Below are 48833 nucleotides of genomic sequence, written 5' to 3'. Positions count from 1 at the left end.
GCGAAGAAGAAGCCGCCGTCAACAGGACAAGGGCGAGGAGGACCGCTGCTCGACGCAGGAAACGCCTCAAAGGCCGAAAATTTCGTTTACAGAATTCAAGCCGATTTCCCCGCTCCTCTCTACGGCCAAGCATAGGAGCCGGCCTGGAGGATGTCAAGAACGCGGGAAAAGGGAACCCCTAGCGTCGACGGTTCTTCTCTTCCTCAAGCGCGAACCCTGCCCCGGCCGCTTAAAATCTTCGTTCGCCCCCGCGGTTCCGCGCGGTCTTAGGCCTTCAGAAAAGCCAACAGGCGGCAAGATCCTTGTAGAACTGCGAACGATCGGCCAGGCAACCGAGGCGGATCTTGTCGAAGGCCGCCTTCGGCAAACCGTCCGGATTGGCCGTTGTTTTCAGCATGAGCGGCGGGACGGCGGCGATCAGCGCGGCCCTGGCCACCCGTTTCGTACCGTAGCGGCCGATGTAGCGGGCCACTTCGCCTCCGCCCGCGGAGAAGCCGACGAGGAAGGCGCCCTTCAGGTCGAGCGCTTCGATGAGCTCCGCAAGATCGTCGGCATACGTGTCCATCTCGTTGCCGGCCCAGGGTTGGCTTGAGCGGCCATGGCCGCGGCGGTCATGGGCCAGGCAACGATAGCCGTTGGCAGCGAGGAATACCATCTGCGCTTCCCAGCTGTCCGCGCTGAGCGGCCAGCCGTGGCTGAACACCACCGGCGCTCCGGCGCCCCAGTCCTTGTAATAGATCTGCGTTCCGTCTTTCGTTGTGAGGAGGCTCATGGTCGGCTTCCTTTTCGTCAGCGGGAGCTTGCCGTTGACGATTCCGTCGTCCGGCCGTCGAAGTGCTCGTCGTCGGCGTCCGCCGCGGCCCGGGTCGGATGGACCACACCGTCCCGATGATTCGGGGGCGAGTAAAGCGTGTAGAGCTTCAACGGGGCCTGGCCGGTATTGATGATGTTGTGATTCGTTCCGGCGGGGACGACGACCGCAAAGCCGGCTCGGATCGGCGTCCGGCCGCCGTCAAGGACCGCCTCGCCGGAGCCCTCCTCCACTCGAAAGAACTGGTCGAGCGTATGGACTTCGGCCCCGATCTCTTCCTTCGGCTTCAGGGCCATGAGAACGAGCTGGCAATGCTCGGCCGTGTATAGCACCCGCCGAAAATCGACATTTTGGACGGCCAGTTCCTCGATGTTTTTGATAAAGCCTTTCATAGGAAACCTCCCTCCCGTCAGACGGGGACTCCGCCCGACAACGAAAACGCCGCGGCCGTCACCGCCGTCGGCGCAAATAATAGCCGCCGCCCCCTCCGAACAAGAGGACCAATACGATAATGACAATGATCAGCGTCGTTGTGCTCATGATGGACTCCCTTCACTGCGTTGAAAATGCCTGCGGGGCCCGGACCCTTCCAGGCCTCGCGGCCGCCGTCACTTCAGGGCTTTTTTGACCGCGCGCTTGACGTCCTTGACCGCGCCCTTGACCTCGCCGCGGAGCTCATCCCGCTGGCCCTCGCGCCGGAGTCTGTCGTTGCCGGTCAAATCCCCCACGGCCTGCTTGATCTTGCCCTTGCTCTTGTCGATGATTTCGCCCATTTTTCACGTCCTTTTATTCGACGATCATACGGTTGTAGATTTTTTTGACGCCGCGGATATCTTCAATGCGCTTAGTGACCAGCTCCTTTTCCGCCGCGCTCCTGGCTAGGCCGGTCACAGTGACGACGCCTTTATCGACGGCGATTTCGGTACCAAAGGCGTTCGTGCCGCGGTGAAAGAGTAAAGCCAGTTTGATCTGCGATTTTATGGATGCGTCGTCGACAAACTCGCCGACCGTTCGCCGTGCTTTCGGGGGGGTAGGGGTCAGGGTCATTTCATTTTTGACATCCTTCACCCCTTCGATATCTTTGACATATTCGGTCGTCAGCTCTTTCTCGGCGATGCTTCGGTACTCGCCCTGCAGAGTCACCCGACCGTCTTTCACCTGCGCCCGGATATCGGCATCGTCCAAATTGCCGTGCAGCATGAGCATGGTCGATATTTTCAAATGGATCCAGGCATCCGAGAACTTTTCCGGAATTCCCCCCTTGACCTCCAGGCGATTGTCCACGCTTTTAACCCCGGGCAGATCAGCGACCGTATCGGCCGCCAACGACAAATGGGATTCCTCTGAAACGGTCCCTCTCAAGACGACGACGCCGTCTTGCGAGTGAATCTGAATATCGTCGCCTTTGAGAAAGACGTTGAAAACATACGAGCTTTTAAAAGCCGATTCGATGCGCCGGTCCGTTTCCTGCGCGCCCAGCGAGCCGGCGATCATCAACACAATGGCGGCGCTCATCGCGAGCGCGATCCGATACTTCATTCTCATTCGAATTCTCCCTTTGGACGCTGCCCGGCGGCGTTTTCGCCCTTACACCACTCTCCGGCCCTGCAGCAAGCGGATGATCAGGACGATCAAAGCGATGACCAGAAGGGCATGGATCAAGCCGGTGCTGACGTGGAACGCGAAAAATCCCAGAGCCCACAGCACAACCAGGATGACGATGATGGTCTCAAGCATGACGGTCTCCTCTCTTTCTTTCGCTTCTCGCCGTCCTTCGCCCTTCCTTCATCGGTGGCAAGGAGGAGAAGCCATCCATACTAACAGCCGTTTTCGTACCAAAGTCCTCCCGCACTCGCCTAATGTCGGAAAATCGATTTTCTCTCTGGAAACGGGAGAGTTTTTAGGCTACCGGCGATTCGAAGCCACCGGCTTGATCGATGGCGTTGTGAGGCCGTCGAAGAAATCGCCCCCCTTGAACAGTACGATTCTTGTTAAATAGGATTTTTCTGATAGCTGGCGGAAGTATGCCTCCGGCCAAATTCTAGAACTCTCGCTCCATCGGGAGTACACTGAGCGGGGGCAGGCCAGAGGCCGCGAATGACGGTCAGACCAGGGCTCCTCAATCGTTTCAAAGTTTAAACATGAGCTTAAAAAACATCTGGATTCTGATCAAAGCCGCGGTCGCATCTTGGGCCGACGACTATTCGCAAAGCATGGGAGCGGCTCTGGCCTACTACACGATGTTCTCGATCGCCCCGTTATTGCTGATTGTGATTTCCATTGCCGGACTGGTCTTCGGCGTCGAAGCCGCGCGCGGCGAAATCGTCGGACAGCTGCAGGGTCTGATGGGGGGACAGGGTGCCGCGGCCGTGCAAGGATTGCTCGAAAGCGTGAACAAGCCGGCCGCAAGCGCCACCATCCCGCTGCTCGGGGGCATCCTGCTGTTGATCGGTGCGACGAAGGTTTTCGGCGAATTGCAGGATGCCCTGAATCGGATATGGCGCGTCCCCAAAAGAAAAAAGAGCGGATTTTGGAGGTTTCTGCGCGCCCGCCTGCTGTCGTTCAGCATGATCTTGGGCATCGGTTTTTTATTGATCGTGTCGCTGGTCATCAGTGCGGCCTTGGCCTCATTGGGGAGGTGGTGGGGACCGCTGTTCTCCAACTGGGAAATTCTTGCGAACGTTCTTAATTTTCTGATCAGCTTCATCATCACGACGACCGTGTTCGCCATGATTTACAAGATCATTCCGCAGGCGAAAGTCGCCTGGACGGACGTGTGGATCGGCGCCGCCGTGACGTCTCTGCTCTTTACGATCGGCAAATTTCTGATCGGGCTCTACCTCGGCCAGAGCACCCTGACTTCCGCCTTCGGCGCCGCCGGTTCGCTGGTGGTGGTGCTGGTGTGGGTGTACTACTCCGCCCAGATATTTCTGATGGGCGCGGAATTTACATGGGCTTATGCGCTGACTTTCGGATCACGTAAAGCGCAGCCGGTGCCCGCCGCTGCGCCGGCCATCCCCGGCCGGACGACGAATCGACTGCCTGATAAACACATGATCGAGGCGAAGCAAGCAGCGGTCGAGGAGGAGCTCGCCAAGAAGGATGAAAGCGCTACGCCGGAAGCAAAGGCCTAGCGTCGGGGGTCGATGCTCACCTTGGTCGGCGCATCCGGCACGCGGGCCAGCGGCCCGGGCGGCCGCACCGGCTCTGCGGCCTGGCCGACGAGATCCAATAGGAAATGCGTCCCGGCCGGAGCGCGCGGCACCGCGCCTTTAACCGACCAGGTCATGGTCAAGGCGTCGAGGTCGACATCGATGTCCATATCTGCGTAGGCGCTGTTTTTATCGAAACCGAAATACTTCCGCCAGGCGTCGAGATCGAGCCGCAGGGTCGTCCCCGAGTCGGGGACCCAGATCAACCCGCGGCCGACCGATTGGGTTTCGTCACGCACACCGCCCCAGTCCCGGGTGTAGAGATTCCCGTCGACGGTGTTGTCGAGGTTGGCGAAATCGATGGCCTTGCCGCAGCGGAAGAAGATATTGGCCAAGACCTTGCTTCGTCGCGCCGTGCCGCCCCGCCCGCTCACGATCCGATCCTCGATGGCCCGGAATTTAAGGCCGGCGTCCTGGGTCCAGCCGATCAGGTTGTGAGCCACGACCGTCTCGTCGCTGCCGTCCACGGTGATGCCCCAGCCGCCGTGGCCCGGCATGTTGTAGGATCCCCCCCCCGCGCCCGCGGTCGCCTTCCAGATGAGGTTGTCGTCGATCATGTTGGGCTCGTGGGAGGCCTCGAGATAGATGCCGCCCCGGAGCGTTTCAAGGGTATCGCCCATCACGTTCCCGGTAATGCGGGTATTGGCGTTTTCGTAATCGAGCCAGATCGCCTCGGCGTGGAGGGTATGCCGGATGACGTTGCGGCGGAGCAGGCAGCTCTTGGCCGCGTGCAGCTTGATCCCGCCCGTCTCCCAGGCCAGCTCCACGTCCCGGTCTCCAATATGCTCGATCAGGTTGGACTCGATGAGCGTGTCCTGCACCGCCATCCCGGCAATCCCGCACACGCCCGCGCCGTCGATGTGATTGCGGCGCACGATCGAACGGCCGACCACCGCGGGCGTTTCCATATCCCAATCCTGGGCGCCGATGTCGAGCGCAACGCCGTTGGCCTGCCGCAGGACGCAATCCTCGATGATCCAGTGATGGCCGCGGCTCAAGGAGACCAGGCCGCGCTGGGGGACCGGAAAGCCGTTGGCCGCGTGCTCGAAAGTCAGCCCTTTCACCCGGATGAATCCGAGCCCGCGCGTCCGGGGAGCGAAGACCTGCTCCTGGATGGCGAGCTCCACTTCGTGGCGAACGGGATCCGCGTCGCCGGGGAGGCGGACATGGATCGTCAGCCCGTCGTGCTCGCACCAGAAGGCGCCGTCTTTGGCGCCCAGATCCCGGAAGAGCTCGACTTGGGCCAGGCGCCGGCCGTCCACGAAGATCATGCCTCGGCGCACCAGATGCCGCCACAACTCTTCCGGCTTGGGCATCAGGTAGACGCGGTCCTGCATGATGCTGGCCATGCCGAAGGGGTTATAGCCTTGGAAATCGAGGTCGTCCAAGCGGAGCTCGTAGATCTTCACTTGAGCGCGGGCGGGCTCGGGAGGGTCGATCTTGTAGCCGGACGAGACGCGCCAGCCGGCCTTGACCAGACGCGAGCCTTTGACCACGACGTTCGCACCGGGAGCCGCCTCATAATCGATCAGATGATCGGCGTCCGTGCCTCCCCGCGCCGGATCGATGCGCTCGCGATAGACCCCCGTCCTGATGACCACGCGCTCGCCCGGCTGCAGAATCTGAGCCGCTTTGTTGATGGTCAGAAACGGCGATTCTTCCGTGCCGGGGTTCGAATCGGCCGCGCGCGGATTCCGATTATCGACGTAATATGTCTTGTCGAATCGGAGCGGCCTCTCCCAGGAGACGAACTCGCGGCCGTCCGGCAGCAGCGTTCCGGTTCCGCCGCCCTGGCCGGAGGACAGGCCTCCGGCCAAACAAGCCAAGCCCAAGACAACGATGATCCAATCCCGCCGGCCGAAAGAGCTTGTGTTTGCCATTTTTCCCTCGCCTCGCCGTCAGGGATCATAGATTGCGATTTCCGAGGCTGTCAAGGCCCGGCCCCGGTGGAAACCGCGCCTTTTTGTAATGTCTGGAAAAATAGAATATCATATATGGCCATTCCGTGGAGCCTGGGCTATTTCCAAATCTAATTTCCAAACGGTCGCCGCCGGGGCGCGAGCGAGGGCCCTGTCGGCGCTCGCAGCGCTCCTGATCATGGGCTGGACAGCCGTTGCGTCCGGCATGCCCGCCTCTCTCTCCGGCGAAACGCTCGGGGAAATCTTCGCCCGCAAGATCGCCCGGACCAAGGCCAGCCCGTTTTATCGCGAAATCCACACGCCCCACCAGAAAACTTTCCGGCCCAAACCTTGGATTCCGGATCGGGACGAATTCCTGATCGATTCCGGCTGGGGCGTCCGCACGGAAGGACGGATCGAACCGCCCGGGCCCTTTGCTGTTGAGGAATTGCGGACGTTCTTCCGGGACGCGGGACGAGTCGTCCTGGCCGAAGGCCCGCGGACCCGGGAGATTTTGTTCCGAGTAGGCGGCGGCCCCGGCAACGGCATCGGATCCGAGCGCTATACGTTGAAACTGGACCCGGCCCGCATTGAAATCCAGAGCCCTTCTTGGCGGGGCGCGCTTTACGGCGTCTACCGCCTCGAAGAAATGCTGATCGAGCGGGGCGCGCCGGCTCTCATACCCGGCGTCTTCTCCGACCGGCCGCTCTACGATATCCGCATGTTCGGCGAAGTCTACGGGACGTTTACGGTCAGCGGCCTGCGGATCGATCGGCCGGTCAGCCGGGACACATTCTCCGCGCTCAGCCGCTTCGGCGCCAATGCCACGTTCACGTTCGTTCAGCTGGGCGACTATCTCGACGGCCGAACTTACCCCGAGCTCCGCAATCCCGACTGGGAAAAGAATATCACCGAGCTCAAGCGCCTGGCCGATCTGGCCCAATCGGCCGGCGTCAGCCTCTATCTGAATGCCTACAATCCCAAGCTTCCCTCCGGACATCCCGTTTTTCGGGCCCATCCGGAGTCCCGCGGGGCCTCCCAGCGCGGCGCCGACATCCGCTGCCTGTGTCCCTCCGACCCCGAGACCCTCCGTTTCATCGCCGAGTCCTGGGCCGAGATTTTCCGGCGCGTGCCTTCGCTCGGCGGCTTGGTGGCGATCATCGGCGGCGAGGGTTTCTACCATTGCTACATGAGCAGCGGCAAGGACGGGCCCGACTGCCCGCGCTGCGCCGCCCGGGCGCCCGAGGACGTGGTGGCCGATCTGACCAACGCGGTCTTCCGGGCCGTCCGCCGGGTCAAGCCGGAGGCCCGTTTTTTCGCCTGGCCCTATTCCGCCTTTGTCTGGTCCCGCGATCCTTTCCAGCTCGGCCTGATCGCCAAGCTCGATCCGGGCATCACCATCGTGCCCGAAATCGACAAGGATTTCCTTTATCGGAAAAACGGCTATGCCAAAAACATCTGGGATTATTCCATCGACTTCCTCGGCCCCAGCGACCGATACAAGGCCATCTCCGAAGCGGCCCGAAAGCGGGGGCTCTTGGTCGGTTGTAAGACGGAAACGGCCGTCTCCCTGGAAATGAACGGCGTTCCCTATCTTCCCTGCCTGCAGCGCTGGGGGGAGCGGGCGGCTATCATCCGAGCCCAGGCGCCGGATTCCATCATCTACGCCTACGACATCACCGGATTCTCCCGCTCGCGGCCCGAGGAACTGGCGGGACGGTTAAGCTGGGCTTCGGCCGCGACACCCGCCGAAGAAATCCGCCGCCTCGCCCGACGGGATTTCGGGCCGGACGCGGCCGATCCGGTCATCGCCGCCTGGCAAGATTTCAGCGAGGCCATGGGACATATCCCCTATCTCACCCACGGCTACTACATGGGTCCGAGCTTCATCGGGCCCGGTCAGCCGCTGATGCTGGAGGAGAAGAACATGCCCCCGGCGCTCTTCGGAAGGTTTTTCTATTTAGCCGAGAACGATCTTTCGGATGGGACGGCGGAAGCCTTATCGGTCCGCCCGATCTACGCGTCCGACATCAAGACGACGCCGGCCGAGCGGACGGACATGGACCGGGCCGCCGCGCTCTGGGACAGGGGGGTCGGGACGATGACCGCCGCGCGGGACAAGGTCGACGAATTCCACCGCCGGGAGTTTGAGCGCGAGTTGGACCTGGCCGCGTACTTGGGGACCGTTTTCCGGGCGGTGGCCCGGGGCAATCACTTTTTCGCCGCGCGGGCGGAGTCCCAAGGGCTTCTTGACCCGGCCCGCCGGACTTCCGAAAGCGAAGCCCGGGCCGCGCGGCTCCTCGAAGAGATGGCATCACTGGTTTGCGAAGATCTGGCCGCCGCTCGTATGGGTCTCGAAATCGCCCGGCGCGATCCGCGTCTCGATCTGTCCATCCGCCTCGACCTCGACGACGAGCCGCTGGACCGGATCATAGCGGCCAAGATCGCCTATGCGGAAGGACCCGTGCGGGCCCAGTTCGCGGCCGCGCGCAAGCGGCTTCCTTGAGCCCGCCTGTGGTCGCCGGCACCCAAGGTGATGGCCTTAGCGCTTTCGCTTCGCAGGCCGCTGATTATCCTCATGCAAGGGACAAACAAAATCGCCATCAACAAGACCATCGATGGGAAGGTCGCCAAACCCGGCTATCACATCATGAACATCGTGGCCGGAGGAGCCACGGCCAGGGTTCTCTTCACGGTCAAATGACCGGCCGGAAAATAAACCGCGCCGGCCGACGATCGGCTTGGGAAGCGTGAGAGCCTCTCCCACTCCCCGGCGTTATCGGGGAGGCTCGGGTTTTTCCCCGACGGCCAAGGCCGCGTCGACATTCTTCAATTCGGCCATGATCGGGATTTGCTGCGGGCAAAGCTTTTCGCACTCGCCGCACTCGATGCAGCTCGAGGCCCGTTCGGCGCTCGGCATGAACCCGTTATAGAGCATCCGGCTGGTCGCGACGTTATGGAAAAGAAGGATGTCATTGTAGAGCTTGAAATTCATCGGGATGTCGACGCCCTGGGGACAAGGCAGGCAGTAGCCGCAGTTGGTGCATCCGATCTTGAATAGCCCGCGGTAGGTCTCGGCCGCCTTGTCGATAACCGCGAATTCCTCGGCCGCTAGGGAACGAGGCGTCACCCGGCCCGCGATCTCGATGTTTTCCCGCAGCTGCGCGGCCGAATTCATGCCGCTGATGACCGTTCCCACCTCCGGTTGATCCCACAGCCAGGTCAGCGCCCATTCGGCAGGCGACCTTTTCTTCGGCGCCGCATTCCATACGGCCTCCACTTCGGCGGGAATGGGGTTCGTCAGGGTCCCGCCCCGCAGAGGCTCCATGATCACGACGCCCAGGCCTTTGGCGGCCGCATATTTCAGGCCTTCCTGCCCGGCCTGGTAACTCCGGTCAAGATAGTTCAGATGGATCAGGCAGATATCCCAGCCGTAGGCATCCACGATCTTTTTAAAGGTCGCCGCATCATCGTGGAAGGAGAAGCCGACGCGGCGGACTCTGCCATCAGCGACGATGCGGTCGAGGAATTTGAACACCCCCAGCTCGATCATCCTCGGCCAGACGTCGCTGTTCAAGGCATGAAGAAGATAGAAGTCGAGATAGGAGGTGCCCAGCCTTTGCAGCTGCTCGTCGAGCAGCTGGTCGAACGATTCCGCCGTCTTGACGAGCCAGACGGGAAGCTTCGTCGTGAGCAGGACTTTTTCCCTCATCCCCCGGACGGCCCGGCCCAGAACAGCCTCGCTCTTCCCGCCATGGTACGAATAGGCGGTGTCGAAATAGTTGACGCCCTGATCGACGGCCGAGCGGATCAGCTCGATCGACCGGTCTTCGTCGACATCCGCGAGCCGTGGATGCTCCGCGCCTGCGCCCGCGCTTTTTAAAGGCAGCCGCATGCAGCCGAAGCCGAGATTGGAAACCTCGCAGCCGGTTCGGCCGAGCATACGGTACAACATCGGTTATTCTCCGGGCGGTCAATCGTATTTCGATCAGGAAGGAGGGAAGAGGGCGGCCGGCCGCTTATTTCTTGATCGTATCCAGCCGCCGCTTGATTTCTTCCTTGTCTCCTCGCCAGCCAGCTCGCTTTATTCGGTCTTGGGTTCTTCGTCCGGCGTGATCGCAGGGGCCGCGTCCGGAGAGACTTCTTTCTGGATAGGCTTGGCGGAGGACTTCGCGGCTTTCTTCTTGAAGATCTTCCGGCCGGGCTTCGGGATGGGCGTGACGAGCTTGTCGGATATGGGAGCTTGAGCCCTCGCGGGTTGCGGCTTCTTCTCCGACTCCGTCTTCACAGCCTCAACGATTTTCCTGGGACGGCCGCGCTTCTTCCCCGTCTTGACGGGAAGCTTCGCTTCTTTATTCCCTTTGGGCCGGCCGGGCTTCCGACCGGGTTTTCGGACCGGCTTCCGGCCGAGTTTTTTACCGGGCTTACGGCCGGGACGGCCTCTCTTGCCGGTTTTAGCCTTCTTGGCCTTCTTAGGCTTCTTCTTGAGCTCGGTCTTGATCTTCTCCAGGCTATCCATGAGCGCAGCCATCAGGAGGCTTTGTTCGGCCCGGGCCTTATCCAACAAGAGAGCCAATCGCTTCTTGCTCTTCTTGACTCTCTTGAGATCGGACTTGATCTCCGATAGGAGGATTCTTCTCGGATCCGAAGCTTTCTCCGCTTCGGACTTTTTTGGCCGGCCGCGACGAGGCTTCGCGGTTTCTTCTTCAACAGTCATAGGCTTTCTGGTTTTCTTTTTCATGATTGCGCTCCTGTATGCGTATTGTAATAGAAATTGATCAATTATAGTTATTTATTTTGCAATATTAATTCATCATTCCATAAATATTCACTTCACAGGTGAGCCATTGAATGGGGACCGGTCATTGACCTGGCCCTGTTTTGATTTTCAAACTGTGGATTGCATATTCCATGTTCTGAACTTGCGCCCCAAGGGCGCCTCGATGCATCGAAAACCGTCGCAAAAGAACGAGATCCATCGATCAATATCAAAGCCCGAATAGCCTGAGAAATAATTAACTATTAACATTTTCGCTTTTTTTCAGGCCGCTGCCTTAGCCTTCGCTTCCTCCACACGGCAGGAGTCGGGTGATTGATACCGTGCCGGGAATACCTCGGCATGAAGAAGCGGCCCGACGCATTGACAGGGCTGCGGGGCCGCGCCTATCATGAGCCCGACTGTTAGGAGCCCCATCATGGAAACCATTCGCATCCTCGTCACCGGGGGGACGTTCGACAAGGAGTATAACGAGCTTTCCGGCAGCCTCTTTTTCCAGGACACGCACGTGCCCGAGATGCTCCGATTGGGACGATCGGGTCTCAAGGTCGAGGTCCGGACCCTGATGATGGTCGACTCGCTCGACATGTCCGACTCCGATCGGACGAGCATCCTGGAGCATTGCCGGAGCTGCCCCCGCGAGCGGATTCTCATCACCCACGGCACCGATCGGATGGAGGTGACCGCCCGCCTTCTGGGGCCGGCGGTCCCAGACAGAACCATCGTCCTCACGGGCGCCATGGTGCCCTATAAATTCGGCTCCTCCGACGGCCTCTTCAACCTAGGCGCGGCTTTGGCCTTCGTCCAGGGGCTGCCGCACGGCGTCTACGTGGCCATGAACGGGAGGGCCCTGCCCTGGGACAAGGTCCGCAAGAACCGCAAGACCGGCGTCTTCGAGGAGATCGAGTAGCCGAAAAATCTTCGCGCCCGGCTTATTCGGCGGGGAAGCCGATGGTCTGCCCGAACAGCGCGCGGCGGCCCGGTTTCAAATCGAGTAACTTTTCAAGCGCGGCCTTGTTACAGTTATGGAACCACGAGGCGAGACCCAAAGAAGCGGCCGCCAGATAGACGTTTTGGGCGATAAGCCCGGTATCGACGAAGTAATAGGACTTCTGGATTTCCCGATCATGAAGCCCCGGCTCCTGGAATCCGGCGCTTTTAAACTTGTCCTTATCGACGACATAGATCAAGCGGACGGGCGCGTTCGCGCCGGCTCGGCCCTGCCCGGGACCGATCGCCAGAGCGCGGTGGTCCCCCATCGAAATCGGGTTCATCCGGTGGGCCTCCGGCTCGTACAGGTAGATTCCCTCCTCGAGAGCGACATAAATACGGATCTCCTGCGAATTGCTGGCCGAGCCCGCCGTCCGGCCCGGGCCGCCGAAAGGGCCTCGTTTCCGGTTTATCCCTTGGGCCGCCCAGAGGAGATCCGATAGAACCTGCACCCGGACTTTCCGATCCTTGTATAGCCGGCAGGTCCGCCTCGCTTTCAAAGCCTCGAACACCGTCCGGCATCGGCTAAAAGCCGGGGCAGGAAGCTCGATAGGCTGCAGATGGCCGATCGTGTTTTTTTTCACGGGAACGCCTCCTTGATCTCTCTTGCGATCGTTTCTATCGACCCGCCTCTCGGGATCCTTGAGCCCCCCTGTTCCGAAAGATATCCCGGCTACCGGGACGGCTTGAGCAGGCGGCTTTCCGATTCCGCGCGGGGTGCGGTCATCACATTCTTCCCCTCGCCATGGAAGATCGTTTCCTCGTCGTCCTCAAGTCCCTTGACGACCGTCGGAATGTACTCTGCAAGACCGATCCCCCTGAACGGAATACGGGCGCGGGCGCGTCCTTCCTTGTTCAAATCAGTATCGACCATGGGGGGAACGATCTCGATGACTCTGACCGGCGTGTCTTTCAGCTGCTGTCTCAGCGCGAGAGAGTAGGTATGGATGGCCGCCTTGGTCGCATTATAGATGGGCGTATGGGCCATGGGCATGAACGCGAGCCCCGAGCCTACGTTGATCACCGCGGCCGACGGTCGTTTCATCAGGTGGCCGATGAGGAGGGCCGTCATTTCCACGACGGCGGTAAAGTTGACGGCGATCTCGTCATCGCCCGAAACCAGCTCGTCAGATCCTTTTTTCAGGTCGATATAGCGCTGGACGCCCGCGTTATTGATCAGAATATCGAGGTCGGGGAACCGGCCGACCACCTCATCGGCGAGACTCCGTCTTTGCCGAGGATCACCGACATCGCAGCGAAACGCCGTGATCTCGGGAAACTTCCGCTTCAGCGCGTCGATCTTCTCGGGGTTGCGGCCGCAGACGATGACCCGGCTCTTCGCCCGGTCAAAGGCTTCGGCCAGGCCGAGTCCTATGCCGCCCGTGCCGCCGGTAATGAGAACGGTCCTGTTTGAAAGCTTCATGGCATCTCCCGGCCATCCAGAATCGAGAACGAAGAACCATCCAGTCCAGGAGTCCAATCCCGGCTCGATCAGCTGAAGGGCCGCCGTCCTCGCAGCCTGCGGTTCTTCGCCCTGGTTACTTGGCGACCACGAGGATGGCAAATGAATCCGGAACCATCTGACCTCGGCCGCCGCGTGTACCGGCCGGCGGCGGGGTCGGAGGAGTAGGCGGAGGCGTGTACTCCGCGGCGATCAGAAGAATCCGGTTCGTTTTGGTATCCAAGGTCAGCGTTTTCGCGCCCCGCTGGGTGGCCACGTTCTGGGCGATGACGAAACTGGTCGGGCTTTTCTCCGTGACGACCGTCAGAGTGCCGTCCCCCTGTGAGCTGAAGGCTTCCATGGTCGCCGGATTGAACACGGCGCCGTCTACACCGGTGCCGATCGGCAGGGCGTCGAGGATTTTGCCGTCGTTGGCATCAAGGACGACCATGGTGGCGGGTTGATGGCAGGCGGCAAAGAGGAGGTGATTCTTCACATCGAAGGCCAGCCCGGCCGGCCCGCCGCCTTTACCGCCGAGATCATAATGGGCGGTGACCGCGAGCGTCTTGGCGTCAACGACCGCGACATTATCCTTGTCTTCGATTGTGACGTAGAGATGGCCTCGGCCGTCTGTGACGGCTTGTTCCGGCGCGCCTCCCAGATCGATCGTGCCGACCACGGAGCCGTCCTTGGCCTCGATCACCGTGGCGTTGGGCGCGCTGTGGCTGAACACGTAAACGCGGGCGTTGAACGGATCAAAGAGGATGCCGTCCGGGTTGCCCTGGATGTCGATGGTCTTGATCGTGGCCAGGGTTTTGGTATCCCACATCACGACGGGTTTGCTGCTGCAAAAGCCGTGATTGGACGCGGGGTCGACCGCAACCCCTCGGGCGCTGGTGGTGGAGATTTCGCCGACCGGCTCGAGCGTGTCGAGGTCGAAGACGGTCACCCGCGGTGTCGTCCCGGTCCGGGGGATGTATAAACGGCGTCCCGCCACATCGGCATAGACATAATCGAAGCCGCCGGCTCCGCCGACTTTGGCCGTCTTGACGACTTTGTAAGGCTGGGGGGCCGATGCCGCTTGGGCCCATCCGATCAAAGCCAGGGCGGCGATTAGGGCGATGCCGACAGAAAATCTTCTCATGGTGTTTCTCCTGGGATGTTTTCCCTTCAAAAGATGTCTCCACCTTACGCTCGTGCGCGGGCACCTGTCAAATCGCAGACTTGTCGACGATGGCGCCCGGGGCCGCTTCCTCCGCTGAAAAAGCGCTTCCGCCCGTTCATGCTCAGTTCATCTTTGCGGGTTTAGCCTGAATTCCATGAACCCTATATCGATCGGAGCGAAAGGAATCGATATCCTACAGCCGTTCCTGTGGGAGAGCATCGCCGTGAGCCCGGCCGGCTCGATATGAAATCCGACGCATTCTTTAAAGTCCGGCAGTTGATTATCTACCTGAGGCCCAAGGACAAGAGTCGCCATGGCCAATGCCTCCGTTGCGGCGCCTGCTGCAAGTTTATGTATACAGGATCAGCTTTGACGCCCATGGTGTCCGGGTGACGCTGTCCGATTCGGCCCTAGACCGAGCCGGACACTTGGCCTATGAAATGGGCCTCTCCGACGATCGGGCGGTGGTCTTTTTCAACCCTGACGAAGCTTTCCGGTTCACTCGAATTCCATTCGATAAGCAAGCCGCCTTATTGAGCCGGATGGTCAAGTCAAACGCTACGGTTCTTCTGGGAGAAGGCCACACCGACGCAGGGATCGGGCTGCGACTTAAAGAAGCCCTCGCGCCGCCCCTGCGAGCCCGGATCCGGATTGTTCCCGCCGCGCTCCCTTTGGATGCCTATGCGGCTCTCATCGATTTGTCCGATGTCTTCGTTTCCGGAGATACCGGCCCGCTCCATGTGGCCGCCGCCCGGAAATATTCCCGAACGAATCGCTTCGTTTTCCGGAACCGGACGGCAATCCTGTCCATTTTCGGCGCCACTCCGGCCCGGATGTCTGGATACGACTCCCTTCAATCGGGCTATCTGCCGGCCCATCAGGACGCGCCGTCCTGGTGCTATTCCTCCGGGAGCCCGTGCCGCAACATCACCTGCTTGGATAAAATGTTGAAGACTTGCCGGACGGTCCGCTGCTTCGAGCAAATGGACGTTGAAATCTTGGCCGGGCGGATCAACGCCTATTTGGGAACTTTGACCGAGCCAAACCCCCACCGGTTCGCCTTAGTGAACGCATGATGAGGATGGTCTTCCTCTTCATTTTGGCCATTGGCCTGGGCTTCCTGACCGCCATCCCCGTCGGGGGCTCACAAATCGAAGTGGCCAAGAGAGCGATTCTCGGCCACCTGCGGTCGGCGGGGATGGTCATTCTCGGTTCCGTTTCTTCCGATGTCATGTACGGAGCGATCTCCCTGTACGGACTGGCCCCGTTCCTACAAGTTCGTTGGGTGATGGCCGCCTTCAATGCTGTCGGGGCGGTTGTCCTGTGGGGCTTGGCTTTCGTGACTCTGAGGCAGAGCCGCAAGCCCCCTCAGTTGGAGCTCGAACACGCTTTGTTGCGCCGCCGGCGTCGGGCTTACTTCACGGGATTTTTATTGGCCGTCACCAATCCTCAAATGATATTGACCTGGCTTTACGGCGTCGTTCTGGCCAAGCACCTCGGACTGGCCAATCCATTGACCGGCGCTTCCAAAGCTGTTTTTATCGCCGGCGGCGCGATCGGATTGGGGGGCTATTTGACCGTCCTGGCCTTAGGAATGCTCCGCTTCAAGCATTTCATACCCATCCGGGCCCTGGGAAAAATATATTATTGGCTCGGCCTCGCTCTCGTTTTGCTCTCCTTTTTCTTTGTGTTCAACGCCATACGATATTTTGCGCATTGACCCGCCCCCCATTTCTATCGATCCCATCGGTAGCTTTTTTAGAAAGCAGAGCCGCATCTATGTGGCGCTTCGCGGGTTTTTACGGATTAATGATAGAGGCGAGACTCCGTCGCGCACCTTGGTGCATTTGTGGCAGAAGAGCTCCGCTTCAACGGTGCAGACGGACCGCTCTTCGTGTCACAATTCTGAAACAGATCCAATTGAATTTCGCTGAAAATACGGTACTGGGGTGGAAAAGGAGACGACTCGAAAACCACGTATACTTCGGATTATGAGCGATTTGGTGGCGGGCCTTCTATAGTTATTTTAGTACCGTTTTTTCCCTTCCCGGCGTGAAATCCCTGCTTTATCAGCTCAAAGGCCTCTGTTCGCAAGAGGATTGATGCCAGCGATATTCGGCCAGCAAACTCACATTTTGGGCGGACCATTTTTTAGGGATGCGGTCCCTTTTTACCGAGTTTCGTTAATATCTCGGCCACATACTTATTTTGAGGGTCCAAATCTAAGGATTTTTTGTAGTTCGCGATAGCGTTCTCTTTATCGGCATCTATCACATAAGCCTCCCCCAGACAGCTATAAGCGTCGCTGGACTGAGGATATCCGACGACGTTTAGCTTAAAGATCTCGATTGCATCTTTGACCTTCTTAACACCCAACAAACGGTAGCCTAGGCCACACAACTCGGATTCGCGAAAATCATAGGCGTCTGGTTCCCGGGTCCTAAGCTCATTGTATTGCCGGACGGCGGTCGCAACGTTCTGTTCTTCGATCGTCTTCATGAGGACGTCGGCAATTGACTTCTGATTGGCAAGCTTTTCCGCATCGGCGAGCATCGTATCGAGTCGCGGTTTCTCAAATAGTTTGCCGCCGAGTACGACAGCGGCGATTCTTTTCGTGTTTTCAATGTTTTCAAGGGGGTTGGCTTCGAGCAGAACCAGGTCGGCGATCTTCCCTTTCTCGACCGTGCCAAGCGATTCGGCCCGGCCAAGGAAGATCGCAGCGTTTAAGGTGGCCGCTTGCAGGGCCTCCATGGGGGTAAACCCTGCTTCGACCATCAGGGTCAGCTCATCGTGCAGACTGAATCCGGGAAAACAGAACGGGTTCCCGGTATCCGTCCCGGCGAGGAACCTTACGCCGGCCCGTCGCATCTCTGCGAGCATTTCCCTTTCTTTCTGGTAACGGCGTTTTCGGACGGCATAGTCCTCAGCCGTTCGAGAGGCTCGCAAAGGATCGTTCCCTGGCTGCCAAGTGGATCTGATGCCGCGGGGCATGTACTTGAGTCTTGGATCATTCCCGAACTCCGCATCGCCCGCGAAGGCCGAAGAGCGATTCACGGTAAGGGTCGGGCACTGCCATGTGCCGTTTTTAGCGAAGCTCGCGAATAGCGCGGCAGCCCTCTCCTTGTCATACGTGGCCAGCAATCTTTCATAGAGATTGCGCAGCACTCTCAGCTTGGCTTTATCCATTCCTGTTCGATTGTTCACACCGGCCATGTTTTCAATATATCCGCGGGTTATTTCGCCTCCGATCGGCGAACAGGCCTCAAGAACGCCGCTTAAGTGCTCTATGCTCTTTTGGCCGGCCTCGGAGGCCTCAAGCGCGCTCACCGAATGGGGAACGTGTCCGGCAAAAATCAGACCTTGTTTCGCTGATTCATCGGCGATGGCGAAATAGGCATCCCTCGGCAGGCCGGCATAGACCTTGACGAAATCGAATCCAGAGCTTTTGATTTTCTGTACCGCTCGGCGCGCGTCCGTCTCATTTGCGACTTTGATCGAGTTGACCCAGGTAGCCCCCGGACCGTCCACAATCGCACTCGCGATGGCTTGGCGTGGCGCGAGCAGCTCGCCTCGCGCGGCCCTTTCTCGCCAATCAAGGTGAATAGGAAAGCCGAACATCTGCCGCACACCCGTGACGCCATTGGCAATGAAGAGCGAGAGGAATCGCTCATCGTACCAGTGGACATGCATATCCCATAGACCGGGGATCAAGTATTTGCCCTCCGCATCTATTACCCGGACTCCTTTGGGAGGGCGGACAGATCCGGCCGAATAGATATCCGTAATGCGGCTGCCAGTCATAAACACCGTCATATCCGGCTGACTCGGGCCGCCTGTAGTATTGATAATTGTCACATGAGTAAAAACAAGTGTCGCTCCCTCGCCGACAGGCTTCCGCCGGGCACAGGATAAAGAAAATAGGGGCAAACAGAGAAGCAACAGAACGATTTTATTTCTCATGTGCGCCGCTATTCTGCCAGGTCATAGTTGAATCATTTCGCTTGTTATTCCCGAAAAACCGCTTGAGAATTCTCAAAATGACGGGTCGGGCATTTCAGAGGGACTTGTCTCTTAAGCGACTTGATTTGAGTATAGTGCCGGGGGAGAGGGAAATCAATCGGCGGTACTCAGGCTTCCTTGACCCAATTTTTTATTTCGCTGTGCCTGAACGCGGAAATCACCAACCGGTGTCACGGATTTTGCTTAAAATCGACGATTTCTGAGTAAAGGTACCTGGACAGAGAACCAAGGAGAACGATCGATTATCAGGAGAAGGCTGCCCAAAACGCTTCCATCTTCTCTTTATTGAACTTATCCTCCCTACCGCGCTGACGAAAGATGATTTGCATATTCCGATGCAGGGCGTGCCCAAAGCGTTTCCGGCCGCTTTTTAAGTCTTACCCACCCTACCCCCAGCGCACAGGGATGTTGTCCCGTCGTTGATGCAGGGCGTGCCCAACGCGCTTCCAACTCTTTTTAGTAAACTTATCCCCCCTACCGCTGAAGAGTGATGATTGGCCTATACCGTTGCCGGGCTTGCCCAAAGCGTTTCCAATTCCTTTTAGATTCTTACCCACCCTACCCTCAGCACACAGGGATGTTGTCCCGTCGTTGATGCAGGGCGTGCCCAAAACGCTTCCGGTTCTTCTTAGATATTACCCACCCTACCCTCCCTAAACAGGGAGGGGTATGTCAGCGTTTTGGGAAAGGAGTGGCGGGGCCGACGAGACTTGAACTCGCGACCTCTGACGTGACAGGCCAGCGTTCTAACCAACTGAACTACGGCCCCGCCCGAGGGGCCATATTATAGACAGACGGGGGGCGCTTTTCAAGCGGTTTCTAAAGGGATTGCGAACGGCAAAGCGGTGCTCGCGTTGCGTTTGCCGGGCCTGGAGCGTATGACCATTCGGGGCTGACCCAGGCCAACGGGAGATGCGCAATGAAAAAGACGGGATGGCTTCTTTGCGCCGCACTGATCGTCGGCCCGGCCCACGGCCGGCAAAGCCCGCCCCCGAAACTCGATGCCCTCCTCGAAGCCGTCACCGGCGCCGCGCATAAGATCATCGAGACGGACCCTCGCGATTCCTTCAAGAATTTCGACAGCCTCATCGTCCTCCACCAAGGCCGCACGGCTTTCGAGAAATACTACAACGGCGTGCAGGGCGGAGCGCCGCATCAGATGCAATCCCAGACCAAGAGCATCACGGCCCTCCTTCTCGGAGTGGCCATCGATCAAGGCTTGATCAAGAGCGAGAACGAGAAAGTGGCGCCCTACTTCCCGGAATCCTTCGCTCCCGGGGACAAGCTCAAGGCGGCTATGACGATCAAGGACCTGTTAACGATGTCGGCGGGGATCGACTGGGAGGAGATGCTTCCCCAGGAGGACCCCAAGAACGACAACGCAAAAATGTTCCGCAGCGACGACTGGCTGGCCTATGTCCTCGCCCGACCCATGGCCGTCCCTCCAGGCACGGTCTTCGAGTACAACAGCGGCTGCCCGATGCTAGTCGCCGCGATCATCGAGAAGGCATCCGGCCAGTCCCTCGAGGCATTCGCCCGCAAGACCCTTTTCGAGCCCCTGGACATCCGCGAATTCACCTGGCTGAAGAATGCCAAGGGATTCTGCCATGCGGGAGGCGGACTGGCCCTGAAGCCGATGGATATGGCCAAGATCGGCGAGCTAGCGCTCAACAAAGGGATGTGGAAGGGCCGCCGGATCGTCTCGGAGGGCTGGATCGAGCGGGCCGTGACGCCGCGCTTCATGACGGAATTCAATGCCAGCGGATACGGCTATTTCTGGTGGACGAAGGACTACGACCTCGGGGAAGGCCGGAAAACGCGCGTCATCTCGTCGCGCGGCGCGGGCGGCCAATTCACCCATATCCTCCCGGACTACGGCCTGGTCTTGGCCTTCACCGAGCGGAATTTCACGACCCCGCAGGTCGGGGGGATGATCGTCGAGGACCTCATCGAGAAGCTGAAAAGCCTCCCGGCGTCAAAGTAACGCGGCCGCGGCGGCGAATTCAAACCGCATCGGCTTTCCTTTCCGCAAGGCGAGGGTAATCGGGGGCGGAAACCACGAGCTTTGTTGCCCTATGCTTTCTAGCATAGGGTCGGCGAGGGAGCGGGGACTCCCTTGGAGGGGGAACCTTTGGGGGGTTCCCCCTCCAACGCCCGGGGCTGCCTCCCCTTCAAGGTAGTCTTTTCCGATGATTTTCCGATTCCCTTGTTCTGGTCAGGGGACGAGAGCGACCGAGCCGGCCGGAGCGAACTCCCTCGCCGGGGGAGTGAGCGTTTTCCGCCCCCGATACCCGAAGCCTCTACATCTTCTCCAGGGCCGCGATCCGTTCCTCGATCGGCGGGTGGGTGCTGAACAGCCGGTTAAGCTTGCCCTTGTGATCGAGCAGGGGGTTGGCGATGTAGAGATGGGCCGTGGCCTTGTTGGCCGCCTCGAGAGGCTCCTTGTCGTCGGCGATCTTGCGCAGGGCCGAGGCCAGGCCGGCCGGATAGCGGGTCAGCTCGGCCGAGCTGGCGTCGGCCAGAAACTCGCGCTTCCGGGAGATGGCCATGCGGATAAGGGACCCGATGATCGGGGCCAGGATCGCCATCAGCAGACCGATGACGATCAGCGCCGCCCCGATCCCGCTCTTGTCGCGGCCGCTCCGCCGGATCTTGCCGCCCCACAGAAAGCTCCGCAGGATCCAATCGCTGAGCAGGGCCATGATGCCGATCATGACGACGACCAGCGTCATCAGCCGCACGTCGAAGTTGCGGATGTGGGACATTTCGTGGGCTACGACGCCCTCGAGCTCGGCCCGGTTCATTTTCTCTAAAAGCCCCGTGGTGACGCAGATGACCGAGTTTTGCGGGTTACGCCCCGTGGCGAACGCGTTGGGCGCCGTGTCGTCGATGACATAGCAGCGGGGAGCGGGGACGCCGGCCGCAATGGCCAGCCCCTCGACGACATTGTAAAGATACGGGAATTCTTCCTTGGTCGCCGGCCGGGCCTTGCTGATGGCCAGGGTGATCTTATCGCTGGCGTAGTAGCTGCCCCAGGCCGAGAGGAGGGCGATCACGACGGCTACGATGACCCCGGCCACCCCCAGGTTGGTCAGGTAGTCGAAGGCCACCCCCAAGGCCACGATGGCCAGGATGAAGCAGAAGACCAGGACCGCGGACTTCCGCTTGTTCGCGGCGATTTGCTCGTACATGCCGCGCTCGGTGAGGCTCAGAACTGGACCTTGACCGGCTCCTTGGCCGCGGCCTCGGTGATCTCGAAGTACTCCCGCTCCTTGAACCCGAACATGTTGGCGATGACGTTGGAGGGGAAGACCTGTTGTTTCTGGTTGAACTTCATGACCGTGTCGTTGTAGAACTGCCGGGCATAGGCGATCTTGCCCTCGGTCCCGGCGAGCTCCTCCTGCAGCATCAGGAAGTTCTGGTTGGCTTTGAGGTCGGGGTAGGCCTCGGCCACCGCGAACAGCGTTTTGAGGGCCCCGGCCAGCTGCGTCTCCGCGACGCCCTGGTCCTTGACGGTGCCTGCGCCCATGGCCTTGGACCGGGCCTCGGTGACGTTCTGGAAGACGCCCGACTCGTGCTTGGCGTAGCCCTTGACCGTCTCGACCAGGTTGGGGATCAGGTCGTAGCGGCGCTTGAGCTGGACGTCGACCTGGGACCAGGCGTTCTGGCAGCGGTTGCGCAGCGCCACCAGGCCGTTGTAGATGCCGACGACCAGCAGGAACAGGACGCCGATGATGAGCAGGAAGAGAATCAAGGGGGCCATGGTTTTCTCCTTGGCGTGTGATATCCCTTCCAGAATAGCGGCCCCGGGCGGAAAAAGCAAGGCCGGACGGGTCGCTTTCTAAGCCCGTGTTTTCATTGACTTCGGCCTCCGGCCAAGGCTATAATGCGCTGCCTAAACCGCGAAAGAGCCGGACTCTTTCGCCTATTTCAAAGGAGGTTCACCGAATGTCGGCTCTAAAAGAAAAATTCCAAGCCAAGATCGGCCCCATGCGCGAGAGGTATCAGAAGATCCTCAAAGAACATGGCGAAATGAAGATCGGCGATTCGACGATCGCCCAGACCTACGGCGGCATGCGCTCCATCAAGTGCATGCTCTGGGAGACCTCGGCCCTCGACCCCAACGAAGGCATCCGCTTCCGCGGCTTCACCATCCCCGAGCTGCAGGCCAAGCTGCCCAAGATCCCCGGCACCGGCGAGCCCCTGCCCGAGGGCCTGTTCTACCTCCTTTTGCTCGGCGAAATCCCGACCCTCGAGGACGCCATGGCCGTCGGCGAGGACTGGAAGAAGCGGGCCCAGCTCCCCGAGTACCTGCTCAAGGTCCTCGATTCCCTGCCGCACGACCTGCACCCGATGACCCAGTTCTCGCTGGCCATCCTGGCCCTGCAGAAAGACTCCAAGTTCGCCCATCAATACCGCGAAGGCATGAACAAGATGAGCTACTGGGATCCCATGTACGAAGATGTCATGGACATCATCGCCAAGCTCCCGGAGATCGCGGCCCGCATCTACATGCGCTGCTACAAGGGCGCCAAGTACATCGCCCCCGACCCGAAACTGGATTGGGCGGCCAACCTGGCCCACCAGATCGGCAACGACAAGCCCGAGTTCTATGACCTGATGCGGATGTACCTGGACATCCACAGCGACCACGAAGGCGGCAACGTCTCGGCCCACACCTGCCACCTGGTCGGCTCGGCCCTGTCCGACGCCTACTACTCGCTGTCGGCGGCCATGGACGGCTTGGCCGGCCCGCTACACGGCCTGGCCAACCAGGAAGTGCTGCGCTGGATCATGGACACGATGAAAGACCTCGGCGGCGTGCCGACCAAGGACCAGCTCGTCAAGTATCTCTGGGATACGCTGAACGGCGGCAAGGTCATCCCGGGCTACGGCCACGCCGTGCTCCGCAAGACCGACCCCCGCTACGTCGCCCAGCGCGAGTTCGCCCTCAAGCACCTGCCCGACTACGACATGTTCAAGGTCGTCAGCGACATCTACGAAGTCGCCCCGGACATCCTGCTCAAGCACGGCAAGGCCAAGAACCCGTGGCCGAACGTCGACGCCCACTCCGGCGTCCTGCTGTACTACTACGGGGTCACCGAGTACGACTTCTACACGGTCTTCTTCGGCGTCAGCCGCGCCCTCGGCATCCTGGCCCAGCTCGTGTGGAGCCGCGCCACCGGCCTGCCGCTCGAGCGGCCCAAGTCCGTCACGACCGAGTGGATCGAGGCCCAGATCAAGGCTGCCGCGAAGGCCTAAGTCAGAAAGACTCTCAAAAAGGGCGGTTCCGAAAGGAGCCGTCCTTTTTTTTCGCTCCGAATGCACCGGATCGGCGCGGAGAGTTTAAAAGAGAAATCAGGCACGGCGCTTGACAAGTAATGAACATATGTCCATAATAAGTCCGAAAGCTTGCCATGCCCAGACCCTTCTGCCCCCGCCATATCGCCGGCCATCCGGCCGCCCCGGTCTTTAAGCCGGCCGGCATCCCCCTCCAAGACCTGGACGAGATCGTCATGACCCTCGATGAGTTCGAAGCCCTGAGGTTGGCGGACTTCGAGGGTCTGTACCAGGAACAGGCAGCCGAACGGATGGCTGTCTCGCGGCCGACCTTCAGCCGGATCATCGACTCGGCCCACCGGAAAACGATCGATGCCCTGCTTCACGGCAAGTCTCTTCGGATTGAGGGCGGCACGGTCGAGGTCGGCCGAAAGCGCTGCTGCCGTCTTCATGACCAAGCGGATTTTGATCCGGCCCCCGATCCCAAAGCCGAGATACCGGAGAAGCGGCCGGGCGCAGGGCCTTGCCGAAGACGCCGTTTTGGCTGCACCCAAAAAACGCCTAAGGAGAACTCATAATGATCATCGCCATTCCGATCGAAGAAGACAAAGGGCTGGATAGCCTCGTCTGCGCCCATTTCGGATCAGCCCCCGGATTTTTAATCGTCGACGCCGAGAGCGGCCTCAGCCGGGCGGTCGGCAACCAGAACCACCAGCACGTCCACGGCGCCTGCACGCCGCTGGCTTCTCTGCAGGGCGAACGGCTCGACGGGATCGTCGTCGGGGGGATCGGCGGCGGAGCCTTGGCCAAGCTGAACGCGGCCGGCCTGGACGTCTTTCTCGCCGCGGCCCCGACCGTCCGGGAGACCATCGAGGCCCTGAAGGCGGGGACGCTGCAGAAGGTGGAACCCGGCATGGCCTGCGGCCATCACGGCCACGATCATGGCGCCGGGCCGGCCCAGGGCTGCGGCCACGGCCGGACTTAAATCGGTATTCAACGCGGCGCCGTCAGGACTTCGGTCCGACTTCCCGCTCGATGGCCGCCTGGACCAGCTGGTTCAGGGAGATCCCCAGGCGAGCCGATCGAAGGGCGGCACGGCGATGCAGGTTGGGAGCGATGCGGACTTTGAAGCTTCCTTTATAGGAGCGCTGGGGCTCCTTGCCGGCCTTGCGGCAGATCTCAAGATAGTCCTCCGCGGCCTGAGCGAACGCCTGCTTGAGCTCTTGCACGGACCGCCCTTCGAAAGAGACGAGGTCAGTTGCTTATAAGGCCGATCCCGCCTTGGCGATTCCCTGCCGGCGGGATTTTGGCCGGGGAATTCGATCCCTATAAACAGACGATCAAACCAGGCTGATCTCTCACCACCTGATGACCCCGCCCCCTCTGCGGCCTCGGCCCCGCGTTGACGGCGGCGGCCCGGCGGCGATAGACTTCGACCGCGCCCGCGCGCGACAAGGAGGCCCCATGAGACGTCACCGCCGCTCGATCGCGCTTCCCGCCTTCGTCCTCCTGGCCCTGGGCCTATTCGCCGCCCAGGACGCTCCCGACCTGGGCATGATGAACCGAATCCGGTTCGAAGGCCTGCAGCACAGCCGGGTGGCCAAGCTGGCCGCCTATCTCTCCGACGTCATCGGCCCCCGACCCACCGGATCGCCCGAAATCGGCCGGGCCAACGCCTGGGCGGCCGACCGGATGCGCGAATGGGGCCTGACGAATGTCGCCCTCGAGCCCTACGAGAATTTCGGCGTCGGCTGGGCCCCACGCTATGTCTCGGCCCACCTCCTCGAACCCCATTACGCGCCGCTCATCGCCATCTCGGTCGAGTGGGGGTCGAGCACGAAGGGCAAGATCATTGGAGCCCCTCTCTACGTCGACATCAAGTCCAAGGCCGACTTCGCCAAATACAAGGGCCGGCTCGCGGGGCGGATCGTGCTTTACCAGCCGCGGATTCCCGTCCCGACACAGTTCACCCCCGACGCCCGGCGCTACGATGCGGCTGGCCTAGCGGCCCTGGCGGAGACGCCCATCCGGGCCGCGGTACCGCCCGATCCGGACTATGTCCGCGGCTTTCTGGACGAGCTCGAGGACTTTTTCCGGGCCGAAGGCGTGGGCGTGCTGGTCTCCTCGAGCGGGGCCTCTCTGCGCGAGTACGGTACGGTCCTGGCCCGCGGCGTCCGCCAGGCCCGCGACCCGAAGCGTCCACGTCCCCTGCCCGAGATCATCCTGGCGGCCGAGCACTATAACCGCATTCACAGGATCATCGAGGAGTTCAAGGAGCCGGCCAAGATGGAGGTCGAGGTCCGGACGGAGTTCTACGACAAGGACCTCCTGGGCTACAACGTGGTCGGCGAGATTCCCGGCACGGACAAGGCCGACCAGGTCGTCATGCTCGGCGGCCACATCGACTCCTGGAGCGCGGGCACCGGCGCGGCCGACGACGCGGCCGGCTGCGCCGTCTCGCTCGAAGCCGTCCGCATCCTTAAGGCGCTCGGGGTCAAGCCCCGCCGGACGATCCGGGTCGTCCTCTGGAGCGCCGAGGAGAAGGGTTGGGTCGGTTCCAAGGCCTACGTCGAAAAGCACTTCGCCGATCCCGCCACGATGACCCTCAAGCCGGAGCATGCCAAGATCGCCGGTTACTTCAACTTCGACAACGGCAGCGGCCGCATCCGGGGCATCTACGCCCAGAACAACGCCGCCGTGAAGCCCATCTTCGAGGAGTGGCTGAAGCCGTTCCACGACCTGGGCGCGACCGACGTCGTCGTCCGCGAGACCGGCGGGTCGGATCACGGCGCCCTGGATTATGTGGGGCTGCCGGCTTTTCAGTTCATCCAGGACCCGCTCGACTACGGGACTCGCATCCACCACACCAACATGGACGTCTACGACCACCTGATCATCGAGGACCTGATGCAGGCCTCGGTGGTCATGGCCGCGTTCGTATACAACGCGGCCATGCGCGAGGAGCCGCTGCCGCGCAAGCCCCTTCCGGACCTGATGCATTACCCGGTAAGACGATAGGGGTCAGGCCTCAACATTCAACATTTCGGCATGCCGAGCTCGACTCGGCCCCTTGAGAATACGGCTCCGTCCCTGAAAACCTAAAATTTAGGAGAAATGTTGAATGTTGAGACCTGACCCCTAGCCTACATCTTGGACAGGCGGAAAAGCTTGAGCAGGGTCATGACGTCGTCCGCCTTGAAGCTCACGGTGTGCTCGTCCTTGCGGACCGCGCCGGGAATCCAAGACGCCTTCTGGGCCCCCGCCTCGTCGGCAAAGGCGACGTCGAGGGTGTAGGGTGGGGCCGGCTTGAACGGCTTGGCTTCCTTCAGCCGGCGCAGGGCAGCGGCCGTCTTTTCCCAGATCAAGGCCTGGGCGGCTTGGGGCGAGATGCCCAGCTCGGCCGTACCGATGCCCTCTTTCACAATGGCGGTCTCGATGTCCCCGAACAGCTCGCGGGCCTGCCCGGCGATGGCCTTGTCGCCCGTAACCAGGATCACGGGGACGTCGAACATCCCGGCGATGAGGCCGTTGATCCCCGCCTCCGGCATCTTACGGCCGTTGATGACGACGTCGAGAAGCTTGGTCGTCATGGTGTGCTTCAGGACCGCATCCGGTGTCGAGGCCCGGGCGTGGTAGCCGATGAATATCGCGGCGTCAAAAGACTTGTCGATCCCTTCCATCATGCTCAACGGGCCGTAGCTCCAGTCGCGCAGAAGCTTGACGCCGGGGTCCAGGAGATCGGGCAGGATGTTGCGGCCGGTGTCGTGGGCGTCCCGGACGACGATCTCGGTCGCGCCCGCGGCGCGGGCGGCGCCGATCGCGGCGTTGACCTCCTGGGTCATGAGCCGCCGGAACAAGCCGTAATCCAATCCGCCCACGGTCACGTCGTCCCAATTGACGACGCCGTCGATCCCTTCCATGTCGACGGAAATAAATATCTTGAGCCCCTTGGCGGGCGTTTGGGCGGCGGAGGCGATGAGTGAGACGGCACGCCATAGTATGATCGCGCAGATTGCTGCGCCAATGGTTCGCCATGACGTTGATCGCTTCGTCATCCCGAGGCCGGTTGAAAACCGGACGTGGGGATCTTTTTCGATGGTGGATTGGTTCATGGTTTTCCCTCCTCGAACGGGACCATCTTATACGGGGCCATACCTGGTTTCAAGGCTTCAACCCGAGCCATCGACGACGGGGCGGCTAGTTTGATCATCTGTCATCCCGAGGACCTGCGAAGCAGGCCGCGGGAATCTCGGTTTTTTGATATGGAGGAGGTTGCCCTCGCAACGACGATAAAAACGCCTTCAGCGCGCCTCGGGACGGCAAGTCCGGAACCATCCTTTACAGACTCCCTCCCCCTAAGCTAAGATGCTCGGGGGGAACAGACGGGAATCGATCTCGGAGGCAACGATGAAGCTGAGGCTCGGAATCGTCGGCTGCGGCACGGTCGGCCAGGGCTTTCTGGAAGCCCTCGACCGCAAAGCCGCCGACCTGCAAACCCGCTACGGCTTCGAGGCCAAGGTCACGGCCGTCGCCGATCCTCTCCGCGGCAACCTCATCGCCCCGCAGGGCCTGGACATCCGCAAGACCCTCAAGGTCCTGGCCGCAGGCGGCAAGATGCACGCCGTCGACCCCCGGGCGGCCAAGTTCGACGGGGTGCCCACGGCCGACATCATCGAGGCGGCAGGAGCCGACCTGATCGCCGAGCTGACCCCGACCGACATCAAGACCGGCGAACCGGCCGCGTCCCACATCCGCCGCGCCCTGATGACCGGCAAGCACGTCGTCACGACCAACAAGGGCCCGGTGGCTCTCCACTACCGCGAATTAAGCGATCTGGCCCGCAAGCGGAAACTGCACTTCCGGTTCGAGGGCACGGTCATGAGCGGGACCCCCATCTTCAGCCTGGCCGAGCGGGGCTTCGCCGGGGCCTCGATCAAGGAGATCCGGGGCATCCTGAACGGCACCACGAACTTCATCCTGAGCAAGATGGAGGCCGAGGGCCTGGACTTTGCCGAGGCCCTGGCCCAAGCCCAAAAGCTGGGTTTCGCCGAGGCCGACCCCTCGGCCGACGTGGAGGGCCGCGACGCCCTGGCCAAGATCGTCATCCTGGCCAACGTCCTCCTCGACGCCGGGCTCAAGCCGGCCTCCCTCAACCCGTCCGGCATCACCGGCATCAACCGGGCCATGATCGTGGCCGCCCGCGAGGAAGGCTATCGCTATAAGCTTATCGCCTATGTTCGGCGCGACAGCGCCCGCATCACGGCCGGGGTGGGGCCGCGCAAGATCCCCCTCACCGATCCGCTGGCCGGGGTCATGGGCGCCCGCAACGCCCTGACTTTCGACCTCGACCTGCTCGGCCCGGTGACCATCGAAGGGCCCGGCGCAGGGCGCCTGGAAACCGGGCACGCCGTCCTCCAGGACGTGCTTGCCATTCATCACGATTTGAAATAAACTGAGTCCTCGAATCGGCCCTATTAGCCGTGTCATGCGATTGAAAACGCAGCCAAAACCTTATCGCAGCGTCTTTCCCGACGGACTTTTCTAGGTTCTCCCCATGCGAGCTCCGCACCGATCGATACTATCCGTCTCTTTGCCCCAGGGAGGCACCACCCATGACCGAAACTAAGACCTACGGACCCGGCGTCCGGAAGTACATCGACGAAGCCAAGCGGCTTCAGGCCGAGCGCGAAGCGCATCTCGGCCTGGTCCGCTCCTGGAAGTTCGACACCATCGCCGTACACGGCTTGTACTCGCTCGAGGAGTCCTACCGCAACAATCAAGGCGCTTTGATCGAGCCGCTCTATCTCTCCTCCTCCCAATCCTACCGGGACTCCGACGAGCTCGAAGCGGCCCTGGCCTACCTCATCCCGACCTGGTGCTACACCCGGATCGCCAACCCGACGACCTACTACCTGGAATGGGCCTTGGGCCTGCTCGAGGGCTATAAGACCGGCTTTGAGACCTCGTGCTGCGTGACGGGCTCCGGCATGGCGGCCATCGCCATGGCCATCGATCCGTTCCTGGCCAAGCAGAAGGAGGGCGAAAAGATCAACTTCGTCTCCTGCATCCAGGTCTACGGCGGGACCTTCCAGCTCTTCAACATCCGCCGGGCCCAGGAGCGGGGCATCGAGGTCCGCTGGGTCATGCATCCCGAGGATGTCCAGGAATGGAAGTCCAAGATCGACGCCAACACCCGGTTCGTCTATATGGAAGGGCCGAGCAATCCGCAGCAGGGCTTCTGCGACATCCGGGCCGTGGCCGACGCGGCCCACGCTTGCGACGTTCCCTTCATTTTCGACGCCACTTGCGCCACCCCCGCCCTGATGCGCCCGCTGGCCCACGGCGCGGACATTGTCGTCCATTCCCTGACCAAGTCGATCACCGCCGGCGGCACGGCCATCGGCGGGGCGCTCATCAGCCGCAAGCCGATCACGACCAACATCGTCAACGACCATCCCCTGTTCAAGGCCAGCTTCGCCGAATACGTCAAGTTCCTGCCCTACCGTGACAACGGGCCGGCGGCGGCGCCTTTCAACGCCATGATGGCCCTCAACGACCTGCGGACCCTGCGCTCGCGCATGGACCTGGTCAGCCGCAACTGCCAGACCGTGGCCGAGTGGCTGAGCGGGCAGCCGCGGGTTTACCAGGTCGATTTCCTGGGCCTGCCCTCGCATCGCCTGCACGGACTGGCTTCGCGCTACATGTCCCTCGTCGACTCCGAAGACGCGAACGGCCGCGGGCTGCCCCGCTTCGGCCACCTGATGAGCTTCCGGGTGGACGGCCCGCCGGAGAACGCCCGCAAGGTTTTCGACGGCTTCAAAATGATCTACCGGGCCACCGACTTGGGACGGATCAAGAGCGTCGCCACCATCCCGGCCATCTCCACCCACCAGCAACAGGGCGAAGAGGCGCGGCGGATGGCCGACGTTCCGCCCCAGCTCATCCGACTCTGCGTCGGCGGCGAAGACCCGGCCGACGTCATCGCCGATCTGGAGCAGGCTTTGGCCCGGCTCTGAGGGACAGCGCGTCCGATTTGACCCAAGGCCTCCAATCGTCTAGAATTTTCCCGATGGAAAAAATCCGCATCTTAGGCGCACCGGACGTCCCGCTCAGGGGACGGGTCCGCATCAGCGGCTCCAAGAACGCCGTCCTGCCGGCCATCGCCGCCTCGCTCCTGACCGAGCACCGGGTCGTCCTGACCAACATCCCGCTCGTGCGCGACGTCTATTCCATGCTGACGCTCATCCGCGAGCTGGGGTCCGAGGCCAGCCTGGACCGCAACACCCTGGGCATTCAAGTGCCCAAGCTTTTATCGGAAGAGGCTTCCTACAGCCTGGTCCGCCTGATGCGGGCTTCGATCCTTGTCCTCGGCCCCCTGGTGGCCCGCTTCGGCAAGGCCATCGTGGCCCTGCCCGGCGGCTGCGCCATCGGCTCGCGCCCGATCGACCTTCACATCGCCGGCCTGCAAAAGCTGGGTGCCCGCATCTCTCTCGAGCACGGCTACATCACCGCCGAGGCCGATCGCCTGCAGGGCGCCGAGGTCCACTTCGAGAAGACCACCGTCGGCGGGACCGAAAATCTGCTCATGGCGGCCACCCTGGCCCGCGGCGAGACGATCCTGCGCAACTGCGCCCGCGAGCCCGAGATCCGCTGCCTCTGCGAGCTGCTGGTCAAGATGGGGGCCAAGATCGACGGCATCGGCGAGGAAACGATCCGCATCACCGGCGTCGAGGCCCTGGGCGGCGCCGAGCACGCCATCATCCCCGATCGGATCGAAGCCGGAACCTACATGGTGGCGTCGGCCCTGACCCACGGGGATATCCTCATGGACGGAGTCGAGCCGGACCACATGGCGACGGTCATCGACAAGCTGCGCTATTCCGGCACGACCATCGATGACGTCGGCCCGGGCAGCGTCCACGTCGTCGGCAGCGAGGTCATCCGGCCTCAAGATATCACCACCTCGCCCTTTCCGGGCTTCCCGACCGACATGCAGGCCCAGTTCATGGTCCTGATGACCCAAGCCGCCGGGACGTCCATCATCACCGAGACGATCTTCGACCGCCGCTTTCTGCACGTCAACGAGCTGCTGCGGCTGGGTGCCAATATCGAAGTCACGGGCGACAAGGCCATCGTCCGCGGCGGGGCACCGCTGTCGGGCGCCGAAGTCACCGCCACCGACCTGCGGGCCTCGGCCTCGCTCATCCTGGCCGGGCTGATCGCCCACGGCACAACCACCGTCAACGAAGTCGAGCACATCGACCGCGGCTACGAGTCCATCGAGGAAAAGCTCCGCGGACTCGGCGCCCGCATCGAACGGATTAAATCTTAGCCCGCCCGGACGCGCGGAGGAAGGCCATGAACGACTGCCTGTTCTGCAAGATCGCCGCCAAAGCCATCCCGGCCAAGATCGTCTACGAGGACGAGCGCATCCTGGCCTTCGACGACATTCGGCCGCAAGCGCCCGTGCACACCCTGATCATCCCCAAGGAGCACTTCGCCTCCCTCAACGACGTCCCGGCGGAGAAGGCCGACTTGCTGGCCGCCATTTTGATCAAGGCCCGGGAGATCGCCGCCGCCAAGGGCGTCGGGGCGACCGGCTACCGGCTGGTCCTCAACACGGCTCGCGACTCGGGCCAGGAAGTCTTCCACATCCATTTCCATGTCCTGGGCGGCCGGCCGATGCATTGGCCTCCGGGGTGACGGCCCCGCCGACATGGCCTTCATCGTCGACGGCAACAATTTCCTGGGCTACGCCTACCCCGGCCAGATGCGCGACCCCGAAAACCGGATGGCCTTGGCCCGTCGGCTTCTGGCCTTCGCCCATTTCACCCGCAGCCGCATCTTCCTCGTCTTCGACGGCCGGGCCTCGGACGACCTGGCCGGACTGACCCGGGGGGACGACAAGCTGCGCGTCTACTTGCCGCCCGAGGGCGAGACGGCCGATGCCGTCATCGTGGAGCTCATCGATCGGCAGAAGGATCGCCGCTGCCTGACCCTGGTCAGCAACGACCGCGAGCTGCGGGCCTATGCCCGCGAGGCGGGGGCCCAATCGCTCGTCTGCCGGGATTTCGACGCCCGGCTGAAGTCGGCCCTGCGCGAGCGAAAGGCGGGCCGGGAAATGCTCAAGCCCGAGGAGCGGCCGTCGTCCTTCGAAGTCGGGTTCTGGATGGATTTAATGGAGAAAAAACGTCGCTGAAGATCGCCGTCGCTTTTAAGCGGACGCCGGCAAGTAAACAACCTCTTCCTCGAGGCCGATCCCGAACTTTTCGAGGACCCGCCGCTTCATCTCTGCGGCCAGGGCCAACACATCGCGCGCCGCGGCGCCGGCGTCGTTGATGATGAAATTGCAGTGGCCCGGGAAGACCGAGGCTCCCCCGATGCGGAGCCCCCGCACTCCGGCTTGCTCCAACAAAAATCCCGCGGCCTGCTTAGTCCCGTCGGCGAGGATCGGGTTTTTAAAGTAGCTTCCGGGATAGGCCGTGTGGCGGGGCGGATGGCGGCGCGTCCGCAAAGCCAGGTTTTCTTCCATGGCCGCCCGGATCCGGTCGGAGGGGGCGGAGGTCAGCCGGAGAGTCGCGCCGAGCAGGATGTCGGAGCTCCGCTTGAGCCGCGAATGCCGATAGCCGAACTCTAGGGTCTCCGGCCCGACCCGGGTTTCGCGGTCGTCGGGATGCATGATCCGGGCTTCGATCAGGACGTCGCATATGGCTCGTCCGAACGCCCCGGCGTTGCCGTAGACGGCGCCGCCGATCGTCCCGGGAATCCCGGCCAGGAATTCCAGTCCGCCCCAACCCAGCGATGCCGCCGTCTCGGTCAGCTCGTCGATCGGCGCGCTGGAGGCGGCCTCGATCGTCTCCAGGGCGGCCGAGAAAGCGATGCCGCGGGCCGAGTTCTTAATGATCAAGCCGCGGTAGCCCTCATCGTCGAATAAAAGGTTGAAGCCGCCGCCGATGACCCGGTGGCGAAGGCCCGCGGCCCGGGCCATCGTCACCGCCATCCTTAGCTCGGCCGATGCGGCCGTGGCGACAAACAGGTCGGCCGGACCGCCGATCCGGAAATTGGAGTGCTCGCGCAGGGGGACGTCCCGGCCAGGGGCCCGGCCCGTCTCCCGCTTATAAGCCCTGGCGAATTCATCGGCTTGGTCGCTCATCAAGATTATTTTAATCAAATCCCGGCCAGATTGACACTGAAAGACAACTGAGCCAGTGTTGATACCGGTCGATTCTCACGTATCGTTCTGAAAGATCAGAAATGTTTTCCGAGTGATTCGATGGAAGACAAACGGCAAAAGCTCCTTGGAGGGGTGGACTCCCTTGGAGGGGGAACCAAGAACGGGTTCCCCCTCCAACGTCCGTGCCGCACGTCCTGCCACCCCCTCATGGAAGCCTTTTCCCATGATTGCGATTTTATCGTTTCCGAAATAGTCTTCGATCGGGGTGAGGGGTTTGGGGGGCCAAAGCCACGGACTTTGCAGCCCTATGCGCCAGCATAGGGTCGGCGAAGAAGCGGGGACTCCCTTGGAGGGGGAACCATTGATGGGTTCCCCCTCCAACGCCAAGGGCTGCCTCCCCCCCATGGTAGCCTCCTCCAATGACCCTCCGATTCCCAAGTTATCGTGAGAGTTCAGGGGGAGCGACTGAGCCGGCCGGAGTGAGCTCCCTCGCTGGGGGAGCGAACGTCTTTGGCCCCCCAACCCCGAGCTTCCTGGCATGGAAGTTGCATTTGAAAGCTATGGAAATCGAGCCTCCCTCGCGACGACAGGCGAAGCGCCGGTCGTTACGAGGGCGACCAAAGCGTCGTCGGGAGGAACTCTGGGCGCCTGTAAAGGTCCTTTGTTTGACATTTTACAGCGCCTGGGCTATATTCCCCCGCAAATTATCGAAGTGAGGTTCAGGATGAAGAAAGCCCTGTTGACAGCCGTTATCCTGTCCGTTGTCCTTAGCGGATTCGCTTTCGCCCAGAACGAAGCCGACCAAGCCTATGCCAAGGCTATGACTGCCAACACGCCCCAGGAGAAGGCCACCCTCCTTAAGGCTTACATCGCCAGCTTCGCCGGCAAGGGCGGCCAGTACGACAACTTCGCCTACGCTTTCTGCTTCGAGGCCATGGTTGCATCCGGCAACATCGGCGCCGAGGCCCTGGGCTACGGCGAAAAGGCCCTGACCATGCCGGGCCTGGACGACGACCTCAGGGGCAAGACCATGATGACCCTGGCCTCGATCTACGTCAAATCCGCGGCGACCGCGGAGAAAGCCAAAGCCTACGCCGGCCAGCTCATCCAGCACGCCGCCGCGGCCAAGGCCAAGGAAGGCGCCAATGTCGCCCTCTGGAACCAAATGACCGGCGCCGGCCATTACATCACGGGCCAAGCCGCGCTGGCCGTCAAGGACTACAAGACGGCCGTGGACTCTTACTTCCAGGCCTACAACATCCTCAAGAACGCCAAGATCCTGGATGAGATCAAGAAGGCCGGCAAGGCTCTTTACGATGCCAAGAACTACGCCGAGGCCGAGAAGCTCTACCGGGCCACCTACGCCGTTCTCAAGGACAGCGAGTCGCTGTCGCAGCTCTCCCAGTCCCTCTACAACCAAGGCAAGTCGGCCGAAGCCCTGACTATGTTCAAGGAAGCTTACGCCAAGAACAAGACGGGCGAGACGGCCTACAACATCGGCGTCACTTTGGCCAGGGAAGCCAAGACCAACCCGTCCGTGACAAACGACGCCATCCGCTATCTTATGGACGCCGGCATCCTGGGGACAAAAAACGCCAAGCAGGCCCAGCAGGCCGTGCAGATCGCCCAGAGCCTGTTCTTCAGCCAGGACAAGGAATGGAACAACCGCGTCAAAGCCATCGAGGAAAGCAACAAGCTGACCGCGGAATGGACCAAGACGCTCAACACCAAGTTCGGCGAGAAGTCCGAAGACGATCTGAGCTCGGACGAGAAGCGCGAATTCCGCCGGCTGAACGAGAACCTGGCGCGCGAAAAGAAGATCGTGGAAGGCATCCAAGCCCAGCAGAAGGCGACCATGGACGCCTTCCAGAAGCTGGTCGACGAGGCCAAGCGCCGCAACGGGAAATAAACGTCTTTCCGAGACACCTGCCCCGTTCTTCGCCCAAATCCGGGAAACGCGGTCCGGGGTATCGTCCCGGCGGCGCGGGTTCACCACTCCTTTTTACGCCAATCCGCTCGGCGCCTCCAGCGCTTCGCAGTCCTCGTAGGGACGTCGCTTCGACAGTCCCCGCGAGGGCGGAACTCCGCATTCAAGATCACCCGGCCATGGAGACCACCCACTCCTTTTCGATTCCGGTAGATAGTCGCGTGCTCAAACAGCCCTCGGCGCCCGTTGGGTGCCCTCGCGGAGAGGCGTAAAAAGCCGGAACCCGCGCGGTTTCGCCGTTGGCCGACACCCCGAACCGCTGACGTTTCCCGGAGATGGGAGAAGAACCTTTTTTCTTGTATTTTTTTTCCGGGGAACCCGATACAATTCAACCATGACCGGAAAAGCGACGACCCGCGAGCAGGCGGCCCGCCGGATCGAAGCCCTGCGGCGGGACATCGTCCACCACGAGAAGAAGTACTATGTCGACAACGACCCCGAGATCTCGGACGCCGAATTCGACGGGCTGATGAAGGAGCTCCAAGGCCTGGAAGAGCTTCACCCCGATCTCGTCACCCCCGACTCCCCCACGCGGCGCGTCGGCGGGGCGCCCGTGGAAGGCTTCGCCTCGGTCCGCCACCGGACCCCGATGATGAGCCTGGACAACGTCTTCTCGGTGGAGGATCTGCAAGAGTTCGGCCGCCGGGTGGAGAAGCTCCTTCCGGATAGGCCGCTCGCCTTCGTGGCCGAGCTCAAGATCGACGGCCTCGGCATTTCCATCCTCTACAAGGGCGGGCGGCTGGCCCAGGCGGTGACGCGGGGCGACGGCGTCCGGGGGGACGACGTCACAGCCAACGTCCGGACGATCCGCAGCTTGCCGCTGGCCATCCCGGAGCAGGGCGAGGTAGAAGTCCGGGGCGAGATCTATCTGCCCTTCGAGTCATTTCGGGCCATCAACCGGGAGCGCGAAGAGCGGGAAGAGCCGCTATTCGCCAACCCGCGCAACGCCGCGGCCGGGTCAATCCGCCAGCTCGACCCGCGGATCACGGCCGCGCGGCGGCTGGACGCCTTCCTCTACTGGCTGACCGTGGACGGGGCCGAGCCGCCGAGCCAATGGGAAACGCTGGCCACCCTCCGCCGGCTCGGCTTCAAGACCAACCCCGAATCCCGCCGCCTCCGCTCGCTGGCCGAAGTGACGGCTTACTGGCGGGAATGGACCGAAAAGCGCGACGGCCTCTCCTACGACGCCGACGGCATCGTCATCAAGATCGACGCCGCCGACCAGCGGGCGGATTTAGGGTCGACCGCCAAGGCTCCCCGCGGCGCCGTGGCCTTCAAATTCCCGGCCCGCCAGGCGACGACCAGGCTCCTGGACATCGTCGTCCAGGTCGGCCGGACGGGCGCCCTAACGCCGGTCGCGGTGCTGGAGCCGGTCCGTCTCTCGGGCACGACGGTCAGCCGGGCCACCCTGCACAACGAGGACGAGATCAAACGCAAGGACATCCGGATCGGCGACGTCGTTCTGGTCGAGAGGAGCGGCGACGTCATCCCCAAGATCGTCAAGCCGATTATCGACTACTCGTCGTCAGGTCGCCGAAACGGCCCGGACGACGAGTACGGGGAGTCTAACGGAAAATCATCCCCGTCGAAGCGCAAACGGGGCGAAGCCTTCGTGATGCCCGCCCGTTGTCCAGCCTGCGGCTCGGCTGTTTTCCGGACTGAGGGCGAGGCCGTGTCCCGCTGCGCCAACCCCTCCTGCCCAGCTCGCCTGCGCGAGTCCATTCTGCATTTCGCGGGCCGGCGGGCGATGAATATCGAAGGCCTGGGCGAAGCGCTGGCCGACCAGCTGCTCGCCGCCAAGCTGGCGGCCTCGCTGCCGGATATCTACGGCCTCAGGCTCGACGACTTGGCCGGATTGGAGCGAATGGGGCCGAAGAGCGCCCAAAACCTCCTGGACGAGATCGAGGCCTCCAAGCGCAACGGCCCCGCCAGGCTCGTTTTCGCCTTGGGCATCCGCCATGTCGGCGAGAAGCTGGCCCGAAACCTGGCCGCTCATTTCCACGACATCGAGGCGCTGGCCGCGGCGGACGAAAAGGCCCTCCTGGAGGTCGAGGAGATCGGCCCGATCGTGGCCGAGAACATCGTCTTCTTCTTCCGTCAGCCGGAGAGCCGCGTCCTTCTGGATCGGCTCAAGGCGGCCGGCGTCCGCTTTCGGTCGGAGAGGCCGGCGGCAGCCGGCGGCGCTGCCCCGCTGGCCGGGCTGACGTTTGTCCTGACCGGACGGCTGGCCTCCTTCAGCCGGGACGAGGCCAAGGCGGAGATCGAGCGGCGCGGCGGCACGGTCACGGATTCGATCTCCAAAAAGACGAGCCGGCTGGTTGTAGGCGAGGAGGCGGGATCGAAGCTGGACAAGGCGGCCAAACTGGGCGTCAAGACCCTGACCGAAGGGGAATTCCGCAAGCTCCTGGAATCGGCCTGACCGGCGGGATCAGCTTTTCTTGCCCCCGAACAGATCCTTGCTCAGTATTCCCTTGCGTCTTTTTTTCCCATCGACCTTGCCGTCGGTCTCGTCCAAGCCCTGGCGGGCGGCCTTGTGCTCGGGATCGAGCTCCAGGGCCTTCTCGAACTGCTTGCGAGCCCGCAGGGCCAACCCTTCCCGCTTGTAGAGATAGCCGAGCCCGACATACGCCTCCGGGTTCCAAGCCTCGATTTCGATCGCCCTTAGGAAATTGCGCTCGGCCTTCTTGCTCAGGTCGGGCACCTTGCTCTCGGCCATGGCCAGAAGGAGATAGTAATCGCCCTTGTCGTCCTTGAGCCGGACCGCCTCCTCCAGGAGGGCCAGGGCTTCCTCGTAGCGCCCCTGGCTGAACAGCGTCTTCCCCTGCCGGAACCGGATTTCGGCGTTGCGGCCGCGGTCCTTGTCGTCGGCCGGGGCGGGGCCGGCCTGCTTGGAGCTGTACATCGCGCGCTTGTCCCGGCTGGTCAAGGTCCGGTAAGCCTTGGTGACCGCGTCGAAGACGGCATCGATCTTTTCCCTGATCTCGGAATCGGCCTGGCGGCCGAAACGATCCGGGTGGAATTTGCGGGCCAGCTTGAAATAGGCCTTCTTGATCTCGTCCTCTCCGGCCGCGCGCCCGACGCCCAAAATCTGGTAATAGTCGAGCTTCGGCAGGCGGCTGTGGAATTCGAGGACTTCCCCGATCTCGGTCGGTATCTCGGCCGGGGCGTCCGGCGGCGCGGAAGAAGCCGGCGGCTCCGGAGACGCCTCGGGGACCGACGCCGCCGCGGGTGCGGGCTCCTGCCATCGCGCCAGGTCGAGGCAATACAGAAGAAACAGCGTCTTCCAGAACGTCTTCGGCTCCAGGGCGCTGGTCGCCGAGGTCGCCTCGCCGGACCGGCGGCCGTCCAGCGAAGCCAAAAGAATTTTCTCATCCGCACTGAGCGTCTTGGAGGAGCCGGAGCCGCCGGCGACGGGGAACTTCAGGCCGAGAAAATCGATCAGAGCCGGATGGAAGGGCATCTCCCGAATGCCCAGCTCGATGAGCTGGGGAAGGTACATTCTCATCTCGAAGTCGATGTCGACGATGCGCTCCCGCGCCTCGAAGTGAAATTGGGCCTCGAATTCCGAGAAAAGCGCCAGGGTGATACGGGACATCTGGGCCAGGAGGGCTTCGTAGAGGTCCTTGTGGGTGATCAGGCGCTTGGCGATCAGGGCTTCCCCGATCATCTGCCCGGAGGAGGTCAGGCTCGGGATCGAGGCCGCGTCTTCGGGGCTGAGGCGGCCCAGGTTCGCCAGGATGGCTCCCAACCGCTCCCCGGGGACATTGGTCTTGGCGAAGATGAGCCCGCCGTCATGGAAGGCCAGGGTCCGTTCCCAATCGTCCCTGCGGGCCACGCCAGGGTCCGTTCCCAATCGTCCCTGCGGGCCACCAAGCGCCCATTTTTGCGCCCGGCATGGATGTCCTTGAGGTGGATGGCGATGTGATTCATGGATGCAGGAGCATTGTAGTCTAAAGGAACCTCCGAATAAAGAAGGTCGGACTCCCTTGGAGGGGGACCCTTTAGCCGCGTCCCCCTCCAACGCCCTATCGGCCGATGGCCGATTAGGGCTGCCACCCCTCCATTGCCCCCCAAACCCCTCGCCCGAGTTTTGAAGATTTCAGATAGGTTCGGCACCCCACACCCTTCGCCCCAACTGAATCCCCCTTCTTCAAACGAATCAATTCATATTGAGGAAGACAAGGCGCCGTTGGTGGATCCTCCCGGAAGTTTCTCCCAAGGCCGACATGTGATAATTTAACTACATGAAAATCGCCTTGGCCCAGATTGCGCCCCACCTGGGGAACATCAAGAAGAACATCGGCCTCCACCTGGAAGCGGCCGAGAAGGCCCGCCGCGAGAAAGCCGACCTGATCGTGTTTCCCGAGCTCGGCCTGACCGGGTACAAGCTCCGCGATCTCGTCGAGACGGTGGCCCTTGATCCCGGCCGGTCCCCGCACCTGCGCGAACTCAAGAGCCTGAGCCGGGAGATCCCCCTTGTCGTGGGATTCGTCGAGGAGCGGCCGGAGGCGAAGGGTCTTTTCTACAATTCGGCCGCTTTCCTGGCCAAGGGCCGGATCCTCCACATCCACCGCAAGGTCTTTCTCCCCACCTTCGGCATGTTCGAGGAAGCCCGGTTTTTCGCCCCGGGCGGCCATTTCGGCTCCTTCCCCTCCCCGTTCGGCCCGGCCGGAATGATGATCTGCCGCGACTTTCTCCATCTCAACGCCGGATATCTCTTGTTTGCGGGAGGCAGCGAGATGATGATCACGATCAGCGCCGCCCCCGGCCGCGGCTTGGGCGGGGAAAAGGGGTTCGCCTCGAGCCGGATGTGGGAGCTGATGGGCGAATCCATGTCCTTTTTCACGACCTCGATCGTCGTCTACTGCAACCGGGTCGGCGGCGAGGACGGCATGACCTTCGCCGGCGGCTCGTTCGTCTACGGTCCCTCGGGCAAGCTTCTGGCCCAGGCGCCGTATTTCGAGAAGCATCTCCTGCTGGCCGAGGTCGATCCGGGCGCCGTGCGCAAGGCCCGCAAGACCTGGCCATGGAGGCGCGACGATAGGCCCGAGATAACCCTGACTTCCCTGCAAAGGACCCTGCTTCGCCATGACGATTAACGCTCCGTTCGCAGTCAAAATCCTAACGGCTTTCATCCGGGACGAGCTGGCCAAATTCGGCTTCGCCAAGGGCGTGCTGGGGCTGTCGGGCGGACTGGATTCGTCCGTCTGCGCCGCCTTGGCGGTTCGGGCCCTAGGACCGTCCAATGTCCTGGGCCTGATGATGCCCTACAGCGCAAGCTTCACCGCCGACCTGGACGACGCGGGCCTCTTGGCGAAGCATCTCGGCATCGCCGCCGAGACGATCGATATCCGGCCCATGGTCGACGCCTACTTCGAGCGGAGGCCGACCGACGACAGGGTCCGCCGCGGCAACAAGATGGCCCGCGAGCGGATGTCCATCCTCTATGATGTCTCGGCCCGCGATCATTCCCTGATCCTGGGCACAAGCAACAAAACCGAGCTCCTGATCGGCTACGGCACGATCCACGGCGATATGGCCTGCGCCATCAACCCCATGGGAGACCTGTACAAAACCCAGGTCCGCCAGCTCGCGGCCCATCTCGAGATCCCGGAACAAATCCAGGCCAAGAAGCCCACGGCCGGCTTGTGGGCCGGACAAACGGACGAGGACGAGCTCGGCTTGACCTACGCCGAGATCGACGAGATCCTCTTCAAGCTGGTCGACGAGCGGGAGCGCCGCGAGGATCTTCTGGCCGCGGGCGCGGCGGCCAAGAAGGTGGACCGAGTGCTGGCCCTGATCAAGGGGTCCGAGTTCAAGCGGCAGCTACCGCCGATCGCCAAGATCTCGGCCCGCACGATCGGCCACGATTTTCTCTACCCCTACGACTGGGAGCGCTGAGGCGGGACCCGCTCCCATGGCCGGAACCCTGTTCGTCGTCGCAACCCCCATCGGGAACCTGGAAGACGTCACCTTCCGGGCCCTCCGGATTCTCAAGGAGGCGGCGGCGATTGCCTGCGAGGACACCCGCCGGACGGCGCTTCTGCTGGCCCGCTACGAGATCAAGAACCGCCTCATCAGCCATTACCAACCGCGTGAAGGGGCCCGCATCCCGATGCTGATCGGCCTGCTGAAAGAAGGCAAGGACGTGGCCCTCGTCTCGGATGCCGGGACGCCGGCCATCTCCGATCCGGGCTTCCGGCTGGTGCGGGAGGCCGTCCGCGAGGGTTTGCGGGTGGTTCCGATTCCCGGCCCCTCGGCCGTCACCACGGCGCTCTGCGCCGCGGGCCTGCCCACCCATAGATTCCTATTCGCCGGCTTCCCGCCGCCGAAGTCCGAGGGGCTTCGCAAAGCCTTGGTCGCCTTGGCCGAACAGGACGCGACGCTGATCTTTTATTTGCCCGGCCGCAAGATCGAAGCGTTTCTTGAAGCCGTCCAGAAAACCCTCGGCGACCGGCCGGTCGTCATCGCCCGCGAATTGACCAAGATCTATGAGGAGTTCCTCCGCGGATCAGCCTCCGAATTGGCCACCCAAACCAAGGGGCGCGTCTTTAAGGGAGAGCTGACCGTCCTCGTAGGCGGAAAAACCAGGGAATAAATCTCAAATATTTTGATCTTCTCTCGATTCCGGGAAACGCGGCTCTAAGTACCGTCCCGGCAACGCCTTGGTAGTCCTCGCCAGGACAGTTGCTTCAACGGTCCTCGCGAGGGCGGCTTCGGGCTCTACTCGCCTTTTCCCACAGTTCTCTTCGGCGCCTCCAGCGCTTCGCAGTCCTCATCGGGACGTCGCCCCGACCGTCCCCGCGAGGGCGGAACTCCGCATTCGAGATCTACCGGTCTTGGGGACCACCCACTCCGTTTCGATTCCGTCAGATGGTCGCGTGCTCAAACAGCCCTCGGCGGCCGCAGGGCTTCGCAGTCCTCGTAGGGACGTCGTTTCGATCGTCCCCGCGAGGGTTGGCTTCCCTCAGCACCAGCAGCCGAAGGCGCGAACCAAGCCCCTCCTTGAAGGAGGGGCAGGGGCGGTGATATCATTGAGATTAAAAGTGTTATGCGCCTTCGGGACAAGGCGCCGCCCTCGCGATATCGCCGTTGGCCGGTACTCAGAACCGCTATAGTTTTCCTAGAATCTGGAAAAGATCGAAAATATTTTTATCCGAATTTTTTATAAAATTATTTTATATAATTAATAATACATTGTTTACGTACATAGATATATCTGAATTATATTTAACTACGATTTAATAAGAATACTTGACATATTAATACTAAGATATTAGATTATATGGGTAAACGCAAACCTAAGGAGGTTTTTCAATGGCTATTATTCGTTGGGATCCCTTCCGGGATATGGTCACGCTGCGCGAAAGGATGAATCGGGCGTTTGAAGACGTTTTCGCCGGCCGCGGCGAGGACAAAGAGCTGACGCCCAGCGCTTGGGCTCCGTCCGTGGACATCTACGAGACAGAGAACGAGCTCGTCCTGACGGCCGAAGTCCCCGGCATCGCCGAGAAGGACATCGAGATCCGGATCGAGGACAACACCCTTCAGCTGAAGGGCGAGCGGAAGTTCGAGAAGGAAACCAAGGAGGAGAACTACCACCGCATCGAGCGGTCCTACGGCTCCTTCTACCGGGCCTTCACCATGCCCAACTCGATCGACCCCGAATCCATCAAGGCCGAGTACGAGAACGGCGTCCTGCGGATCACGATGCCCAAGCGGCAGGAGCTCAAGCCCCGCACCGTCAAGATCGTCACCCCCGCCGAGAAGAAGTAAGCGCGCGGGTTCCGTAAACCAAGGGAGGCGGTTCGCCGCCTCCCCTTTTTTTTGGTTCTTCTCCCGATTCCGGGAAACGCGGTCCGGAGTGTCGTCCCGGCGGCGCGGGTTCACCACTCCTTTTCACGCTAATCCGCTCGGCGCCTCCAGCGTTTCGCAGTCCTCGTCGGGACTTCGTTTCGACAGTCCCCGCGAGGGCGGAACTCCGCATTCGAGATCTCTCGGTTATGGAGACCACCCACTCTGTTTCGATTCCTTTAGATGGTCGCGTGCTCAAACAGCCCCGGCGCCCGTTGGGTGCCCTCGCGGAGAGGCGTAAAAAGCCGGAACCCGCGCGGTTTCGCCGTTGGCCGACACTCCAAACCGCTGATGTTTCCCGAGATGGGAGAAGAAATTGTTTTATCCCTGCTCAGGCCTGGGCGATGGTCACGGCGCGAACGTCGGCCGCGCCCGCCCGCCGCAGCTCGCGGGCGCACTCGCCCAGGGTCGAGCCCGTCGTGAAGACGTCGTCCACGAGCACGATGACGCGGCCGCGGATCCGGTCCGGCCGCACGACTTTAAACGCCCCCCGGACATTGGCCCGGCGTTCGGCCTTCCCCAGCCTCGTCTGCGGCGGGATATCGGCCATCCGCCGCAGGGCCCGGGTCTCGACGGGCCGTCCCGTCAGCCGGCTCAATTCCCCGGCCAAGGCTTCGGCCTGGTTGAAGCCCCGCTGCCGCCGCCGCTTTTTGTGAAGCGGCACGGGGACGAAGACGCCATCCTCCCAGAGGGCCTCTTCCCCGCGCAGAGCGGAAGCGACAAACGAGCCCAGCGGCTTGGCCAGCGGCCGGTATTTGCGGAATTTGAACAGGAGCAGCGCTTCTTTCAGGGTTCCGCCGTAAAGCCCGGCCGAGCGGTGCCGCGAAAACGGGGGCGGGGATACCAGGCAGTCGCCGCAAAGATGGGGATCGACCGCGGCGCCGAAACCTCGGCCGCAGGACGGGCAAACCGGGCCATGGAGCGGCGACAAGCCGGATATACAGTCCGGGCAGAGCACGCGCTCGCCAGGCCCATCCAGTAAACGGCCGCACAGGCGGCAGGCGGAAGGGAAGACAAGCAATTCGAGGAGGCGCGCTCCCAACCTTCCGGTCAGGCGCACTCCGTCTCGGCCTTTTCCTCGCATTCGATGCATAGGGGCGCCCAGGGCAGATGGCTCAACCGTTTCTTGCCGATTTCTTTCTGGCACATTAGGCAGTTTCCGAATTCGCGCTTGTCGATGCGCTTCAGGGCGGCATCGATCTGAAGCAGCTCGTCCCTTTCGGCGTCGGACATGCTGAGCAGGAATTCCTTGGTGTAGGAGCTCTCGGCCTTGTCGGCCAGGTCCTGGGCGATATCCGTCTCGACCTGTTTGCTTTCGTTCCGGAATTCGCTCAGCTTGTTGACGAGATCGTTGCGGCGGTCGGCCAGCTTCTTGCGGTATTCCTCAATCTCTTTCTTGGTCAGGACCGGCTTCTTATTTAGCATACGGTCTCCCTTTCATGAGCGAAAGCGCTCGGAAGATTTGTTCCATCAGTACGAGACGGCAGAGCTCGTGCGAATATGTCATGCGAGACAAGGACAAACACAAGTCGGCCCTTTCCAGCAGGCGCGGCGCCAACCCCAGGAAGCCCCCCACCAGGAAGGCTACCGACCGGGTCCCCGCGACGGCGCGCCCCTCGAAAAACCGGGCCAGCTCGGGCGAGCTCATCTCGCGGCCTCGGTCAAAGAGGGTGACAATATAATCGTCTTTGATCTGCTTTTCAAGACCCGCGGCCTCGATTTCCAGGATTTTTTTGGCCGCCTTTTCGTCCAGGCCCTTGGCCGCCGACGTCTCGATCAAGCGGGTCGGCATGAGGTCGGTGATGCGTTTGAGGTAATGAGCCTGGAGCTCGGGGATGCCCGGCAGCTTGGCCCGGCCCGGCCACAACAGCTTGATTTGCACGCCGCGGTCCGGCTCAATAAGACGCCCGGGGCGCGTCGGCCCAGAGCTTTTCCATGGCGTAATAATCCCGAGCCGCCCGGGAGAAGATGTGGACAAGAAAGAACCCGTAGTCCATCAGGATCCACTCTCCGTGAGCCCGGCCCTCGACTCCCAACGGCCGGATCTTGATCTTCTTGAGCGCCTCTTCGATGCCGTCGGCGATGGCCGCGTTCTGGCGGCCTGAATGGCCGTGCAGGATGACGAAAAAATCGGTGAACGCGGAGGTGCCGCGCAGGTCGAGAATTCGCAGATCCTCGGCCTTTTTATCAAGGGCCGCCTTGGCCGTCGTCTTCAAGGCGGAGGGAAGGCCTCTTTTGTCCAGCTTTTTCGTGTCGGTCGTCGCATTGGTCATGGGTGGATCAGAATCCTCCTTCGTATAATCGCCTGGCCCGGATATGGGCGGCCACGGCCGGCGGGGCGAGCCGCCCCAAGGGGCGGTCCAGACGGGCCCGCTTCCGGATTTCGGTCGAGGACACCGACAGGGCGTCGATCGGAAGCAGAAAGATCCGGCCGGGAATAAGCTCGTCCTCGCGGACGGAGCCCGTCCGGCCGAGCTTTCGAATGCAGCCGGCGTATTTCGGCCCAAGGCCGCGGACGGAAGCCTCGAGGCCGGCCCCCGGCCGCGTGGTCACGATGAACACGCAGCTCCGCAGGACCCGCTCCCACTCCCGCCACGTCTTGATGTCCCGGAAGGCATCTGCTCCCGTGATGAAGAACAGATGGGCCCCGGGGAACCGGCGGCGCATCCGCTCGATGGTCCGGATGGAATACGACGTCCCGCCGGCCCGGATCTCGACCGGGCTGACCGTCCAGCCACCCCGTCCGGCCACGGCCAGTTGGACCATCCGGTAACGTTCCGCAGCCGGCGCCATGTCCGGGCGGGCCTTGTGCGGCGGAATGGAGGCGGGGACGAACAGGATCCGGTCCAGGCCGAACCGCCGCCCGACGATTCGGGCCGAGCGCAAGTGGCCGGCGTGGATTGGATCAAAAGTCCCGCCGAAGATGGCGATCCGACGCGGCCGCTTCATGGCCGGTCCTGCGCTTTCTCTGCGGCTTTCCGCTTGGCGATCTCTTCGGCCAGGAGGGATTTCAGGGCAGCCACGCCTTCGGATTTAATGGCCGACAGAGCCACAAACGGCAGCTTCCGCCGGGCCGCCATCTTGCGGACGGCCGTCAGCCGGGAACGGTCCTCCCCAAGCAGATCGATTTTGTTGGCCACGATGACCTGAGGCCGGCGGGCCAGCTCAGGATTGAAAGCCTCGAGCTCCTTCATGATAACCCGGAAATCCCGGACCGGATCGCGTCCCGAGTACGGGGAGACGTCGATCAAATGGACCAGGACCTTGGTCCGTTCGACATGCCGCAGAAATTGGATGCCCAAGCCTTGGCCGAGATGGGCGCCCTCGATCAGGCCGGGGATATCGGCCACGACGAAGCTCGTATCTCCCCCGGCGTCGACGACGCCGAGATTCGGGATCAGAGTCGTGAACGGGTAGTCGGCGATCACGGGCCGGGCGGCCGAGATGCGGGTGATGAGAGTGGATTTGCCGACGTTGGGGAATCCGATCAGCCCCGCGTCGGCGATCAGCTTGAGCTCCAGGACAAGCTCGCGCTCCTCGCCCTCCCGCCCGGGCTCATGCTCGCGCGGCGCTTGATGAGTAGCCCTGGCGAATGAAGCGTTGCCCCGGCCGCCCTTGCCCCCCGCGGCCGCGATGGTCCGCTCGCCGGGCGTGAGGAGATCATGCACGATCTCGCCGGTCGAGGCGACCTTGACCACCGTGCCGATGGGGACGCGGAGATCGAGATCGGCGCCGCGCTTGCCGCTGCGGTTATTTCCTTCGCCGGGAGCGCCGTTCTTGGCTTTGTTGATGGGGTGGAAGCGGAAGAAGGACAGGGTGTTCAGGCCCGCCTCCACGGTCAGGACGACGTTGCCGCCGCGCCCGCCGTGGCCGCCGTCCGGGCCGCCGCGCGGCACTCCGGCCTCGCGGCGGAAGCTGACGCATCCATCCCCCCCCCGCCCGGCGTGCAGAAAGACCTTAACCTGGTCGATGAACATGCTGGCGAAGGGAAATGTATCGGTCGCGGATCAGTCGGTCAGACCGGCAGAACCGAGACGAATTTCCCCTTCTTCCCCTTGTCTTCGAAGTGGACCACTCCGGCGATCTTGGCGAAAAGGGTGTCGTCCCCACCGCGCCCGACGTTCTTGCCGGGCTTGAACGGCGTGCCCCGCTGGCGCACTAGAATGGAACCGCCCTTGACCGTCTGTCCGCCGTAGTTCTTGACGCCCAGCCGCTTGGACTGGCTATCCCGACCGTTGCGGCCTACGCCGCTTCCTCTTTTCGTGGCCATCGTCGATCTCCTTCTCGATTACGCGCTTACTTGGCGGCCTTCTTGGCCTTGGGCTTCTTGATCGCAGGCTTTTTCGCCGCGGGCTTGGCGGCCTTGGCTTTGGCCTTGGCCGGTTTGGCCGCGGGGATGGGCTCGGCCTTGGGCTCGGGCTTGGCCGCCTTGGGCTTAGGCTTGGGCGACGGCTTCGGGGTGGCCTTGGGGGCCACGGCCGGAGGCGCCTCGATCTTGAGCTCATCGGCCGGAACGACGGCCGTATCGGGGTAGATGGCCAGAATCTTGACCTCGGTCAGCGTCTGCCGATGGCCGCGGGTGCGTCGATACTGTTTCCGGCGTTTCTTCTTGAAAACCAGAATTTTCTCGTCCCGAAAGATCTTGACCACCTCGGCCTTGACCACGGCCTTCTCGAGGACGGGGGTGCCGATCTCGGTCACGGCGCCGTCGTCGATGAGCAACACCTGGTCGAAGAGGACCTTCTGGCCCGCCGCATAGGCGAGCCTTTCCACATGGAGGGTGTCGCCGACCTTGACGACATACTGCTTTCCGCCCGTCTTGATTACAGCCAGCATCGGTTATCTACCTTTGTTTGGAGTTCGAGAGACAAAAATAGGGGCTAACCTTAACATAGCCCTTGGCTTATGTCAACCGCGGAAAGGCGATCCGGGGGCGGCCGGGCGGCGTTGCGTTTGGCCCGGGATGGGCTATAATCCCGGGGGAAACGAGGGCGGTTAGCTCAGCGGTAGAGCATCGGTTTTACACGCCGGTGGCCGCAGGTTCGAATCCTGCACCGCCCACCAAGTTCCATCCTTCCGCGGCCGTTGTTTCCCATCGGCCGCGGAAAGGGGTACAATTGGGCTACCATTGGAAGGAGCCTGACCAAGGCCCATGACCGTCCGCCGCAAGGTTTTCATCATCCTGGCTCTATCCATCGGTTTGCTCCTGCTCTTCATGGCCGGC

Annotated in this window: 48 protein-coding genes, 2 tRNA genes and 1 pseudogene; 23 read left to right on the top strand and 28 right to left on the bottom strand. The window is 62.0% G+C overall.

All coding sequences use genetic code 11. From position 1 onward, the window contains the following. Nucleotides 1-289 precede the first annotated feature (289 nt). The 6 genes and pseudogenes from NTZ26_03525 to NTZ26_03500 form a co-directional block, all read right to left on the bottom strand. Nucleotides 290-772 (bottom strand): annotated as a pseudogene (locus tag NTZ26_03525) (alpha/beta hydrolase). 17 nt (nucleotides 773-789) lie between these two features. Next, complete coding sequence (locus NTZ26_03520; protein ID MCX6559562.1) at nucleotides 790-1203, bottom strand: cupin domain-containing protein; 414 nt, start codon at nucleotides 1201-1203, stop codon at nucleotides 790-792. 58 nt (nucleotides 1204-1261) lie between these two features. Next, a complete protein-coding gene (locus NTZ26_03515; protein MCX6559561.1) occupies nucleotides 1262-1351 on the bottom strand; it encodes an LPXTG cell wall anchor domain-containing protein in 90 nt (29 codons plus the stop codon). Between the two features lie 68 nt (nucleotides 1352-1419). Continuing rightward, complete coding sequence (locus NTZ26_03510) at nucleotides 1420-1584, bottom strand: CsbD family protein (GenBank protein MCX6559560.1); 165 nt, start codon at nucleotides 1582-1584, stop codon at nucleotides 1420-1422. Nucleotides 1585-1597: 13 nt separating this feature from the next. Then, the gene (locus NTZ26_03505; GenBank protein MCX6559559.1) at nucleotides 1598-2356 is read right to left on the bottom strand and encodes a BON domain-containing protein; all 759 of its coding nucleotides are present in this window, start codon (nucleotides 2354-2356) and stop codon (nucleotides 1598-1600) included. Between the two features lie 42 nt (nucleotides 2357-2398). After that, nucleotides 2399-2548: a lmo0937 family membrane protein gene (locus NTZ26_03500; GenBank protein ID MCX6559558.1), complete on the bottom strand. Its 150-nt coding sequence runs from the start codon at nucleotides 2546-2548 to the stop codon at nucleotides 2399-2401. Nucleotides 2549-2952: 404 nt separating this feature from the next. Here NTZ26_03500 and NTZ26_03495 point away from each other — a divergent pair, with 404 nt between their 5' ends. Beyond that, nucleotides 2953-3945, top strand: a complete 993-nt coding sequence (locus tag NTZ26_03495) for a YihY/virulence factor BrkB family protein (protein MCX6559557.1) — start codon at nucleotides 2953-2955, stop codon at nucleotides 3943-3945. Here NTZ26_03495 and NTZ26_03490 read toward each other — a convergent pair. Beyond that, the gene (locus tag NTZ26_03490) at nucleotides 3942-5903 is read right to left on the bottom strand and encodes a right-handed parallel beta-helix repeat-containing protein (GenBank protein MCX6559556.1); all 1962 of its coding nucleotides are present in this window, start codon (nucleotides 5901-5903) and stop codon (nucleotides 3942-3944) included. The two genes, NTZ26_03495 and NTZ26_03490, sit on opposite strands and share 4 nt — an antisense overlap. A gap of 244 nt (nucleotides 5904-6147) precedes the next feature. On the opposite strand from NTZ26_03490, the gene NTZ26_03485 reads away from it, so the two are divergent. Continuing rightward, on the top strand, nucleotides 6148-8427 hold the full coding sequence (locus NTZ26_03485) for a hypothetical protein (protein ID MCX6559555.1): 2280 nt from the start codon (nucleotides 6148-6150) through the stop codon (nucleotides 8425-8427). Nucleotides 8428-8499: 72 nt separating this feature from the next. Next, nucleotides 8500-8625 carry a hypothetical protein gene (locus tag NTZ26_03480; GenBank protein MCX6559554.1) on the top strand — a complete coding sequence of 42 codons (126 nt, stop codon included), beginning with the start codon at nucleotides 8500-8502 and terminating at the stop codon, nucleotides 8623-8625. Nucleotides 8626-8697: 72 nt separating this feature from the next. On the opposite strand, the gene NTZ26_03475 is transcribed toward NTZ26_03480, so the two are convergent. Next, nucleotides 8698-9876: an aldo/keto reductase gene (locus NTZ26_03475; GenBank protein ID MCX6559553.1), complete on the bottom strand. Its 1179-nt coding sequence runs from the start codon at nucleotides 9874-9876 to the stop codon at nucleotides 8698-8700. Nucleotides 9877-10005: 129 nt separating this feature from the next. Beyond that, on the bottom strand, nucleotides 10006-10662 hold the full coding sequence (locus tag NTZ26_03470) for a hypothetical protein (protein MCX6559552.1): 657 nt from the start codon (nucleotides 10660-10662) through the stop codon (nucleotides 10006-10008). A 454-nt stretch (nucleotides 10663-11116) separates the two neighbouring features. Between NTZ26_03470 and NTZ26_03465 the strand changes: the two genes are divergently transcribed. Beyond that, complete coding sequence (locus NTZ26_03465) at nucleotides 11117-11608, top strand: asparaginase domain-containing protein (protein ID MCX6559551.1); 492 nt, start codon at nucleotides 11117-11119, stop codon at nucleotides 11606-11608. Nucleotides 11609-11630: 22 nt separating this feature from the next. On the opposite strand, the gene NTZ26_03460 is transcribed toward NTZ26_03465, so the two are convergent. From NTZ26_03460 to NTZ26_03450, 3 genes are all read right to left on the bottom strand, one after another. Beyond that, nucleotides 11631-12272: a nitroreductase family protein gene (locus NTZ26_03460; protein ID MCX6559550.1), complete on the bottom strand. Its 642-nt coding sequence runs from the start codon at nucleotides 12270-12272 to the stop codon at nucleotides 11631-11633. A gap of 89 nt (nucleotides 12273-12361) precedes the next feature. Next, nucleotides 12362-13111, bottom strand: a complete 750-nt coding sequence (locus NTZ26_03455) for an SDR family NAD(P)-dependent oxidoreductase (GenBank protein ID MCX6559549.1) — start codon at nucleotides 13109-13111, stop codon at nucleotides 12362-12364. Between the two features lie 115 nt (nucleotides 13112-13226). Beyond that, the gene (locus NTZ26_03450) at nucleotides 13227-14273 is read right to left on the bottom strand and encodes a hypothetical protein (GenBank protein MCX6559548.1); all 1047 of its coding nucleotides are present in this window, start codon (nucleotides 14271-14273) and stop codon (nucleotides 13227-13229) included. 341 nt (nucleotides 14274-14614) lie between these two features. On the opposite strand from NTZ26_03450, the gene NTZ26_03445 reads away from it, so the two are divergent. Both NTZ26_03445 and NTZ26_03440 read left to right on the top strand, forming a co-directional pair. Beyond that, a complete protein-coding gene (locus NTZ26_03445; protein ID MCX6559547.1) occupies nucleotides 14615-15370 on the top strand; it encodes a hypothetical protein in 756 nt (251 codons plus the stop codon). Then, entirely contained in the window at nucleotides 15370-16014 is a 645-nt protein-coding gene (locus NTZ26_03440) for a LysE family transporter (GenBank protein ID MCX6559546.1), read from the top strand. The genes NTZ26_03445 and NTZ26_03440 overlap by 1 nt, the downstream gene beginning before the upstream one ends. Nucleotides 16015-16445: 431 nt before the next feature. Here the strand turns inward: NTZ26_03440 and NTZ26_03435 are convergent, their stop codons facing one another. Continuing rightward, on the bottom strand, nucleotides 16446-18254 hold the full coding sequence (locus NTZ26_03435) for an amidohydrolase family protein (GenBank protein ID MCX6559545.1): 1809 nt from the start codon (nucleotides 18252-18254) through the stop codon (nucleotides 16446-16448). Nucleotides 18255-19006: 752 nt separating this feature from the next. After that, a tRNA-Asp gene (locus NTZ26_03430) sits at nucleotides 19007-19083 on the bottom strand. Nucleotides 19084-19233: 150 nt separating this feature from the next. Between NTZ26_03430 and NTZ26_03425 the strand changes: the two genes are divergently transcribed. Next, complete coding sequence (locus NTZ26_03425; protein MCX6559544.1) at nucleotides 19234-20298, top strand: serine hydrolase; 1065 nt, start codon at nucleotides 19234-19236, stop codon at nucleotides 20296-20298. A gap of 316 nt (nucleotides 20299-20614) precedes the next feature. Here NTZ26_03425 and htpX read toward each other — a convergent pair whose 3' ends face one another. Both htpX and NTZ26_03415 read right to left on the bottom strand, forming a co-directional pair. After that, a complete protein-coding gene (gene htpX, locus NTZ26_03420) occupies nucleotides 20615-21505 on the bottom strand; it encodes a zinc metalloprotease HtpX (GenBank protein ID MCX6559543.1) in 891 nt (296 codons plus the stop codon). 17 nt (nucleotides 21506-21522) lie between these two features. After that, nucleotides 21523-22077: a LemA family protein gene (locus tag NTZ26_03415; GenBank protein ID MCX6559542.1), complete on the bottom strand. Its 555-nt coding sequence runs from the start codon at nucleotides 22075-22077 to the stop codon at nucleotides 21523-21525. Between the two features lie 185 nt (nucleotides 22078-22262). Between NTZ26_03415 and NTZ26_03410 the strand changes: the two genes are divergently transcribed. The 3 genes from NTZ26_03410 to NTZ26_03400 all read left to right on the top strand — a co-directional run bounded on the left by NTZ26_03410 (nucleotide 22263) and on the right by NTZ26_03400 (nucleotide 24579). Then, nucleotides 22263-23576, top strand: a complete 1314-nt coding sequence (locus tag NTZ26_03410; GenBank protein ID MCX6559541.1) for a citrate (Si)-synthase, eukaryotic — start codon at nucleotides 22263-22265, stop codon at nucleotides 23574-23576. Nucleotides 23577-23731: 155 nt separating this feature from the next. Next, nucleotides 23732-24172, top strand: a complete 441-nt coding sequence (locus tag NTZ26_03405; GenBank protein MCX6559540.1) for a DUF134 domain-containing protein — start codon at nucleotides 23732-23734, stop codon at nucleotides 24170-24172. Then, on the top strand, nucleotides 24172-24579 hold the full coding sequence (locus tag NTZ26_03400) for a diguanylate cyclase (protein MCX6559539.1): 408 nt from the start codon (nucleotides 24172-24174) through the stop codon (nucleotides 24577-24579). Before NTZ26_03405 ends, NTZ26_03400 begins: the two co-directional genes overlap by 1 nt. A 22-nt stretch (nucleotides 24580-24601) precedes the next feature. On the opposite strand, the gene NTZ26_03395 is transcribed toward NTZ26_03400, so the two are convergent. Next, nucleotides 24602-24823 carry a type II toxin-antitoxin system HicB family antitoxin gene (locus NTZ26_03395; protein MCX6559538.1) on the bottom strand — a complete coding sequence of 74 codons (222 nt, stop codon included), beginning with the start codon at nucleotides 24821-24823 and terminating at the stop codon, nucleotides 24602-24604. 235 nt (nucleotides 24824-25058) lie between these two features. Between NTZ26_03395 and NTZ26_03390 the strand changes: the two genes are divergently transcribed. Further along, on the top strand, nucleotides 25059-26612 hold the full coding sequence (locus NTZ26_03390; GenBank protein ID MCX6559537.1) for a M20/M25/M40 family metallo-hydrolase: 1554 nt from the start codon (nucleotides 25059-25061) through the stop codon (nucleotides 26610-26612). Nucleotides 26613-26737: 125 nt separating this feature from the next. On the opposite strand, the gene NTZ26_03385 is transcribed toward NTZ26_03390, so the two are convergent. Further along, nucleotides 26738-27706 (bottom strand): M55 family metallopeptidase, encoded by a 969-nt coding sequence (locus tag NTZ26_03385; protein MCX6559536.1) that lies wholly within the window; start codon nucleotides 27704-27706, stop codon nucleotides 26738-26740. 295 nt (nucleotides 27707-28001) lie between these two features. On the opposite strand from NTZ26_03385, the gene NTZ26_03380 reads away from it, so the two are divergent. The 5 genes from NTZ26_03380 (at nucleotide 28002) to NTZ26_03360 (ending at nucleotide 32793) form a co-directional block, all read left to right on the top strand. Beyond that, nucleotides 28002-29045 carry a homoserine dehydrogenase gene (locus tag NTZ26_03380; protein ID MCX6559535.1) on the top strand — a complete coding sequence of 348 codons (1044 nt, stop codon included), beginning with the start codon at nucleotides 28002-28004 and terminating at the stop codon, nucleotides 29043-29045. A 161-nt stretch (nucleotides 29046-29206) separates the two neighbouring features. Next, entirely contained in the window at nucleotides 29207-30610 is a 1404-nt protein-coding gene (locus NTZ26_03375) for a PLP-dependent transferase (GenBank protein ID MCX6559534.1), read from the top strand. Nucleotides 30611-30663: 53 nt separating this feature from the next. Then, nucleotides 30664-31926, top strand: coding sequence for a UDP-N-acetylglucosamine 1-carboxyvinyltransferase (gene murA, locus NTZ26_03370; GenBank protein ID MCX6559533.1), 1263 nt, complete (start codon nucleotides 30664-30666; stop codon nucleotides 31924-31926). Nucleotides 31927-31952: 26 nt separating this feature from the next. Further along, nucleotides 31953-32297 carry a histidine triad nucleotide-binding protein gene (locus NTZ26_03365; protein MCX6559532.1) on the top strand — a complete coding sequence of 115 codons (345 nt, stop codon included), beginning with the start codon at nucleotides 31953-31955 and terminating at the stop codon, nucleotides 32295-32297. A 13-nt stretch (nucleotides 32298-32310) separates the two neighbouring features. Then, the gene (locus NTZ26_03360; protein ID MCX6559531.1) at nucleotides 32311-32793 is read left to right on the top strand and encodes an NYN domain-containing protein; all 483 of its coding nucleotides are present in this window, start codon (nucleotides 32311-32313) and stop codon (nucleotides 32791-32793) included. 15 nt (nucleotides 32794-32808) lie between these two features. Here NTZ26_03360 and murB read toward each other — a convergent pair whose 3' ends face one another. Further along, the gene (gene murB / locus NTZ26_03355; GenBank protein MCX6559530.1) at nucleotides 32809-33747 is read right to left on the bottom strand and encodes a UDP-N-acetylmuramate dehydrogenase; all 939 of its coding nucleotides are present in this window, start codon (nucleotides 33745-33747) and stop codon (nucleotides 32809-32811) included. Nucleotides 33748-34492: 745 nt separating this feature from the next. Here murB and NTZ26_03350 point away from each other — a divergent pair. Further along, complete coding sequence (locus NTZ26_03350) at nucleotides 34493-35677, top strand: hypothetical protein (protein ID MCX6559529.1); 1185 nt, start codon at nucleotides 34493-34495, stop codon at nucleotides 35675-35677. Nucleotides 35678-36089: 412 nt separating this feature from the next. After that, entirely contained in the window at nucleotides 36090-38174 is a 2085-nt protein-coding gene (ligA, locus tag NTZ26_03345) for an NAD-dependent DNA ligase LigA (GenBank protein ID MCX6559528.1), read from the top strand. A gap of 9 nt (nucleotides 38175-38183) precedes the next feature. Here the strand turns inward: ligA and NTZ26_03340 are convergent, their stop codons facing one another. Further along, nucleotides 38184-39590, bottom strand: a complete 1407-nt coding sequence (locus NTZ26_03340; protein ID MCX6559527.1) for a DnaJ domain-containing protein — start codon at nucleotides 39588-39590, stop codon at nucleotides 38184-38186. A 409-nt stretch (nucleotides 39591-39999) separates the two neighbouring features. Between NTZ26_03340 and NTZ26_03335 the strand changes: the two genes are divergently transcribed. From NTZ26_03335 to NTZ26_03320, 4 genes are all read left to right on the top strand, one after another. Continuing rightward, nucleotides 40000-40854: a hypothetical protein gene (locus NTZ26_03335; GenBank protein ID MCX6559526.1), complete on the top strand. Its 855-nt coding sequence runs from the start codon at nucleotides 40000-40002 to the stop codon at nucleotides 40852-40854. Continuing rightward, complete coding sequence (locus tag NTZ26_03330; GenBank protein MCX6559525.1) at nucleotides 40844-41656, top strand: NAD+ synthase; 813 nt, start codon at nucleotides 40844-40846, stop codon at nucleotides 41654-41656. Before NTZ26_03335 ends, NTZ26_03330 begins: the two co-directional genes overlap by 11 nt. A 16-nt stretch (nucleotides 41657-41672) precedes the next feature. Beyond that, on the top strand, nucleotides 41673-42353 hold the full coding sequence (gene rsmI / locus NTZ26_03325) for a 16S rRNA (cytidine(1402)-2'-O)-methyltransferase (protein MCX6559524.1): 681 nt from the start codon (nucleotides 41673-41675) through the stop codon (nucleotides 42351-42353). A 719-nt stretch (nucleotides 42354-43072) separates the two neighbouring features. Further along, the gene (locus tag NTZ26_03320) at nucleotides 43073-43531 is read left to right on the top strand and encodes an Hsp20/alpha crystallin family protein (protein ID MCX6559523.1); all 459 of its coding nucleotides are present in this window, start codon (nucleotides 43073-43075) and stop codon (nucleotides 43529-43531) included. Between the two features lie 409 nt (nucleotides 43532-43940). Here the strand turns inward: NTZ26_03320 and NTZ26_03315 are convergent, their stop codons facing one another. The 8 genes from NTZ26_03315 to rplU are packed head-to-tail and all read right to left on the bottom strand — an operon-like array spanning nucleotide 43941 to nucleotide 48445. Beyond that, complete coding sequence (locus NTZ26_03315) at nucleotides 43941-44669, bottom strand: ComF family protein (protein MCX6559522.1); 729 nt, start codon at nucleotides 44667-44669, stop codon at nucleotides 43941-43943. After that, nucleotides 44660-45034: a TraR/DksA C4-type zinc finger protein gene (locus tag NTZ26_03310; GenBank protein MCX6559521.1), complete on the bottom strand. Its 375-nt coding sequence runs from the start codon at nucleotides 45032-45034 to the stop codon at nucleotides 44660-44662. Before NTZ26_03310 ends, NTZ26_03315 begins: the two co-directional genes overlap by 10 nt. Then, nucleotides 45024-45491: a 23S rRNA (pseudouridine(1915)-N(3))-methyltransferase RlmH gene (locus NTZ26_03305; GenBank protein MCX6559520.1), complete on the bottom strand. Its 468-nt coding sequence runs from the start codon at nucleotides 45489-45491 to the stop codon at nucleotides 45024-45026. Before NTZ26_03305 ends, NTZ26_03310 begins: the two co-directional genes overlap by 11 nt. 13 nt (nucleotides 45492-45504) lie before the next feature. Beyond that, complete coding sequence (gene rsfS, locus NTZ26_03300; protein MCX6559519.1) at nucleotides 45505-45882, bottom strand: ribosome silencing factor; 378 nt, start codon at nucleotides 45880-45882, stop codon at nucleotides 45505-45507. Between the two features lie 7 nt (nucleotides 45883-45889). Further along, nucleotides 45890-46558 carry a nicotinate-nucleotide adenylyltransferase gene (nadD, locus tag NTZ26_03295; GenBank protein MCX6559518.1) on the bottom strand — a complete coding sequence of 223 codons (669 nt, stop codon included), beginning with the start codon at nucleotides 46556-46558 and terminating at the stop codon, nucleotides 45890-45892. Then, nucleotides 46555-47586, bottom strand: a complete 1032-nt coding sequence (gene obgE, locus NTZ26_03290; GenBank protein MCX6559517.1) for a GTPase ObgE — start codon at nucleotides 47584-47586, stop codon at nucleotides 46555-46557. The genes nadD and obgE overlap by 4 nt, the downstream gene beginning before the upstream one ends. Before the next feature lie 38 nt (nucleotides 47587-47624). Next, nucleotides 47625-47879 (bottom strand): 50S ribosomal protein L27, encoded by a 255-nt coding sequence (rpmA, locus tag NTZ26_03285; GenBank protein MCX6559516.1) that lies wholly within the window; start codon nucleotides 47877-47879, stop codon nucleotides 47625-47627. 26 nt (nucleotides 47880-47905) lie between these two features. Further along, complete coding sequence (gene rplU, locus NTZ26_03280) at nucleotides 47906-48445, bottom strand: 50S ribosomal protein L21 (protein MCX6559515.1); 540 nt, start codon at nucleotides 48443-48445, stop codon at nucleotides 47906-47908. Nucleotides 48446-48598: 153 nt separating this feature from the next. Here rplU and NTZ26_03275 point away from each other — a divergent pair. Continuing rightward, a tRNA-Val gene (locus tag NTZ26_03275) sits at nucleotides 48599-48673 on the top strand. The last annotated feature ends 160 nt before the right edge of the window (nucleotides 48674-48833 follow it).

Source organism: Candidatus Aminicenantes bacterium, from assembly GCA_026393855.1.
GTDB lineage: Bacteria > Acidobacteriota > Aminicenantia > Aminicenantales > UBA4085 > UBA4085.
The sequence above is the reverse complement of the archived record's forward strand: the minus strand, read 5'-3'. Positions and strand labels throughout refer to the sequence as shown.

Excerpts from the sequence above, each read along its gene's own strand:
- ligA (MCX6559528.1), top strand. The coding sequence starts at position 36,090 with ATGACCGGAAAAGCGACGACCCGCGAGCAGGCGGCCCGCCGGATCGAA.
- NTZ26_03485 (MCX6559555.1), top strand. The coding sequence starts at position 6,148 with ATGCCCGCCTCTCTCTCCGGCGAAACGCTCGGGGAAATCTTCGCCCGC.
- htpX (MCX6559543.1), bottom strand. The coding sequence starts at position 21,505 with ATGTACGAGCAAATCGCCGCGAACAAGCGGAAGTCCGCGGTCCTGGTC.
- NTZ26_03465 (MCX6559551.1), top strand. The coding sequence starts at position 11,117 with ATGGAAACCATTCGCATCCTCGTCACCGGGGGGACGTTCGACAAGGAG.
- NTZ26_03470 (MCX6559552.1), bottom strand. The coding sequence starts at position 10,662 with ATGAAAAAGAAAACCAGAAAGCCTATGACTGTTGAAGAAGAAACCGCG.
- NTZ26_03360 (MCX6559531.1), top strand. The coding sequence starts at position 32,311 with ATGGCCTTCATCGTCGACGGCAACAATTTCCTGGGCTACGCCTACCCC.
- NTZ26_03500 (MCX6559558.1), bottom strand. The coding sequence starts at position 2,548 with ATGCTTGAGACCATCATCGTCATCCTGGTTGTGCTGTGGGCTCTGGGA.
- murA (MCX6559533.1), top strand. The coding sequence starts at position 30,664 with ATGGAAAAAATCCGCATCTTAGGCGCACCGGACGTCCCGCTCAGGGGA.
- rplU (MCX6559515.1), bottom strand. The coding sequence starts at position 48,445 with ATGCTGGCTGTAATCAAGACGGGCGGAAAGCAGTATGTCGTCAAGGTC.
- NTZ26_03455 (MCX6559549.1), bottom strand. The coding sequence starts at position 13,111 with ATGAAGCTTTCAAACAGGACCGTTCTCATTACCGGCGGCACGGGCGGC.
- NTZ26_03435 (MCX6559545.1), bottom strand. The coding sequence starts at position 18,254 with ATGAGAAATAAAATCGTTCTGTTGCTTCTCTGTTTGCCCCTATTTTCT.
- NTZ26_03330 (MCX6559525.1), top strand. The coding sequence starts at position 40,844 with ATGACGATTAACGCTCCGTTCGCAGTCAAAATCCTAACGGCTTTCATC.
- NTZ26_03350 (MCX6559529.1), top strand. The coding sequence starts at position 34,493 with ATGAAGAAAGCCCTGTTGACAGCCGTTATCCTGTCCGTTGTCCTTAGC.
- NTZ26_03475 (MCX6559553.1), bottom strand. The coding sequence starts at position 9,876 with ATGTTGTACCGTATGCTCGGCCGAACCGGCTGCGAGGTTTCCAATCTC.
- NTZ26_03365 (MCX6559532.1), top strand. The coding sequence starts at position 31,953 with ATGAACGACTGCCTGTTCTGCAAGATCGCCGCCAAAGCCATCCCGGCC.
- NTZ26_03480 (MCX6559554.1), top strand. The coding sequence starts at position 8,500 with ATGCAAGGGACAAACAAAATCGCCATCAACAAGACCATCGATGGGAAG.
- rsmI (MCX6559524.1), top strand. The coding sequence starts at position 41,673 with ATGGCCGGAACCCTGTTCGTCGTCGCAACCCCCATCGGGAACCTGGAA.
- NTZ26_03400 (MCX6559539.1), top strand. The coding sequence starts at position 24,172 with ATGATCATCGCCATTCCGATCGAAGAAGACAAAGGGCTGGATAGCCTC.
- NTZ26_03515 (MCX6559561.1), bottom strand. The coding sequence starts at position 1,351 with ATGAGCACAACGACGCTGATCATTGTCATTATCGTATTGGTCCTCTTG.
- NTZ26_03495 (MCX6559557.1), top strand. The coding sequence starts at position 2,953 with ATGAGCTTAAAAAACATCTGGATTCTGATCAAAGCCGCGGTCGCATCT.
- NTZ26_03405 (MCX6559540.1), top strand. The coding sequence starts at position 23,732 with ATGCCCAGACCCTTCTGCCCCCGCCATATCGCCGGCCATCCGGCCGCC.
- rpmA (MCX6559516.1), bottom strand. The coding sequence starts at position 47,879 with ATGGCCACGAAAAGAGGAAGCGGCGTAGGCCGCAACGGTCGGGATAGC.
- NTZ26_03510 (MCX6559560.1), bottom strand. The coding sequence starts at position 1,584 with ATGGGCGAAATCATCGACAAGAGCAAGGGCAAGATCAAGCAGGCCGTG.
- NTZ26_03425 (MCX6559544.1), top strand. The coding sequence starts at position 19,234 with ATGAAAAAGACGGGATGGCTTCTTTGCGCCGCACTGATCGTCGGCCCG.
- NTZ26_03390 (MCX6559537.1), top strand. The coding sequence starts at position 25,059 with ATGAGACGTCACCGCCGCTCGATCGCGCTTCCCGCCTTCGTCCTCCTG.
- NTZ26_03335 (MCX6559526.1), top strand. The coding sequence starts at position 40,000 with ATGAAAATCGCCTTGGCCCAGATTGCGCCCCACCTGGGGAACATCAAG.
- rsfS (MCX6559519.1), bottom strand. The coding sequence starts at position 45,882 with ATGACCAATGCGACGACCGACACGAAAAAGCTGGACAAAAGAGGCCTT.
- NTZ26_03445 (MCX6559547.1), top strand. The coding sequence starts at position 14,615 with ATGCCTCCGTTGCGGCGCCTGCTGCAAGTTTATGTATACAGGATCAGC.
- obgE (MCX6559517.1), bottom strand. The coding sequence starts at position 47,586 with ATGTTCATCGACCAGGTTAAGGTCTTTCTGCACGCCGGGCGGGGGGGG.
- NTZ26_03380 (MCX6559535.1), top strand. The coding sequence starts at position 28,002 with ATGAAGCTGAGGCTCGGAATCGTCGGCTGCGGCACGGTCGGCCAGGGC.
- NTZ26_03440 (MCX6559546.1), top strand. The coding sequence starts at position 15,370 with ATGAGGATGGTCTTCCTCTTCATTTTGGCCATTGGCCTGGGCTTCCTG.
- NTZ26_03505 (MCX6559559.1), bottom strand. The coding sequence starts at position 2,356 with ATGAGAATGAAGTATCGGATCGCGCTCGCGATGAGCGCCGCCATTGTG.
- NTZ26_03310 (MCX6559521.1), bottom strand. The coding sequence starts at position 45,034 with ATGCTAAATAAGAAGCCGGTCCTGACCAAGAAAGAGATTGAGGAATAC.
- NTZ26_03410 (MCX6559541.1), top strand. The coding sequence starts at position 22,263 with ATGTCGGCTCTAAAAGAAAAATTCCAAGCCAAGATCGGCCCCATGCGC.
- NTZ26_03490 (MCX6559556.1), bottom strand. The coding sequence starts at position 5,903 with ATGGCAAACACAAGCTCTTTCGGCCGGCGGGATTGGATCATCGTTGTC.
- NTZ26_03415 (MCX6559542.1), bottom strand. The coding sequence starts at position 22,077 with ATGGCCCCCTTGATTCTCTTCCTGCTCATCATCGGCGTCCTGTTCCTG.
- NTZ26_03520 (MCX6559562.1), bottom strand. The coding sequence starts at position 1,203 with ATGAAAGGCTTTATCAAAAACATCGAGGAACTGGCCGTCCAAAATGTC.
- NTZ26_03385 (MCX6559536.1), bottom strand. The coding sequence starts at position 27,706 with ATGAACCAATCCACCATCGAAAAAGATCCCCACGTCCGGTTTTCAACC.
- NTZ26_03320 (MCX6559523.1), top strand. The coding sequence starts at position 43,073 with ATGGCTATTATTCGTTGGGATCCCTTCCGGGATATGGTCACGCTGCGC.
- NTZ26_03375 (MCX6559534.1), top strand. The coding sequence starts at position 29,207 with ATGACCGAAACTAAGACCTACGGACCCGGCGTCCGGAAGTACATCGAC.
- murB (MCX6559530.1), bottom strand. The coding sequence starts at position 33,747 with ATGAGCGACCAAGCCGATGAATTCGCCAGGGCTTATAAGCGGGAGACG.
- NTZ26_03450 (MCX6559548.1), bottom strand. The coding sequence starts at position 14,273 with ATGAGAAGATTTTCTGTCGGCATCGCCCTAATCGCCGCCCTGGCTTTG.
- nadD (MCX6559518.1), bottom strand. The coding sequence starts at position 46,558 with ATGAAGCGGCCGCGTCGGATCGCCATCTTCGGCGGGACTTTTGATCCA.